General features: G+C 70.7%; 55 protein-coding genes and 1 pseudogene (2 of these 56 only partly in view). 26 read left to right on the forward strand and 30 right to left on the reverse strand.

Annotated elements, in window-relative coordinates:
* The 4 genes from ABGB21_RS00770 to ABGB21_RS00785 all read right to left on the reverse strand — a co-directional run.
* A protein-coding gene (locus ABGB21_RS00770; RefSeq protein WP_347675957.1) for a hypothetical protein crosses the window boundary here: on the reverse strand, nt 1–61 show its 5' end (the start). Its footprint begins 452 nt before the window's first position; the window shows 61 of its 513 coding nt (coding positions 1–61); the start codon lies at nt 59–61; its stop codon lies off the left edge, out of view.
* Nucleotides 62–181: 120 nt separating this feature from the next.
* The gene (locus ABGB21_RS00775; protein ID WP_347655520.1) at nt 182–568 is read right to left on the reverse strand and encodes a VOC family protein; all 387 of its coding nucleotides are present in this window, start codon (nt 566–568) and stop codon (nt 182–184) included.
* A complete protein-coding gene (locus ABGB21_RS00780) occupies nt 568–873 on the reverse strand; it encodes a metalloregulator ArsR/SmtB family transcription factor (RefSeq protein WP_347655506.1) in 306 nt (101 codons plus the stop codon). The genes ABGB21_RS00775 and ABGB21_RS00780 overlap by 1 nt, the downstream gene beginning before the upstream one ends.
* A 46-nt stretch (nt 874–919) precedes the next feature.
* On the reverse strand, nt 920–1426 hold the full coding sequence (locus ABGB21_RS00785; RefSeq protein ID WP_347655507.1) for a helix-turn-helix domain-containing protein: 507 nt from the start codon (nt 1424–1426) through the stop codon (nt 920–922).
* 80 nt (nt 1427–1506) lie between these two features.
* Between ABGB21_RS00785 and ABGB21_RS00790 the strand changes: the two genes are divergently transcribed.
* The 5 genes from ABGB21_RS00790 (at nt 1507) to ABGB21_RS00810 (ending at nt 4572) form a co-directional block, all read left to right on the forward strand.
* On the forward strand, nt 1507–2016 hold the full coding sequence (locus ABGB21_RS00790) for a pyridoxamine 5'-phosphate oxidase family protein (protein ID WP_347655508.1): 510 nt from the start codon (nt 1507–1509) through the stop codon (nt 2014–2016).
* A 36-nt stretch (nt 2017–2052) separates the two neighbouring features.
* Nucleotides 2053–3243, forward strand: a complete 1191-nt coding sequence (locus ABGB21_RS00795) for a serine hydrolase domain-containing protein (protein WP_347655509.1) — start codon at nt 2053–2055, stop codon at nt 3241–3243.
* Nucleotides 3244–3336: 93 nt separating this feature from the next.
* Entirely contained in the window at nt 3337–3474 is a 138-nt protein-coding gene (locus tag ABGB21_RS00800; protein ID WP_347675959.1) for a hypothetical protein, read from the forward strand.
* A gap of 37 nt (nt 3475–3511) precedes the next feature.
* A complete protein-coding gene (locus ABGB21_RS00805; RefSeq protein ID WP_347675961.1) occupies nt 3512–3823 on the forward strand; it encodes a hypothetical protein in 312 nt (103 codons plus the stop codon).
* Nucleotides 3824–3867: 44 nt separating this feature from the next.
* Nucleotides 3868–4572, forward strand: coding sequence for a DUF6193 family natural product biosynthesis protein (locus tag ABGB21_RS00810; protein WP_347675963.1), 705 nt, complete (start codon nt 3868–3870; stop codon nt 4570–4572).
* A gap of 214 nt (nt 4573–4786) precedes the next feature.
* Here the strand turns inward: ABGB21_RS00810 and ABGB21_RS00815 are convergent, their stop codons facing one another.
* The 5 genes and pseudogenes from ABGB21_RS00815 to ABGB21_RS00835 all read right to left on the reverse strand — a co-directional run bounded on the left by ABGB21_RS00815 (nt 4787) and on the right by ABGB21_RS00835 (nt 10704).
* Nucleotides 4787–5779 (reverse strand): DUF6528 family protein, encoded by a 993-nt coding sequence (locus tag ABGB21_RS00815; RefSeq protein ID WP_347655513.1) that lies wholly within the window; start codon nt 5777–5779, stop codon nt 4787–4789.
* An 80-nt stretch (nt 5780–5859) separates the two neighbouring features.
* Nucleotides 5860–7026, reverse strand: a complete 1167-nt coding sequence (locus ABGB21_RS00820) for a hypothetical protein (RefSeq protein WP_347655514.1) — start codon at nt 7024–7026, stop codon at nt 5860–5862.
* Between the two features lie 182 nt (nt 7027–7208).
* Nucleotides 7209–7694 (reverse strand): annotated as a pseudogene (locus ABGB21_RS00825) (SigE family RNA polymerase sigma factor); the annotation flags it as partial.
* 169 nt (nt 7695–7863) lie between these two features.
* Nucleotides 7864–10062: an MMPL family transporter gene (locus tag ABGB21_RS00830; protein ID WP_347655137.1), complete on the reverse strand. Its 2199-nt coding sequence runs from the start codon at nt 10060–10062 to the stop codon at nt 7864–7866.
* A 102-nt stretch (nt 10063–10164) separates the two neighbouring features.
* On the reverse strand, nt 10165–10704 hold the full coding sequence (locus ABGB21_RS00835; protein ID WP_347655138.1) for a helix-turn-helix domain-containing protein: 540 nt from the start codon (nt 10702–10704) through the stop codon (nt 10165–10167).
* A gap of 176 nt (nt 10705–10880) precedes the next feature.
* Between ABGB21_RS00835 and ABGB21_RS00840 the strand changes: the two genes are divergently transcribed.
* From ABGB21_RS00840 to ABGB21_RS00850, 3 genes are all read left to right on the forward strand, one after another.
* Nucleotides 10881–11408: a SigE family RNA polymerase sigma factor gene (locus ABGB21_RS00840; protein ID WP_347655139.1), complete on the forward strand. Its 528-nt coding sequence runs from the start codon at nt 10881–10883 to the stop codon at nt 11406–11408.
* A complete protein-coding gene (locus ABGB21_RS00845) occupies nt 11395–12315 on the forward strand; it encodes a hypothetical protein (protein ID WP_347655140.1) in 921 nt (306 codons plus the stop codon). Before ABGB21_RS00840 ends, ABGB21_RS00845 begins: the two co-directional genes overlap by 14 nt.
* Nucleotides 12316–12382: 67 nt before the next feature.
* The gene (locus tag ABGB21_RS00850; RefSeq protein ID WP_347655141.1) at nt 12383–13390 is read left to right on the forward strand and encodes a phosphotransferase; all 1008 of its coding nucleotides are present in this window, start codon (nt 12383–12385) and stop codon (nt 13388–13390) included.
* Nucleotides 13391–13469: 79 nt separating this feature from the next.
* On the opposite strand, the gene ABGB21_RS00855 is transcribed toward ABGB21_RS00850, so the two are convergent.
* From ABGB21_RS00855 to ABGB21_RS00865, 3 genes are all read right to left on the reverse strand, one after another.
* Nucleotides 13470–15014 (reverse strand): alpha/beta fold hydrolase, encoded by a 1545-nt coding sequence (locus tag ABGB21_RS00855; RefSeq protein WP_347655142.1) that lies wholly within the window; start codon nt 15012–15014, stop codon nt 13470–13472.
* Between the two features lie 143 nt (nt 15015–15157).
* Nucleotides 15158–15451: a hypothetical protein gene (locus tag ABGB21_RS00860; protein WP_347655143.1), complete on the reverse strand. Its 294-nt coding sequence runs from the start codon at nt 15449–15451 to the stop codon at nt 15158–15160.
* Entirely contained in the window at nt 15448–15804 is a 357-nt protein-coding gene (locus tag ABGB21_RS00865) for an ArsR family transcriptional regulator (protein WP_347655144.1), read from the reverse strand. Before ABGB21_RS00865 ends, ABGB21_RS00860 begins: the two co-directional genes overlap by 4 nt.
* 96 nt (nt 15805–15900) lie before the next feature.
* Between ABGB21_RS00865 and ABGB21_RS00870 the strand changes: the two genes are divergently transcribed.
* Nucleotides 15901–16413 (forward strand): methylated-DNA--[protein]-cysteine S-methyltransferase, encoded by a 513-nt coding sequence (locus ABGB21_RS00870; protein WP_347655145.1) that lies wholly within the window; start codon nt 15901–15903, stop codon nt 16411–16413.
* Nucleotides 16414–16502: 89 nt separating this feature from the next.
* On the opposite strand, the gene ABGB21_RS00875 is transcribed toward ABGB21_RS00870, so the two are convergent.
* The 3 genes from ABGB21_RS00875 to ABGB21_RS00885 form a co-directional block, all read right to left on the reverse strand.
* Nucleotides 16503–18566 (reverse strand): heavy metal translocating P-type ATPase, encoded by a 2064-nt coding sequence (locus ABGB21_RS00875; RefSeq protein ID WP_347675965.1) that lies wholly within the window; start codon nt 18564–18566, stop codon nt 16503–16505.
* 154 nt (nt 18567–18720) lie between these two features.
* On the reverse strand, nt 18721–19800 hold the full coding sequence (locus ABGB21_RS00880; RefSeq protein WP_347655147.1) for an inositol-3-phosphate synthase: 1080 nt from the start codon (nt 19798–19800) through the stop codon (nt 18721–18723).
* A 23-nt stretch (nt 19801–19823) separates the two neighbouring features.
* A complete protein-coding gene (locus tag ABGB21_RS00885; RefSeq protein ID WP_347676362.1) occupies nt 19824–20489 on the reverse strand; it encodes a PadR family transcriptional regulator in 666 nt (221 codons plus the stop codon).
* A gap of 194 nt (nt 20490–20683) precedes the next feature.
* Here ABGB21_RS00885 and ABGB21_RS00890 point away from each other — a divergent pair, with 194 nt between their 5' ends.
* The 3 genes from ABGB21_RS00890 to ABGB21_RS00900 all read left to right on the forward strand — a co-directional run bounded on the left by ABGB21_RS00890 (nt 20684) and on the right by ABGB21_RS00900 (nt 25985).
* Nucleotides 20684–21172, forward strand: a complete 489-nt coding sequence (locus ABGB21_RS00890; protein WP_347655148.1) for a DUF5318 domain-containing protein — start codon at nt 20684–20686, stop codon at nt 21170–21172.
* 458 nt (nt 21173–21630) lie between these two features.
* Nucleotides 21631–24312, forward strand: coding sequence for a transglycosylase domain-containing protein (locus tag ABGB21_RS00895; RefSeq protein ID WP_347655149.1), 2682 nt, complete (start codon nt 21631–21633; stop codon nt 24310–24312).
* A 170-nt stretch (nt 24313–24482) separates the two neighbouring features.
* The gene (locus tag ABGB21_RS00900; RefSeq protein ID WP_347655150.1) at nt 24483–25985 is read left to right on the forward strand and encodes a glycosyltransferase 87 family protein; all 1503 of its coding nucleotides are present in this window, start codon (nt 24483–24485) and stop codon (nt 25983–25985) included.
* A gap of 39 nt (nt 25986–26024) precedes the next feature.
* Here ABGB21_RS00900 and ABGB21_RS00905 read toward each other — a convergent pair whose 3' ends face one another.
* Nucleotides 26025–28205, reverse strand: coding sequence for a hypothetical protein (locus tag ABGB21_RS00905; RefSeq protein ID WP_347655151.1), 2181 nt, complete (start codon nt 28203–28205; stop codon nt 26025–26027).
* An 8-nt stretch (nt 28206–28213) separates the two neighbouring features.
* Nucleotides 28214–28993, reverse strand: coding sequence for a deoxyribonuclease IV (locus tag ABGB21_RS00910; RefSeq protein ID WP_347675967.1), 780 nt, complete (start codon nt 28991–28993; stop codon nt 28214–28216).
* Between the two features lie 917 nt (nt 28994–29910).
* On the opposite strand from ABGB21_RS00910, the gene rpsF reads away from it, so the two are divergent.
* The 4 genes from rpsF to rplI all read left to right on the forward strand — a co-directional run bounded on the left by rpsF (nt 29911) and on the right by rplI (nt 31580).
* Nucleotides 29911–30201, forward strand: a complete 291-nt coding sequence (rpsF, locus tag ABGB21_RS00915; RefSeq protein ID WP_347655153.1) for a 30S ribosomal protein S6 — start codon at nt 29911–29913, stop codon at nt 30199–30201.
* Nucleotides 30202–30275: 74 nt separating this feature from the next.
* Nucleotides 30276–30821, forward strand: coding sequence for a single-stranded DNA-binding protein (locus ABGB21_RS00920; protein ID WP_347655154.1), 546 nt, complete (start codon nt 30276–30278; stop codon nt 30819–30821).
* Nucleotides 30822–30877: 56 nt separating this feature from the next.
* A complete protein-coding gene (rpsR, locus tag ABGB21_RS00925; RefSeq protein ID WP_007073789.1) occupies nt 30878–31117 on the forward strand; it encodes a 30S ribosomal protein S18 in 240 nt (79 codons plus the stop codon).
* 13 nt (nt 31118–31130) lie between these two features.
* Nucleotides 31131–31580 carry a 50S ribosomal protein L9 gene (gene rplI / locus ABGB21_RS00930; protein WP_331213536.1) on the forward strand — a complete coding sequence of 150 codons (450 nt, stop codon included), beginning with the start codon at nt 31131–31133 and terminating at the stop codon, nt 31578–31580.
* A 115-nt stretch (nt 31581–31695) separates the two neighbouring features.
* On the opposite strand, the gene ABGB21_RS00935 is transcribed toward rplI, so the two are convergent.
* Nucleotides 31696–34368, reverse strand: coding sequence for a hypothetical protein (locus ABGB21_RS00935; RefSeq protein WP_347675969.1), 2673 nt, complete (start codon nt 34366–34368; stop codon nt 31696–31698).
* A 489-nt stretch (nt 34369–34857) separates the two neighbouring features.
* On the opposite strand from ABGB21_RS00935, the gene dnaB reads away from it, so the two are divergent.
* Nucleotides 34858–37497: a replicative DNA helicase gene (gene dnaB / locus ABGB21_RS00940; RefSeq protein WP_347675971.1), complete on the forward strand. Its 2640-nt coding sequence runs from the start codon at nt 34858–34860 to the stop codon at nt 37495–37497.
* A gap of 25 nt (nt 37498–37522) precedes the next feature.
* Here the strand turns inward: dnaB and ABGB21_RS00945 are convergent, their stop codons facing one another.
* From ABGB21_RS00945 to ABGB21_RS00955, 3 genes are all read right to left on the reverse strand, one after another.
* Complete coding sequence (locus ABGB21_RS00945) at nt 37523–38242, reverse strand: maleylpyruvate isomerase N-terminal domain-containing protein (protein ID WP_347675973.1); 720 nt, start codon at nt 38240–38242, stop codon at nt 37523–37525.
* 96 nt (nt 38243–38338) lie between these two features.
* Complete coding sequence (locus tag ABGB21_RS00950) at nt 38339–38737, reverse strand: zf-TFIIB domain-containing protein (protein WP_347655158.1); 399 nt, start codon at nt 38735–38737, stop codon at nt 38339–38341.
* A gap of 19 nt (nt 38738–38756) precedes the next feature.
* Nucleotides 38757–39392, reverse strand: a complete 636-nt coding sequence (locus ABGB21_RS00955) for a phosphoribosyltransferase family protein (RefSeq protein WP_347675975.1) — start codon at nt 39390–39392, stop codon at nt 38757–38759.
* A 116-nt stretch (nt 39393–39508) separates the two neighbouring features.
* Here ABGB21_RS00955 and ABGB21_RS00960 point away from each other — a divergent pair, with 116 nt between their 5' ends.
* Nucleotides 39509–40126, forward strand: a complete 618-nt coding sequence (locus tag ABGB21_RS00960) for a GNAT family N-acetyltransferase (RefSeq protein ID WP_347655160.1) — start codon at nt 39509–39511, stop codon at nt 40124–40126.
* Nucleotides 40127–40220: 94 nt separating this feature from the next.
* On the opposite strand, the gene ABGB21_RS00965 is transcribed toward ABGB21_RS00960, so the two are convergent.
* The 4 genes from ABGB21_RS00965 to ABGB21_RS00980 all read right to left on the reverse strand — a co-directional run bounded on the left by ABGB21_RS00965 (nt 40221) and on the right by ABGB21_RS00980 (nt 45029).
* Entirely contained in the window at nt 40221–40586 is a 366-nt protein-coding gene (locus ABGB21_RS00965; protein WP_347675977.1) for a CrcB family protein, read from the reverse strand.
* Nucleotides 40583–41041: a fluoride efflux transporter CrcB gene (gene crcB / locus ABGB21_RS00970; protein ID WP_347655162.1), complete on the reverse strand. Its 459-nt coding sequence runs from the start codon at nt 41039–41041 to the stop codon at nt 40583–40585. The genes ABGB21_RS00965 and crcB overlap by 4 nt, the downstream gene beginning before the upstream one ends.
* Complete coding sequence (locus ABGB21_RS00975) at nt 41038–42423, reverse strand: glycosyltransferase 87 family protein (RefSeq protein WP_347676364.1); 1386 nt, start codon at nt 42421–42423, stop codon at nt 41038–41040. Before ABGB21_RS00975 ends, crcB begins: the two co-directional genes overlap by 4 nt.
* A gap of 83 nt (nt 42424–42506) precedes the next feature.
* A complete protein-coding gene (locus tag ABGB21_RS00980; RefSeq protein WP_347675979.1) occupies nt 42507–45029 on the reverse strand; it encodes a bifunctional diguanylate cyclase/phosphodiesterase in 2523 nt (840 codons plus the stop codon).
* Between the two features lie 755 nt (nt 45030–45784).
* Here ABGB21_RS00980 and ABGB21_RS00985 point away from each other — a divergent pair.
* The 7 genes from ABGB21_RS00985 (at nt 45785) to ABGB21_RS01015 (ending at nt 49935) form a co-directional block, all read left to right on the forward strand.
* Nucleotides 45785–46024 (forward strand): winged helix-turn-helix domain-containing protein, encoded by a 240-nt coding sequence (locus ABGB21_RS00985; protein ID WP_347675981.1) that lies wholly within the window; start codon nt 45785–45787, stop codon nt 46022–46024.
* On the forward strand, nt 46021–46530 hold the full coding sequence (locus ABGB21_RS00990) for a hypothetical protein (protein WP_347675983.1): 510 nt from the start codon (nt 46021–46023) through the stop codon (nt 46528–46530). The genes ABGB21_RS00985 and ABGB21_RS00990 overlap by 4 nt, the downstream gene beginning before the upstream one ends.
* 25 nt (nt 46531–46555) lie before the next feature.
* A complete protein-coding gene (gene moaC / locus ABGB21_RS00995) occupies nt 46556–47047 on the forward strand; it encodes a cyclic pyranopterin monophosphate synthase MoaC (protein ID WP_347675985.1) in 492 nt (163 codons plus the stop codon).
* The gene (locus ABGB21_RS01000) at nt 47044–47526 is read left to right on the forward strand and encodes a MogA/MoaB family molybdenum cofactor biosynthesis protein (RefSeq protein ID WP_347675987.1); all 483 of its coding nucleotides are present in this window, start codon (nt 47044–47046) and stop codon (nt 47524–47526) included. Before moaC ends, ABGB21_RS01000 begins: the two co-directional genes overlap by 4 nt.
* A 141-nt stretch (nt 47527–47667) precedes the next feature.
* Complete coding sequence (locus tag ABGB21_RS01005; RefSeq protein WP_347675989.1) at nt 47668–48990, forward strand: molybdopterin molybdotransferase MoeA; 1323 nt, start codon at nt 47668–47670, stop codon at nt 48988–48990.
* Entirely contained in the window at nt 48987–49445 is a 459-nt protein-coding gene (locus ABGB21_RS01010) for a molybdenum cofactor biosynthesis protein MoaE (RefSeq protein ID WP_347655169.1), read from the forward strand. Before ABGB21_RS01005 ends, ABGB21_RS01010 begins: the two co-directional genes overlap by 4 nt.
* Nucleotides 49446–49506: 61 nt before the next feature.
* Nucleotides 49507–49935: a VOC family protein gene (locus ABGB21_RS01015; protein ID WP_347675991.1), complete on the forward strand. Its 429-nt coding sequence runs from the start codon at nt 49507–49509 to the stop codon at nt 49933–49935.
* A 65-nt stretch (nt 49936–50000) separates the two neighbouring features.
* Here the strand turns inward: ABGB21_RS01015 and ABGB21_RS01020 are convergent, their stop codons facing one another.
* Both ABGB21_RS01020 and ABGB21_RS01025 read right to left on the reverse strand, forming a co-directional pair.
* Nucleotides 50001–51452, reverse strand: a complete 1452-nt coding sequence (locus tag ABGB21_RS01020) for a glycosyltransferase 87 family protein (protein WP_347675993.1) — start codon at nt 51450–51452, stop codon at nt 50001–50003.
* A gap of 248 nt (nt 51453–51700) precedes the next feature.
* Complete coding sequence (locus ABGB21_RS01025; protein WP_347655172.1) at nt 51701–52246, reverse strand: DoxX family protein; 546 nt, start codon at nt 52244–52246, stop codon at nt 51701–51703.
* 84 nt (nt 52247–52330) lie between these two features.
* On the opposite strand from ABGB21_RS01025, the gene ABGB21_RS01030 reads away from it, so the two are divergent.
* Nucleotides 52331–52870, forward strand: coding sequence for an N-acetyltransferase (locus ABGB21_RS01030; RefSeq protein ID WP_347655173.1), 540 nt, complete (start codon nt 52331–52333; stop codon nt 52868–52870).
* Between the two features lie 69 nt (nt 52871–52939).
* Here ABGB21_RS01030 and ABGB21_RS01035 read toward each other — a convergent pair whose 3' ends face one another.
* From ABGB21_RS01035 to ABGB21_RS01045, 3 genes are all read right to left on the reverse strand, one after another.
* Nucleotides 52940–54196: an ATP-binding protein gene (locus ABGB21_RS01035; protein ID WP_347655174.1), complete on the reverse strand. Its 1257-nt coding sequence runs from the start codon at nt 54194–54196 to the stop codon at nt 52940–52942.
* 174 nt (nt 54197–54370) lie between these two features.
* Nucleotides 54371–55288: a hypothetical protein gene (locus tag ABGB21_RS01040; protein WP_347655175.1), complete on the reverse strand. Its 918-nt coding sequence runs from the start codon at nt 55286–55288 to the stop codon at nt 54371–54373.
* Nucleotides 55289–55454: 166 nt separating this feature from the next.
* A protein-coding gene (locus ABGB21_RS01045) for a flagellar basal body protein FliL (protein ID WP_347675995.1) crosses the window boundary here: on the reverse strand, nt 55455–55699 show its 3' portion. 679 nt of this gene lie beyond the right edge of the window; 245 of the gene's 924 nt are visible here — the last part of the coding sequence; its start codon lies off the right edge, out of view; the stop codon is at nt 55455–55457.

The raw sequence follows: 55699 nt of genomic DNA on the forward strand, positions 1-55699 counted from the left end.
GCGCGAGCACCGCGACGCCGGCACCGCCGATGATGAGGAAGATCAGGGTCCCCGCTGCCACGACCTGAAAGGTAGCTGACAGTGGCAAACGCGCTCGGTGGTCGGACCGACACGGCTCGGCCCCGGTCGCGATGACCGGGGCCGAACGGAGCGCAGGGGTTTCGAAAGCGCCGGTGCGTGACTACTTCAGCGCGGCGATCTGGATCAGGTTTCCGCAGGTGTCGTCGAGGACGGCGGTGACCACCGGGCCCAGGTCGGTCGCCTCCTGGGTGAACTCGACGCCCAGCGCCTTGAGCCGCTCGACCTCGGCGTACACGTCCTCGACGGCGAACTGGGTGAACGGGATGCCGTCGGCGACCAGGGCCGCCTTGAACGGTCCGGCCGCAGGGTGCCCGTCCGGCTCCAGCACCAGTTCGACACCGTCCGGGTCGGCCGGGGAGACCACGGTGAGCCAGCGGGCCTCGCCGGCGGGTAGGTCGGTCTTCTTGATGAAGCCGAGCTTCTCGGTGTAGAACGCCAGCGCCTTGGCCTGGTCGTCGACCAGCACGCTTGTGACGTTTATCCGGATCACGATTGTGGTTCCTCTCGGTTGACGAGCCACCGGTCGACGATCGAGCGCAGCGGGCTCGGGTTGATGTGGTGGAACTTGAACCGGCCCTGCCGCCGGGTGTGCACCAGACCGGCCTGTTCGAGGACGGCGAGGTGTTGCGAGATGGCCTGACGGGTGGAGGCCAGGCCGTGTTTCATGGTCAGCCGGCTGCAGATCTCGAACAGCGTCTGGCCATCCCGTTCGGTCAGTTCGTCCAGGATGATGCGTCGGGTCGCGTCACCGATCGCCTTGAACAGGTCGGCGTCTGCGTCCATGCCCACCATTTATAGGCAAGTTGTCACTTGCCTGTCAACGGTCAGGAGTATTTCGTCAGCGCGTTTCCGCGACCGCGGCCTCGTACGCCGCCTGCAGTTCGGCGAAGACCGACGGGGTGCCCGGCGGCCGGGGGATGCCGAGGTGCTGTTCGCGCAGCTCGTCCATGAACCGGTCCCACAGGTCGGGGCCGCCCCGTTCGAGGAGTTCGGCGCGGACGGAGAGTTCGTGGCTGGCGGGCATGTGTCGGCGGCCCCAGGAGCCGAGTGCCGCCATCACCGGTACGAGCTGTACGCCCGCCTCGGTGAGGCTGTAGCGGATCTTCTGGCGGTGGGTCTGGTCGTCGGTGCGCGAGAGCAGGCCGTGCGCGACCAGCCGGCGGAGCCGGTCGGCCAGGATGTTGGAGGCGATCCCCTCCTGGGAGCCGGTCAGCAGTTCGCGGAAGTAGTGCCGGTTGCCGAACATCATGTCGCGCAGCACGACCAGCGACCACCGGTCGCCCAGCACCTCGACCGCCAGGTTGATCGGACATCCCGACCGGTGCGGCTCTTCCACGTCAGCCATCCGTTCCGATTGTACTTTGCAATCGCTGGTGTTAGCGTCGCGTCGACCACTTGCGATCTGCAATCAGCCCCGGAGGTGTGATGGAGGCGGCGAGCGCGACCATCGACCGGCGCTACAGCGACGAGAAGGCCGAGGCGGTGCCGTGGGCGGCGGCCGAGGCGAGGCTGGCCGGGGCGGAGGTCGCCTGGATCGTGACCGTACGGCCCGACGGCCGTCCGCACGCGACCCCGATGGTCCCGGTGGTGCTCGACGGGAAGGTCTACTTCCACACCGGCGACACCGAGGTGAAATACGCCAACATCCAGGCCAACCCCCAGGTGATGGTCCTGGCCGGCGACACGGCCTGGGACTGCGGCCTCGACGTGGCGATCGAGGGGACCGCCGCCGCGGTGACCGACGAGGCACTGCTGCGACGGGTCGCCGCCCGCTACCGCAGCCGCTGGGACGGCCGTTGGCAGCTCGACATCCAGAACGGTGCCCTGGTGTCCAAGAATCCCGGCACCCAGGCCGTCGTCTTCGAGGTGACACCGAGGGCGGGGCACGGCAACGCCAAGGGCGACCCGTTCGGGCACACCACCTACCGCTACTGAAACCGGCACGACACAGCGCAGGAAGAGGCGAGACAGATGAGTAAGGGTGGCTTCTCGGCGAGGCGCCTGGCTCGGGTACGACGGCAGCTCCAGCGTCACGTCGACTCGGGCTTCGTGCCGGGTGCGATGGCCGTCCTCGCCCGCCATGGCGAGGTGCACGTCGAGGCAGTGGGCAACCTCGCGTTCGAGGGGGCGGGAGCGAAGACGCCGATGGCGGCCGACACCATCTGGCGTACCGGCTCGATGACCAAACCGATCATCGCCGCGTGTGCCATGACGCTCGTGGAGGACGGCACGCTGCGCCTCGACGATCCGGTCGACGACCTCCTTCCGGAGCTGGCGGACATGACGGTGCTCGCCGACCCGGACGGGCCACTCGACAACACCGTCCCGGCGAACCGTCCGATCACGCTGCGGGACCTGCTGGCCAACACCGCCGGCACCGGAATGGTCCCGGCCATGCCGGGAACGGTCCCGATCGCCGACGCGCTGGACGCGCTGCGCTACCCGTCGCCGGACGAGTGGCTGAAACAGCTCGGCGCGCTTCCGCTCGTCCACCAGCCGGGTGAGCGCTGGATGTACGACGTCGCCTCAAACGTGACCGGCGTACTCGTCGCCCGGGCCACCGGCATGTCGTTCGGGGAGGCCGTGCGTGAGCGGATCTGCGATCCGCTCGGGATGAAGGACACCGCGTTCCACGTGGGCGCCGAGAGCGTCGACCGGTTGGCGACGGCGTACGAGCGGGACAACGGCCCGACCGGTGCGGCGGTGGTCGAGGACGCTCCCGACGGGCGGTTCAGCCGGCCCCGGGCGTTCGAGTCAGGTGGTGGCGGGCTGGTCTCGACCGCCGACGACTACCTCGCCTTCGCCTCGGCCCTGCTGGCCGGCGGTTCCCACCACGGCGAACGGGTGCTGTCGCGGCCGTCGGTGACGCTGATGACGAGCGACCAGCTGAACCCGGAGCAGAAGGCGGTCTCCGGGTTCTGGCCTGGGTACTTCGACAACATGGGCTGGGGCTTCGGGATGTCGGTCCGGACCCGTCGTACGCAGCTCGGCCCCTCGGTCGGCAGTTACGGATGGTCCGGCTTCTACGGCAGCGCATGGTACAACGACCCCGCCGAGGACCTGACGACGATCGCCATCATGCAGCGGGCACACGCGGGCGACCAGACCATGCCGATGTGGACCGACTTCTGGACCGCCGTCTACCAGTCGATCGACGACTGACAGAGCAGGCCGGCGGGCCGCCACGGGGGCGGCCCGCCGGCCGGTACCCGACAGAACCGGCCGCCAGCCCACCCGACAGTCCACACTGGTCTGATGGTCGCTGCTGAGGGGCGCAGTCAGATCGTCGAGGTACGCGACGATCCGGCCGCCGAGTCGGTGCCGCGCTGTCGGGCGTACCGGCTGCCGGACGCCCTGGTCGAGCCACCCTTCGAGGCGTTCCAACCGTTCTGATCCGACGTCCGCAGATGACCTACGGCACCATGACGGCGTGCCCGATCAGCCTGTCTTCAGCGATCCGTGGTGGGACCTGCGCCGGGATGGTCCGGCTGAGCAGGCGCAGCGGCGGGCGCTGCACGCCCAGCTTTTTTCCGAGATCGCTCCTGGTCACCCTCTCCACGGACAGCCCGTGGAGGTGGTCGCCCGATCGAAGGCGTCGGACGACATCGTTGTCCAGACCGCCGAGCGGTGGGCGATCGTGCACCTCACCTGGGAGAACGCGATCCAGACACCGCCCTGGCCCGTGACATGCCTTCACGAAAGCGCCAGTGATTTCGTACGAAAGCTGCCCGAGCCAGGCTGACCGCTTTGGGTCGCCGGCACACTGGTCTGGTGGCGGGAGATGACATGAGGCCAGCTGGGAACGGTGTCGACCCTGTTCTCTACCCGGACATCGTCCGGGCGGGAAGTCTGCAGCGCGCCCTGCAGGCCGAGTGCGACGCGGCCGGCCACCAGCTTCGGGCGTTTCTGCCGTCTGCACCAGGCTGGCGTCAGGTGGGCGCGAGGGTCGAGGACAACCAGTGGTGCACCAACGTGCTGATGGCTCGCCTCGAACGGTCGTTCAGCGTGAACTTCTGGGCTCGGGGGGTCCTGATGGCCCGGGGCTCCACAGGCGACCTGTCCGAGGTCGCCGGCGCGGCCGCCACCTGGCGGTCCGGCGTACGGGTCCGCGACCTGGGCGCCGCCTGGGCGTACGTCAGGTTCGGCCCGCTCGCCGAGGCGCACGAGCGTGGTGAGGCGGCGGAGTTCACCTGGCGCAGGTACGCCGAGAATGCTCACCAGGCGCCGCAGCTGACCCGGTTGGCCTCGTTCGTCAACCTGGCCATCCAGGAGCCGAGGATGCGGGCGCTGATGCCGTTCACCAGCCACTGGCGGCTCGGGTTCAGCCGTACCGTCGGTTATCCGTACAGCGGAGACTGCCCCTGGGTGATTCCGCTGGACGACGGGCGTTACCAGGTGCGGGCCGCAGACGGACGTGAGTGGGGCATCGGCGACGCGACCGCCAGCCTCAACCTTGTCCTGGCCGCGCTGGACGATCCCACACCGAGTTGAGCCACCGGTCGGCGGGCACTTCCGCCGCGTCGTCCGTGATCACGTAAACGACGGCCGGCCATGGCAGGCCACGGTTTACGTGATCACGACGCTCAGGCGCTGAGGGTGTTCTCCTTGAGGGCGGTGAGGAAGCTGGTCCAGCGGTCGTCGGGGGTAGCGGAGTACGGGTCCGGTCCGGTCCTTGCTGTGGCGGACGGCGACCCGGCCCGGCGGCTCACTCGAAGGCGGTGGTCCAGTTCCGGACCTTGTAGAACTCGGCACCGGAGCGGGTCTTCGTCTCGGTGGCGGTGCCGGCGGAGTCGAAGAACTGCACGGTCGGGCTGCCCCAGGTACGGGAACCGGTGTTGTCGCCGCGTACCCAGGCCCGCTCGCCGCCGGGTGTCTGGTTGACGTACGCCTTCACCCGGGTCGTGCTGGAGATCCTGGTCAGGGTACGGCTGCTGGTGTTGACCGAGAAGACCCCGGTGGTGTGGGTGATCAGCAGGGTGTTCGGGTCGGTGTACGAGGGCTGCAGGTCGTGTCCGAGGTTCGGCCTCACCACCCCGTCGGCGTTGGTGTACGTGCCGAGGCTGATCGCGGTGCCGGTCGCCGCGAGCCGGGTGCTCCGGTACGTCCCGTTGATCTTGTATGACACCAGCTTTCCCTCGCCGATCGCCCAGACGTACTTGTGGGTCGGGTCGTAGAGCACGCCGTGCGCGCCCGGGAACGAGATGGTCTGCACCAGCGCCAGGGTGCCGGGGTCGCTGATCGCGGTCGGCGAGTAGAGCTTGAGGGTGCCGCCCGAGCTGGCCACGACGATCGAACCGTTGTCCGGGATCCGTTCGATGGCGTGCGGGTTGCCGCCGGGGGTCGCCTGCCACAGGATGTCGGCGGTGGTGGCCCGGGGTTGGCCGCTTTTCACGTCGACGATCGCCGCCCGTCCGCCGGAGGCGGTGACCAGGGCGACGGTGCCGAACGCTGCGGTGGCGCGGATCCGCACGTCGGAGATGTTCTGCCAGGCGCCGGAGGTGGTGCCCGGGGTGAACTGCCAGTGGAGGTTGGCGTCGGTCCACGCCACGTTCCGGTTCCAGACCAGTACCCGGTTGCTGACCTGTTCGGTGGTGGCCAGGTAGTAGTTGTCCGCGGCTGCGGCGGGACCGGTGGTGCCGACGGCCGTGGTGGCCGCCACCGCCGTCGTGACGAGGGCGGCCAGGATCGCGTTGCGCATGGAGTCCTCCCCGGGGATCGACACGACTGACAATAGTCTTTGTCGATGCCTGTGGGGAAGAAACTTTTCTTCAGGTTGCGTCAGTTCGGCGCGACGAGGACCTCGGCCTTGATGAACTCCCTCGGCAGTGGGAGGCGTTGCAGTTCCGTACCCTTCAGGTCGATCAGCACCGCGGCCGGCCCCTTGGCGCCGGCTGAGTCCAGGTAGAGCAGCCAGTCGTCCCGGATCCAGGTGACGTCGGCGCTGGGCAGTCTGTTGATCGACTTTCCCGTCCCGACGTCCACGAGCTGCGCCGACTCGACACCCTGGAGCGCGACGTACCGTCCGTTCGGCGACCAGGCGGTCGTGCCGGAGACGTTGCCGGGCAGCGGTACGACCCGGACCGGTTCGGCGCCGTCGACGGCGAAGATCTCCATCTGGAAGTGGGGCCGTTTTGTCTTGTCGTCCGGAGTGGCCGCGATGGCCAGCTGCGGCAGGGCGATCTCCCGACCGTTCGGCAGCCAGCTGAACCGACAGATCTCGGGGCAGATCTGCCGGTTGGAGACCGGGAACTGCCGGAACGAGCTGTTCGCGGGGTCCAGGATCCCGAAGCGTGCCCCGGCCGGATTCTTGTCGAAGATCGTGACCAACAACTGACCGCCGTCCGGAGACCACCGTGGACTGAGGATCGTCCCGACCGCACTGGTCCACCGCACCTCGCGGGTGGTGAGGTCGAGCAGGCCGATCTCGTTCGAGCCGACGGTGCGCTGCACCGCCACCAGCGAACCGCGCGGAGCGGGCAGGACCTGCTGGTACTCCTTGCCGAGGTTGACGTACCGCCCGGCGGCACGGTCGTACACCCAGGAAGCGGAGATGACCGGCTGGGCGACCGCGAGGGCGATCCAGCCACCGGGCAGCACCAGCGGCCTGTCCTGCCAGTCCTTGCCCACCGACGACACCGGGGACGGCTCGGCGGGCGGCGGCAGGAGAGCGGCGGTCGGCTCGGCGGTCGGCTCGGCCGACCCGGACTCCTCGGGCGCCCCGGCGACCGTCGAGGGCGGCGGCTCCGTGTCGGGGCGCAGCCAGACGTACGGTGCGGCGATCGTCGCCACCGCGACGACCATCGCCGCCGTGGCGCCGACCCGGCGCCGGCGCCGGATCCGTCGACCCTGCCTGACCACCCCGGCCAGGAAGTCCGGCGACTGGTGCGGGTCACCCGCCAGTTCGTGTACGGCCTCCCGCAGCATCCGTTCCGTGTTGCCGTTCACCCGTACACCTCCGTCCGTTCTGTCGCCGCCGTCCGATCGTTGCGCCGGCCCACCAACTCCGGTTGCCGTAGCAGGGCGGATCCGCCCCCGGTGGCCGGGTCGTCGCGATTGCCCCCGCCGGGCGTGCCGTCCCCGCCGGGCGTGCCGCGCCGGTCCGTCCCGGGCGCCAGCTCGGCGAACTCGGGTACGAGGTCACGGAGCTTGGCGAGGGCCCGGGACGCCTGACTGGCCACGGTGCCCGGCCGGCAGCCGAGCATGGCCGCGGTCTGCTCGACCGTCTGGTCCTCCAGGTAGCGGAGCACCAGGACCGCCCGTTGCCGGGGCGGCAGTTTCCGCAGCGCGTCCCGGAGCAGCATCCGTACCGCGGTGTCGTGGTCGAGTTGTCCGGCGGCGACCGCCTGCCGTTCCGGCACCTCGGCGACGGTCACCTCGGAGCGTCGGCCCCGCCGCCGCCAGAGCGACACCTGGTCGTGGTAGAGGATCTGCCGGACGTACGGCTCGGCGTCGCCCCGGATCCGCGGCCAGCGGGCGTACGCCTTGGCCAGCGCGTTCTGCAGCAGATCCTCGGCGGCGTACCGGTCGCCGGCGAGAGCCTGGGCGACCCGGAGCAGCACGTCACCCCGTTCATGCACGAACCGGGTGAATTCCTCCTCGGACGTCCGTCCCACGCTCACCTCCCCCGTGCAGAGACGCTCCGCACCGGGCAAAAGTTTGCCTCGCCCCGGGAAAAAACCGCGCGCCGGCGTGGCTGCCCGAACCGGTGGTGACCTGCGCCGGGACGCGGGTCGGGGGGGGGCCCGGCGGCCGGGCCGGCCCCCCCCCGACTGGTGGGCCTGGTCAGACCCGGCTGAGTTCGGGCTGCTCCGCCTCGACGGCGCCCAGGTGGTGGCGCAGCCGCTCACCCTCGATGTCCACGCTCGGCAGGATCCGGGCCAGCCAGCCCGGCAGCCACCAGGCGGCCCGACCGAGCAGCGACATCACCGCCGGGACGAGGGTCATCCGGACCACGAACGCGTCGATCGCCACCCCGATCGCGAGGGCGAAGCCCATCGACTTGATCACCGGGTCCTCCATCAGGACAAAACCGGCGAAGACCGAGGTCATGATCAGCGCGGCGGCGGTGACCACCCGGCCGCCGTGCCCCATCCCGTTGACCGTGGCCTGGACCGCCGTGTCACCGTGCACGAAGTCCTCCCGCATCCGGGAGACCAGGAAGACCTCGTAGTCCATCGCCAGCCCGAACAGGATGCCGATCAGCAGGATCGGCAGGAAGCTGATCAGCGGACCGGGGGTGTCCAGGCCGACCAGGTCGGCGAGATGCCCCTGCTGGAAGATCAGCACGGTGAGGCCGAAGGTGGCGCCGACGGTCAGCAGGAAGCCGAGCGCCGCCTTCACCGGTACCAGCACCGACCGGAAGACCAGCATCAGCAGCAGCACCGACAGGCCGACGACCAGCAGCAGATACCACGGCATCGCGTCGGAGAGCTTCTCCGAGACGTCGATCCCGACCGCGGTCTGACCGGTGAGCGCCACCTCGACGCCGTCCGTCCCGTCGATCGGGGCGACCCTGGCCCGCAGGTCGTGCACCAGCGTCTCGGTCGCCTCGTCGGTCGGGCCGGTGGTCGGGATGACCGCGAGCAGGGCGGTGCGCTGGTCCCGGCTCGGGTTCGGCGGGGCGACCACGAGCAGGTTCGGCGTACCCTGCACCGCCGCGGTGACCTGCTGGGCGGCGGCACCGGTCCGCTCCGCCGAGTCGCTGGAGACCACCAGCACCAGCCGGTTGTTGAAGCCCGGCCCGAAGCCCTCGGTGATCAGGTCGGCGGCGGCCCGCTCCGGCGTACCCTCCGGGGCGCTGCCGTGGTCCGGGAGCGCGACCCGCATGTCGGCGGCCGGGAGGGCGAGCGCGCCCAGCCCGAGCACCGCGACCAGGATCACCGGTACGCGCAGCCGGATGACCAGCCGTGCCCAGCGGAAACCGAAGCTCCCGGAGTGGCCGGCGTCGTCGCCGCCGGTCGCCGTCGCCGCCCGCAGCCGGCGCGGCAGCACCCGGTGGCCGGCGAACCCAAGCAGCGCCGGGAGCAACGTCAACGCCACGAGCACCGCGACCGCGACGGTACCGGCGGCGGCCAGGCCCATGATGGTCAGGAACGGGATGTTCACCACGGAGAGTCCGGCCAGCGCGATCACCACGGTCACCCCGGCGAAGAGCACCGCCGAACCGGCGGTGCCGATCGCCCGGCCGACCGCCTCCTCCGGCTCCAGCCCCTCCAGCAGGTTCTGTCGGTAGCGCGAGGTGATGAACAGGGAGTAGTCGATCCCGACCGCCAGGCCGAGCATCAGGGCCAGGATCGGCGCGGTGCTGGTCAGGTCGGTGACGCTGCTCAGCGCGTACAGGCCGGCCATGCCGGCACCGACCCCGAGCAGTGCGTTGAGCATGGTCATCCCGGCCGCGACCAGCGAGCCGAGGGTCACCACCAGGACGACCAGGGCGATCACCACCCCGATCGCCTCGGTGCCGCCGACCTCGGGCGGGCCGGACATCACCTCACCGCCGTGCTCCACCCGCAGCCCGGCCGCCGTCGCGCTGCCGCCACTGGCCTCGTACGCCTCGCGCTGCGCCTCGGTGATCTCGTCGGCCTGCGCGGCGAACTGCACCTGGACCAGCGCGTACCGCCCGTCCCGGGAGACGGCGCCGGTGGCGAACGGGTCGAGCGCACCCAGCACGCCCGCCAGGGTCGCGGCCTCCCGGACCAGGCCGGCGACGGCCGGTTGGTGCTGCGGGGCGGCGAGCTGCTGCCCCTCGGGCGCGGCCACCACGATGGTGCCGGTCGCGCCGCTCGCCTCCGGGAACTCCCGTTGCAGCGCGTCGATGGCCCGCTGCGACTCGGTGCCGGGGATGGAAAAGTTGTTCGAGGTCGGTCCCATGAACGCCACCGCCGCGCCGCCGAGCGCGGCCAGCAGGACGAGCCAGAGGACCACAACGAGCCGGCGGCGCCGGAACGATGCCCGGCCGAGCCGGTAGAGGAGTGTCGCCATGTCGCTTCCTTGTCGGGGGATGGAGCGGCTGCGGGAAATCGGGGTGGTGCGGCGTTGTGCTGGTTTGGTGGTGCGGTGCTGTCCGGGGTGGCGGTGGGCGGGTCAGGCGTGGTCGACCAGGGCCCGGCGGGCCACCTGGACCAGGGCCTGCCGGAGTTCGTCGGCGTTCTCGTCGGCGCAGTCGATGACGATCGCGGTGATCCCGGCGAGCAGCACCTGGGCGGCGATCCGCGCCGACAGCTCGGTCGACTGCCCGGCAAAGGCGGCGACCAGCCGGGTGGTGACCGGCTGCAGGTCCCCGAAGGCCGGATGTTCGAGCAGGTGTGGCATGTCGTCGTAGATGAGCGCGACCTCCTGGCGGAACGTCACCACCAGGTCGACGAAGCCCTCGATGGCCGCCTCCCGCGCCTCGGCGGCGGACAGCCCGCCGAGCCGGGCGTCGAGTGCGACCAGGTCCCGGGCTGCCGGGGCGACCAGGGCGAGGAGGATCGCCTCCTTGCTGTCGAAGTGGTAGAGCAGGGTCGCCTTCGAGCAGCCGACCTCGACCGCGATGTCGTGCAGCGACGTGCCCTTGAACCCGGCGTGCGTGAACTGCCGGGCCGCCACGGCCAGGATCTCGTCACGGGTTCTGCCGCGTGCCATCCCACCACCTCCTCCGCCCAGGGTGCCTGACCGATCGGTCAGAAACTAACCGATCGGTCAGAGTGTGGGTCGGGTCACCCGATGGCGGCCGAACCGCCGTACCGCTGTTCGTCCGCTCCGGCAACTGATCCCTCCGGTAGGGCAACCCGCCCCGACAGGACGGAGTTCTGAGGGGTATGCGGGTTGATCCCACCTTCGAAACCTTCGTCGAGGGCAGGTCCACGGCACTGCTCCGCACCGCGTACCTGCTCACCGGGGATCGCGGGCACGCCGAGGACCTGTTGCAGACGGCCCTGTTGCGTACCGCGCGGCACTGGTCGCGGGCGCGTGAGGCACCCGAGGCGTACACCCGCCAGGTGCTGGTCAACCTCTCGCGGGACCGGATCAGGTGGCTGTTCCGGCGCCCGAGGGAGGCACCGATGCCAGCCGAGCCGGACAACCTGCGCGCGGTCGACGGCGGGTACGAGCGGGTGACCGACCGTCGGGTGGTGGTACGGGCGTTGGCCAAGCTGCCCATCCGTCAGCGGCAGGTTGTCGTACTGCGCTTCTTCGAGGACCTGTCCGTCGAGCAGACCGCGGAACTGCTCGGCTTCTCCACCGGGACGGTCAAGTCGTACACGTCCCGGGCCCTGGCCAGGCTGCGCGAGCTCCTGGCAGACGATCACGATTCCTATCCCCTGGAGGTTCCCCATGCTCACCGATGAGCGGTACGGCCACCAACTCGGTGTCCGACTGCGGCAGGAACTGGAGGACGTGCACGCGTCACCGGGGCTGGTCTCCGCGCTGCGTCGTCAGCAGGCCCGGCGTACCTGGTCGATCCGTACCGCGATCGCCACGCCGGTGGTCGCGGTGGCCGCCGCCGCCCTACTGGTCACGACCGTCGGCCAGGGGGTGCCCGGCGAAGGGCGTCCGGCCGACGGCACCGTGCGGTTCGAGAACGTGGCCCAGGTGCAGGAGCAGACCCTGAAGGCGCTGGGCCGGGCCACCGAGTACGTCATCTACGCGAGGAACACCTACGACGGCGGCTACTACGACGAGTGGACCGACAAGGCCACCCAGCGGTACCGGAACGACGTCTACGACAGTTCCGTGCGTGCTTCGGTCCCGCCGGGCGGGAAGGGACAGGCACCCCCGGCTCCCACCGACCGGACGCGGGGGCCGATCCGGCTGTCCCAGTCGCACCTGGTTACCGGTCCGGAGGGTGACCAGGACGGCGTCACCGTCGACTACCTGCTCAAACAGTGGTGGACGGGGCCGCTGCCCGACGAGGACCCCACGGGGATGCCGGACATCACCGATCCGGAGAGCATCCGTGAGGCGATCACCGACGGCACGGTGGAGTTGGTGGGCAAGGAGAAGGTGGACGGCGTCGACACCCTGCACCTGCAACTTTTCGGGCCGCACCGGTCGTACCGGATCGACATGTGGGTGGACGAGACGACCTACCTGCCGGTTCAGGGAACCGCGGTGAAACGCATCGGCGGGCAGGGCCCGGGTGAGTTTCCCGCCGCGGCAACGGTGACGACCAGGTACTCCTGGCTGCCGCGTACGGCGGAGAACCTGAGGCATCTGGAGCTGACGCCCCCGCCGGGCTTCACCGAGCAGAAGTGAACCGGATGCGGGGCTGCGCCTTCAGGCGCGGCCCCGCATCGTTCCGGTGCCCACTATGGTGCGGTGGGTGGACGCCGCCCGGACACCTCGCCAGTTCGCCGACCGGACCCAGTTGACCGATGTGGTCCGGGCCGCGTACGGCACCTCCCGCAGCATCAGTACGGTCACCCGGCTGCGCGGCGGGACCAGGAAGGGTGTGTACCGGCTGACCCTCGACGACAACTCCACGGTGGTGGGCTACATCTGGAGCGCCGAGGAGAACTACTGGCCGGTCGCGGCGGGTGCCGACGGAGTGCCGGGCACCACGGTGCTCGCCAACGCCGCCGACAGTGTGCTGTTCGAGGCCGCAACCGCCGAGTACGCCCGGATCGGCGTCCGGGTGCCCGAGATCCACCTGCTCGACCGGAGCCGGCGCTGGTATCCGGCCGACATCGCCCTGGTCGAGGAGGTCCCCGGGCCGAACCTGGAGCAGCGGCTGGCCGACGATCCGCGGGCGGCGGCGGGTACCGTCGCCCGGCTGGCCGAGATGCTGACGGTGATGCGCGACCACCGGTCCACCCGGTTCGGCAAGGTCGCGGTGGCCGCCGAGGCGACGCCGACGCTCCCGTCGGCCCTGGACGTGGTCCGGAGATGGGCGCTCAAGGACCTGACCGAGGCGGCCGGGCGTGACGAGCGGATCAACCGGGAGCGGGCACGGCTGACCGACCTCGTACACGAGCTGGCGTCGGCGGTCGATCCGGTGACGTCGTACGGGCTGGTCCACGGTGAACTCGGTCCGGACCATGTGCTGGTGGACGCCGCCGGTGAACCGGTGCTGATCGACATCGAGGGCACCATGTTCTTCGACGTCGAGTGGGAGCACGTCTTCCTGCGGATCCGCTTCGGCGAGCACTATCCGCTGCTCCGGCCGGACGGGCTGGACGAGCGGCGACTGCGGTTCTACCAGCTCGCCCAGCACCTGTCGCTGGTCGCCGGCCCGCTGCGGCTGCTCGACGGCGACTTCCCGAACCGGGAGTTCATGCTCGGCATCGTGGCCCACCACACCGAACGCCTGCTGTCCTTTCCCCCGTCGTAGCCCCGTGGCCGCGCGGGAGAAGCCGACCAGGCCCGGACGCGCCGGATCGGAGCGTCCGAGCCAGGTTGCTACCGGACGACTATCCAGCGGAAGCGGTCGGTGCCGGTTCGGCGGCAGGGCAGCGGGTGCCGTGGGCCGGCACCGCCAACCGGATCAGATAGGCGTCCACGGTGTCCCTTGTACACGAGGTGGCGGTGTAGACGCCGTGGCCGGAGCCCTCGTAGCTGAGCAGCACACCGTGCCGGCCGAGTTGCCGGGCCACGTTTGTCGCCCAGTTGTATCCGGTGGCGGGGTCGTGCACCGCGTTGAGCAGCAGCAGTGGCTGTTCGCTGTGAATCTTCAACCGGTGCTGCGGATTGTCGACCAGGGGCGACCCGAGGCACGACTCCACGACCGCCAGCGCCTGCGGGTACGGCAGGTCAGGCGCGATCCGGGCCATCTCCCGCAGCCGGGCGGCGTACTCCCGGTAGTCGCGGATCGGCAGGTGCCAGTCCTGACAGAAGATCGCCAGGTAGTTCGAGCTGGTCTGTGCCCCCGGCGCCGTCGGGATCGGGTCGGCGACCCTCGCCGCGACGGTTCCGCCCCGGGCCTGGGCGCTCAGCGTGCTGATCATCCCTGCCAGCCCGGCGTAGTCGGGGTTGTAGAGCGCCCGGGGTGCGAGAAAACCACTGAGCGCGTACGGGGTCAGCGTCGCCGACGGGTCCTTCGGGTCCGGCACCTCCCCGCGTCCGGCCCGGTCCATCAGGTCGGCCCAGACCGCGCGAACATCCTGCCCATACAGCGGGCAGCTCTCGGTACGGCCGCACCACGCGACGAACGCGTCGAACGAGTCCTGGGCGGCGGTGGTCTGGGTGTTCAGGAAATCCCGGGTGTCGAGGCTGTGGTCGACGACGCTCTCCAGCACCATCGCCCGGACCCGGTGTGGGAAGAGTTCGGCGTACTGCTCACCGAGCAGGGTGCCGTACGAACTGCCGTGGTAGGTCAGCCGCGTCTCGCCGAGCGCGGCGCGTACGGCGTCCAGATCACGGGCCATGCTGACGGTGTCGACGTGGTCGAAGACCGGCCCGGTCCGCTCCCGGCAGTCCTGCCACAGTCTGCGGTTGTACAACACCGTACGGTCGAAGTCGGCCTGGCTGGTCAGCACCGGTGTGGGCCGCTGGTTGAGCAGCTCGGTCGAGCAGCGCACCGGACTGCTGGCGCCCACGCCTCGCGGGTCGAAGCTCACGATGTCGAACCGACGGTGGAGTTCGGGACTGAACCGCCGGAAGTTGTTCGGGTTCGCCACCCGACTCACCCCGGAGTCTCCGGGACCGCCGGGGCCGAAGAACAGGGCCCCCACCCGGGCGGCCGGGTCGGTGGCCGTACGCCGGGCCAGCGCCAGATCGAAGGTCGGCCCGTTCGGGTGGCTCCAGTCGATCGGCACCGCGAGAGTGCCGCACTGCGCGGTGGCATCGGCGGCACACGGCTGCCAGTTGATGCCCGGCGTCGGACGCGGGGCGGTGGCCGCGCCCGCCGTACCGGGAGAGCCGGTGAGGGTGGCGAGGACGACCGACGCGAGCAGGGTCGCGGACCATCCGGTGACGGTCCGACGGGTACGCCGGACCGGTTTGTTTCCGGGCAGCATGAAGTGCTGTCCTTTCTGCCGGGGAAGTGTTGCGTGGAGAACTCGCCGCTGGGCGAGGTGACGCTTTTCCTCCTGGGCCGCCGAGTTGGCGCTCGGCGGCCCAGGGCCGGGCGGCTGTTCACGCCCGGTCGGTGGGGGAGGGCTTACTCGACGTCCTTGAGGACCCGTTCGAGTGAGGTCATCCGGGATTCCATCGCGGCGAGACGTCCGCCGAGTTCGGCCAACTGGCGTTCGGTGCCCTCCTGGGTACGGACCGCCGCTTCGGCGAGTGCCTTGTACTCACCGTCGCGTCCGGCCGCGATCCTGGCCCGCAGGGTGCGGGACACCTGGATGATGACCGTCAGGATCACCGCGATGACCAGGACGAATAGGCCGACAGCGCCGACGATCTCGATCCAGTCGTCCGTGTTCATGGCCGTCCAGTCGTACTCGTTCACGATCCCGCTCCCTCTTCGGCCTCCCGGCCGCCTTGCTCCGAGAGGCTGAGCGTGCGTGCCGCCGCCTCCACCGCGTCCGGTGTCAACCGGATGTCGAATCGATTGACCTCGTAGAACTTCATTGCCTTCCCGTCCTCCGAGAGCTCCAGGCGCGCCGACACCAGGCCCGCGGACTCCAACTTGCGGAGATGGACCTGGAGTAGCGGCCGACTGATGCCCAGTTCGCGGGCCAGCTGGCTCACGTAGTTCCGTCCACCGCGGACGAGCGCCGCGACGACCCGTAACCGGTGTGGATTGGCCAGCGTCGCCAGGGCCCGGACCAGGTCGTCGCCGCTGGGACCGTCCCTGCTCATAATGAAACCCTGCACATGCCAAGGAAAGTTAGCAGGTGCCTGGTGGGATTGCCAGCCGGATGTCCCGTGCTGTCGGACCGGGTGGACAATGGGACGATGCGCTGGACCGTGCTCGACACCCCGATCGGGGAACTCTCCGTCGGCGTCGACGACGTCGGGATCTGCGGCGTCCGCTTCGGGCGGGTCGACACGGCGGGTGAGGCCAACGGACTGGCGACCGGCGAGGCGGGGCTGCCGGCCGGTGAGCCCGTGCTCGCGGCGGCGGTCGCCGAACTGCGGGCGTACTTCGCCGGCGAGCTGACCGGGTTCACCGTGCCGTTGCACGTCCGGCAGGGCTCCGGATTCGAGCGCGCCGTCTGGACCGAGATGACGACCATCCCGTACGGCGAGACCCGGACCTACGGCGAGGTGGCGGCGGCGGTCGGCGATCCGGGCGCGGCCCGGGCGGTCGGGGTGGCCTGCAACCGCAACCCGATCCCGGTGATCGTGCCCTGTCACCGGATCGTCGGCGCCGGCGGCAAGCTGGTCGGCTTCGGCGGCGGCCTGCCCCGCAAGCGCCACCTGCTGGAGTTGGAGGCCGGGGTGGCCTTCCAGCGCGCCTGGGCCTGAGCCGCCGCCTGTCGGGTCGACTGCCCGCCGGGCCGGGGGCGTCGCTCACCCGTCCGGTTGTGCGGCCCGCCGGGACGGGCGCCTGCCCGCTACCGGTCGGTGGTCAGGCGTACCCGACGGAGCAGTTGGGCGTTGAGCGCCACCACGATCGTCGAACCGGACATCAGGACCGCGCCGATCGCCGGGCTCAGCGCCACCCCGGCCCAGGCGAACACCCCGGCGGCGAGCGGCAGCGCGACCACGTTGTAGCCGGCCGCCCAGGCCAGGTTCTGCAGCATCTTCCGGTACGCCGCCCGGGACAACCGGATCACCCCGGTCACCCCGCGCGGGTCGGAGGAGGCGAGCACCACCCCGGCCGACTCGATCGCCACATCGGTACCGGCGCCGATCGCGATCCCGACGTTGGCCCGGGCCAGGGCCGGCGCGTCGTTGACCCCGTCACCGACCATCGCCACGGTCAGCCCGCGCTCGCGCAGCTCGGTCACCTTGTTGTCCTTCTCCGCCGGCAGGACCTCGGCGAAGACCTCGTCCACGCCGGCCCGGAAGCCGAGCTTCTCCGCGACCGACTCGGCGACCGGACGGGCGTCACCCGTGATCATGGCGATCGAACGCATCCCCTGCCGCCGTAGTTCGTCGACCGCCTCGCGGGCCTCCGGGCGTACCTCGTCCTCCAAGGCGAGCGCACCGAGCACCCGGGGGCCGGTGTCGTCGAGGCGTACCAGGTAGAGCACCGCTGCTCCGCGCCCCGCCCAGTCGGCGGTGGCCCGGTCGAGCTCGTCGTCGGGCCGGGCGGAGAGTTCCCGGAGCAGGGCGGGGCCGCCGACCGCGTACTCCCGCCCCTCGACACTGGCCCGGACGCCCCGGCCGGGCAGCGCGCGGAAGTCGGTCGCGGACGCCGTACCGGTCCGGTCGGTCGCGGCGGTGACGATGGCCCGGGCCAGCGGGTGCTCGCTGTCGGACTCGACCGCGCCGGCCAACCGGAGCAGCTCGTCCTCGGCCCGACCATCGGGTACGTCGAGCGCCGGTGCCGCCGCGACCCCGGTGACGGTGTGCGCGCCCCGGGTCAGGGTGCCGGTCTTGTCGAAGAGCACCGTGTCGACGGTACGCATCCGTTCCAACGCCAACCGGTCCTTGACCAGGATGCCGGCCTTCGCGGCGACGGCCGTCGAGAGCGCGATGACCAGCGGGATCGCCAGCCCGAGCGCGTGCGGGCAGGCGATCACCAACACCGTGACGGTACGTACCACCGCCTCGTCGACGTCGCCGAGCGCCGTCCACACCACGAAGGTGACCACGGCGGTGGCGGTCGCGACGTAGAACAGCCAGGCGGCGAAGCGGTCGGCGAGCACCTGGGCCCGCCCGCTCGACTGCTGTGCCTCGGCCACCAGCCGCTGGATGCCGGCGAGCGCGGTCTGTTCGCCGAGTGCGTCGACCCGTACCCGGATCGCCGAGTCGGTTGCCACGGTGCCGGCCACCACCCGGTCCCCGGTCCGCTTCGGTACCGGTCGCGACTCGCCGGTGATCATGGACTCGTCGAGTTCGGCGCCGCCGTCGACGATCGGGCCGTCGGCCGGCACCCGGGCGCCCGGTCGGACCAGCACCAGGTCACCGACCCGGAGGTCGGCCAGCGGCACCCGCTGCACGGCACCGTCGTCGTCGACCCGTTCGGCGTCGTCGGGCAGCAGCGCGGCGAGCGCGGCCAGCGCGCCCCGGGCCTGGCCGATCGCCTTCATCTCCTGCCAGTGCCCGAGCAGCATGATGGTGACCAGGGCGGCCAGTTCCCACCAGAAGTCCAGGTCGAACGCGCCGAGACTGGTGGCGAGCGAGGCGACGTAGGCGACGGTGATCGCCATCGCGATGAGCAGCATCATGCCGGGGGCCCGGTCCCGGGCCTCCCGGACGGCGCCGACCAGGAACGGCCAGCCGCCGTAGCCGAAGACGACCGAGCCGAGCACCGGCCCGACCAGCGAGATGCCGGGGAAGTCGAGGGAGTAGCCGAACCAGTCCATCACCATGTGGCTGGTGACCACGATCGGCAGGGTCAGCGCCAGGCTCAGCCAGAACTTTCGGCGGAACACCAGCGGATCGTGCCCGGCGTGCTTGTCGTGGCCGCCGTGCCCGGTGTGCTGCTGATGGTTGTGCCCGTCGTGCATGCGGACCGCCTCCTTCTCCCGTCAGCATACCCCCCGGGGGTACATCTCGCGGGACGGAACGGTCGGCGGCGTGTGGTCAGGAAACGGCGGCGGGGCCGGACCGTCTCCGGTCCGACCCCGCAGGCCGTACGTCAGTTCTCTCCGGCGTTCCGGATCAGCGCTCGATCTTGCCGGCGATGAAGTCCTCGACGCTCTGGTGGGCGTCGTGGTCGGAGTACTGCACCGGCGGCGACTTCATGAAGTAGCTCGACGCGGAGAGGATCGGGCCACCGATCTTCCGGTCCAGCGCGATCTTCGCGGCCCGGACCGCGTCGATGATGACACCGGCCGAGTTCGGCGAGTCCCAGACCTCGAGCTTCAACTCGGCGTTCAGCGGTACGTCACCGAAGGCGCGACCCTCCAGCCGGATGTACGCCCACTTGCGGTCGTCCAGCCACGGCACGTGGTCCGACGGCCCGATGTGCACGTCACCCTTGTTGATCTCGTGCGGGATCTGGGAGGTGACCGACTGGGTCTTCGAGATCTTCTTCGAGACCAGCCGGTTGCGCTCCAGCATGTTCATGAAGTCCATGTTGCCGCCGAAGTTGAGCTGGTACGTGCGCAGCAGCTCGACCCCGCGGTCCTCGAAGAGCTTGGCCAGCGCCCGGTGCACGATCGTCGCACCGACCTGGCTCTTGATGTCGTCACCGACGATCGGCAGCCCGGCGTCGACGAACTTCTGCGCCCAGGCCGGGTCGGAGGCGATGAAGACCGGCAGCGCGTTCACGAAGGCGCAGCCGGCCTCGATCGCCGCCGTGGCGTAGAACTTGGCGGCCTCTTCCGAACCGACCGGCAGGTAGCAGACGACCACGTCGACCTGGGCGTCGCGCAGCGCCTGCGCCACGTCGACCGGCTCGCGGTCGGACTCCTCGACGATCTCCCGGTAGTACTGGCCCAGACCGTCGAAGGTCGGACCGCGCTGCACGGTGACGCCGGTCGGCGGCACGTCGCAGAGCTTGATGGTGTTGTTCTCGCTGGCGACGATCGCCTCCGCGAGGTCCATGCCGACCTTCTTGGCGTCGACGTCGAACGCCGCGACGAACTCCACGTCCGAGACGTGGTAGTCGCCGAAGGTCACGTGCATGAGACCCGGGACGCGGTCGTTGGGGTCGGCATTGCGGTAGTACTCGACGCCCTGGACCAGGGACGAGGCGCAGTTACCCACACCGACGATGGCGACGCGGACGGAGCCCATCGCGTTTGCCTCCTTTGTGTTCATCACGGCCGCTCCGGCTCATTCCTGGACTGCCCAGGCGGAGGCGGGTTGTGTTCTTTTGCTGGCCCCGGGCCGGTGCCCGGGGTGTCCGGGACGGTGCCCGGGGTGGACCCTGCCGGGGCCCGGCCGGAGCGCTCGTTGGCGATGAGCTCCTCCAGCCAGCGCACCTCACGCTCGCAGGCGTCGAGGCCATGGCGTTGCAGTTCGAGGGTGTACGCGTCGAGCCGTTCGGCCGCCCGGCTCAACACGTCACGGAGCCCCTCGCGACGCTCCTCGACCTTGCGGCGGCGGCCCTCCAGGATCCGGAGCCGGGTCGCGCGGTCGGTACGGGCGAAGAACGCGAAGTGGACGCCGAAACCGGTGTCCTCGTAGCTCTCCGGGCCGGTCTGGGCGATCAGCTCGGCGAAACGTTCCTTGCCCTCTGCGGTGATCTTGTAGACGACGCGGCCGCGTCGGCTGGTCAGGGCCGGGATCTCCTCGGCGGTGGCCGGCGCCTGGCCAGCCTCGGTGATCCAACCGGCCGCCTGCAGCCGGCGCAGGGTCGGATACAGGGAGCCGTAACTGATGGCCGCGCGGATCGCCCCGAGTTTGGCGGCGAGTTCCTTGCGGAGCTCGTAGCCGTGCATCGGGGACTCCTGCAGTAGGCCGAGAATGGCGAGCTCGAGCATGAGCACCCCTCTCTCGTCCTGACGCGGATCCGGTGGCCTGGTCAGGCCCGTCGTCACCGGCTCGATGTATCGGGCCGATACATCGCACCGTAAACCCTCTGCGTCGGCTAGGCAAACCCCTCGTACGGCACGGATTTGACTACTCTGAGTGACGGTGGTCGCCTCGCCCGGCCGGACCGGTTACCCTTCACCGCATGCGTACGCAGCGCCAGGTCGTCGACTACTCGCTCCAGAAGCGAGCGGTGCTGCGTGAGGTGCACTCGGGTCGGGTCGGCACCTACGAGGTCTGTGACGCGTCGCCGTACCTGAAGAACGCCGCACGATTCCATGGCGAACCGACCGAAACGCTCTGTCCGGTCTGCCGCCGCGAGAATCTCACCCACGTGCACTACATTTACGGGGATGAGCTCAGGCAGTCGGCCGGTCAGGCCCGCACCCGTGCGGAGCTGTCGGTGTTGGCGATGACCCTGCGTGAGTTCCAGGTGTACGTGGTGGAGGTGTGTCGCGGCTGCGACTGGAACCATCTCGTCGAGCAGTACCTGCTCGGCCGGGACGGCGTACCCACTGACGACCAGGGCGACGCGCCGGGTGCGGCGGCGGCCTCGGTGTCGCATGCCGCAGGCACTGTCGCCGGAGGCGCCGGCGGCTCGTCGATACGTCGAAGGCGCGAGGCGGGACGGTGACGGTGACTCGTCTCCCCGGTTCCGGGATTTTCCGACCAGGGCGGGGCGAGTATCACGTAGCGAACCGGATAAGTCCGGTTATTTCCGATGTTGCGCCACCCGGATATCGGCGTGTCCGAGTCTGGATGTGGCGTGTTCTAGCTCACGGCAACCCGGTGGGGGCGCGCACGCCCATCACCGCGACCGGCAGGGTGTGACGAATGAACTCGTACGGCGATCCTAGTTCCGCGCGCGGACGGGACCAGTTCCCGGGCGCGCGTGGCGACCACGGAGCAGCGGACGATCCATACCAGCGCCCGTCCTGGGACGACCAGGCCGCGAGCCGCCGCTCCGCACGCGACGGCGACCGGGGCGGCTGGCCCGCGAACAGCGGGCAGTCCGATGCCCCGTCGGCTCGGGCCGGCGGCCGCGCGACGCCACCCGGACGGGCGGCCGGAGTGGGACGGGCCGCATCGCCGGTGTCCCCTGCCGCCGGTTCGGCCTCGGTCGGCTCCGCGTCCGTCGGCTCCGCGTCCGTCGGTTCCGCCTCGGTCGGTTCGGCCTCGCCCGGTCGGGCCAGGGTCGGCGGCCGGGCCGGGGTCGGCGGCGCGGCGGTCCCGGACGCGCCCGGCTCGGGCGGCGGATACGGCGCGGGCCGCGCGGGCGGCCGGGCCTCCGCCGGCCGGGCGAGTGTCGGCGCCGCCTCGGTGAGTGGCGCGGGCGCCGGTGGTGCCGCGGGTCGGGCGACGGTCGGCCGGGCCGTGGTCCCGGTCTCCCCGGCCGGACCGGGTGGACCCGGTGGCCCGGACGGTCCCGACGGGCCGACCGGCCCCGGTCGGCGTGGGCGGCGCGGTGCCGGTGACGCCGACCCGGCGGCGGTACGCCGGGCCAAGAAGCGCAAACGGATCAACATGATCATCGCGGCGTTCGCGGTGTTCATCATCCTGACCGGCGGCGGCGTGGTCGGCGCGACCTGGTACTCGACCAAGATGGTGATGCCGGACGAGTTGCCGCTGCCGGTGGCGACGACCGTCTACGCCTACAACAACAAGAGCGTCATCGCCAAGCTGGGTGACCAGAACCGGCAGATCGTCACCATCAACCAGATCCCGAAGTACGTGCAGCAGGCGGTGGTCTCGGCCGAGGACCGGAAGTTCTACGACCACGACGGTGTCGACTACGTCGGTATCGCCCGGGCCGCGTGGAACAACTTCACCGGCGGCAGCAAGCAGGGTGCCTCGACCATCACCCAGCAGTACGCCCGGAACGCGTACGCGGAGCTGAAGGACGACAGCTACCAGCGCAAGGTCAAGGAGGCGGTGCTCGCCTCGAAGCTGAACGACCAGCTCGGCAAGGACGAGATCCTCCAGCACTACCTGAACATCGTCTACTTCGGCCGGGGCGCGTACGGCATCGAGATCGCCGCCCAGACCTACTTCGGCAAGTCGGCCAAGGATCTGAAGGTCGAGGAGGGCGCGGTGCTGGCCGCGCTGATCAAGCAGCCGGAGCCGGACAAGTCCACCGGGCACAAGGGCTACGACCCGGCGGACAACCTGGAGGAGGCCAAGGGCCGCTGGGACTACGTCCTCGGCGGCATGGTCGACAAGGGCTGGCTGTCGGCCGCGGAGCGCGCCCAGCTGAAGTACCCGACGGTGCAGAAGCGGAAGAACGCGAACGAGGCGTTCGGTGTCGCCACCCCCCGGGGCAACGTGATCAACTACGTCAAGGCCGAGATGGCGGAGAAGGGCATCTGCACCATGGGCCCGACCGAGCCGAACGGGAAGCTGAACTGCTCCGAGGCGCTCCGCGACGGCGGCTACAAGATCAGGACCAGCATCGACTGGGACATGCAAAAGGCCGCGGAGGACGCCGCCCAGCGCAAGACCGGCTCGGAGATCAAGGGACAGCCGTCGAACCTGATGGCCGCGCTGACCGCGATCGACCCGAAGACCGGACGGGTGATGGCGTACTACGGCGGTGACAGTGGCGCCGGCTACGACTACGCCGGACTCAACACCGACAGTTCCGGATATCTCAGCGGTGGGCATCCGCCGGGCTCGAGTTTCAAGGTCTACACGCTGGCGGCCGCGATCGACGAGGGCATCTCGATCGACTCGCACTGGGATTCCAGCGACTACAAGGTGCCGGGCACCCAGATCGAGGTCGAGAACGCGGGCCGCCAGGCCGCCTGTGCGAAGTGGTGCTCGCTCGAACTGTCGACGCTCCAGTCGTACAACGTGCCCTTCTACCACGTGACCGAGCAGATCGGCCGGGAAAAGCTCATCGAGCTCGCCCGGGACGCCGGCATCAACAGGATGTGGGAGACCAAGGACAACCCGCCGAAGTCGCACGACCTGACCAAGGAAGACCCGAAGGATCTCCGGGGGCCGTTCTTCAACGTGCTGGCGTACGGTCAGTATCCGATCACCGTGCTCGACCACACGAACGGCCTGGCGACACTGGCCAACGGCGGTGTCTACAACAAGGCCCACTTCGTGGTCTCGATCGAGCAGCAGGACAAGGACACCGGCAAGTGGAAGAAGATCAACGGCGAGAAGCGCGATCCGAAGCAGCGGATCAAGAAAGAGGTGGCCGACGAGGTCACTGCGGTGCTGAAGAAGCTCAGCTCGGTCCAGCTCGGCGGCCGTCAGGCGGCCGGTAAGACCGGTACCTGGGAGTACAGCAAGACCGAGTTCAACGCGCACGCCTGGATGGTCGGCTACACGCCACAGTTGGCGACCGCGGTCTGGGTCGGCAGCAAGGACCCCAAGCGGCCCGAGATCAAGGACAAGAACGGTCGCAACATCAACGGTAGTGACCTGCCGGCCAGCATCTGGAACCGGTTCATGAAGGAAGCCCTCCAGGGTGAGCCGCTGGTGGCCCTGCCGGACGCCAAGCACATCGGTAACAAGGACGCCGGCAACGGCACCCAACCGGCGCCGCCGCCGAGCAACCCCCCGCCGGGTGGTCCCGGCGGTCCGGGCGGACCGGGTGACTGCCAGGGCCCGAACCCGAGCCCGCTCTGCCCCGGTGGTCCGGGTGGACCGGGTGGACCGGGTGGTGGCACCACCAATCCGGACGACCCAGGGGGCGGCATCACCCTCCCACCGGGCGACGGTGGCGGTGGTGGCGGTAACAACCGCAACACGACCGGCGGTTAGCCGCCGGGTGGGGACGACCGCCAGCGGTCGGTAACCATTCGGAGATATAAATATCCGCGGTCGGCGGTCGGGTCCGGTACCCGGCCGCCGACCGCGTTTTCCGTCCCGATCGGCGACACGGCCGATCCGGGTCTGACGGATTCCGGACCGGTACGGCAGGATGCCTGTTCATGAGCGCGCAGTCGACGGCTGGCATTGACGAACCTGAAAAGGTCGACCACCCGTCCCGGTCGGACGGCTTCGTCCGCGGGCTTGCCGAGGCGATCGGCGGCCCGATCGGCGAGCACGCGGTGGGCGTGGATCGGCGGGGAAACCAGTGGCGTGGCCGGTTCTGGACCGCGGCCCGGATCGTGCTCGCCCTGACCTGCCTGACCCTCGCCCTGCACTGGGTGCAGAAGTCGCCCTGCCAGACCGGCGCCTGGTCGAACAACATCCAGTACACCCGGTTCTGCTACACCGACGTCCTGGCCCTCTACTACGCGGAGGGGCTGAACGAGGGCAAGGTGCCGTACCGGGACCATCCGGTCGAGTACCCGGTCGTCACCGGGTTCTTCATGGGCGCGCTCGGCCTGCCGGTGCACGACATCGGCGTGGACCGTCCCGAGATCAACCAGGCGCGCTGGTTCTACAACCTGAACGCCCTGGTGCTCGGTGCGCTCGCGGTGGCGACGGTGGCGATGATCCTCGCCCTGCGCCGACGCCGACCATGGGACGCGGCACTGTTCGCACTCTCCCCGGCCCTCCTGCTGACCGCCACGGTCAACTGGGACCTGCTGGCCATCGGACTCGCCGCCATGGGCCTGTACGCCTGGGCGAAACGACGACCCGTGATCGCCGGCCTCCTGCTCGGCCTGGCGACCTCCGCGAAACTCTGGCCGCTCTTCGTGCTCTGGCCGCTGGCGGTGCTCGCCCTGCGTACCAGTCGGTTCCGGGCACCGGTGGTGACGATGGCCACCGCCGTCGGCACGATCATCGCGGTCAACCTGCCGATCGCGATCCTCTATCCGGAGAACTGGCGACGGTTCTTCGACCTGAACAGCGAGCGGGCGATCGACTGGGGCACGCTCTGGTACATCGGCCGCTACCTCGACGGCAAGTGGAACAGCGGCGCCCCCGGCGACCAGGGACCGTTCCAGTGGCTCAGTGACCACATCCCGACGCTGAACACACTGTCGTACGCCCTGATCGTGCTCGCCTTCCTCGGCATCGGCGCGCTGGCGCTGTTCGCACCGCGCCGGCCCCGGCTGGCCGCGTTGGTCTTCCTGATGGTGGCGGCTTTCCTGATCTTCAGCAAGGTCTGGTCACAGCAGTTCACCCTCTGGCTGCTGCCGCTGGTGGTGCTCGCCCGCCCCCGCTGGGGTGCCTTCCTGGCCTGGCAGTTCGCCGAGGTCGGCTACTTCGTCGCGTTCTACGGCGAACTGCTCGGCGCCGCCACCAGCAAGCCGGTCTTCCCGGAGGGCGTGTTCGTGCTCGCCGCCAGCCTCCGGCTGATCACCGTCGCGGTCCTCTGCGGCCTGGTCATCCGAGACATCCTGCGTCCGGAGCAGGACCCGGTCCGGGCCACCCACCCGGACGACCCGGACGGTGGTGTCTTCGACGGTGTCCGGGACGCCGGCTGGCTGCGCGGGCTCCGCAGCCCACTCGAACCATCGGTTTCCACTCCGGCGAACTGACCCACCGGCCGGGAGATGTCCCGGCCGGTGGGATCTCTCCTAGAGCCGGTAGACGACCGTTTCGCCGACGTCCTCACGCTGGATGCCGAGCAGGTCGACCGGCTGGTCGATGCTGGCCTCCAGCGGGGTCCCGGCGATCCGGTCCCGCAGCACCACCACGGTCCGTACCCCCATCAGCCGCAGGTAGTCGATGCTGGCCACGTCGGGGAAGTTCGCCGTGGCGTCTCGCACCTCGGCGAGCCGGGTCGGGGTGAACCCGCTACCGCCGTTGACGATGTCCGGGAACCTGCTGGTCGACCAGAGCATGACGTGCTGGTCGTTGTTCTGGTTCGACGGCAGCACCAGGATCGGCCCGGCCACCGTCCGCATCGCGGCCGGCTGCGGCGGTACGACCTCGTGCGGCGTGTTGTTGAGCCCCTCGACCACGACGAGCAGCAGCGGCAGCAGGGTCACCAACCGCAGGAACGGGCCGGGGCGCGGCGGCACCCGTTCGGCCGCCGAGATCAGCCGGGCCCGTTCGGCGAAGGCGCCGACCGAACCGGCGGCGAGGACGCCCAGCAGCAGGGTCGTCCAGAGCATCAGCCGGCCCGGGGTACGCAGTCCGTCCCAGCCGGGCAGGTGCTCGAAGAGCGGAAGGTAGGTCCAGGTGCCGCCGAAGAACGCCGTACCCATCGACAGGATGCCGCTGACCAGGACCCCGGCGAGCAGCAGCAACCGCTGCCGTACGGTCCAGATCGACAGGAACAGGCCGGCGACGGCGAGCGCGTAGAGCACGAAGCCGGGCAGCAGGGTCATCTCCGGCGCCCAGGGCAGCCCGTCGCGCACGGTCTCGTGCAACTGCCCCCAGATCAGCGACTCCTTCGGCGCCGTCACGAAGCCGGTCGGCGGCGGTGAGTACGCGTGCAGGTTCGCCGCGGTCCGCCGCGCCTCCGGGTACAGGTCGGCGACCTTGAAGTAGGGGATCGCCAGCAGGATGCCGGCCGCCGCGAAGACCCCGCCGCCGAGCAGGTCGGCGAGCACCATCCGGACGCCGAACTGCCGCCGCGGCCGGCGCAGGATCCGACGGAGCAGCCAGCCGAGCAGCACCACGACCGAGATCAGACCCAGCACGTACGCGAAGACCAGACCGATGCCGAAGCCGAGGCTCAGCTGCCAGGCCGCCACCAGCCAGCCCGCGAAGACCCAGCCGGCCCGGCGTCGTTCCGGCCGGTAGCCGTGGCGCAGCGACCAGCCGTGTCCCCGGGCCAGCATGGCCAGCGCCAGCGGGATGCCGCCGTTGGAGAGGATGTGCAGGTGGCCGGCCTGGGCGAGCAGCCACGGCGCGTACGTGTAACCGACCCCGGCCACGGCGGCGCCGATCCGCCCGGCGCCGAGCTGTCGGACCAGCGCGTACGCCCCGAAGGTGGCCAGGGCGTGCGCCAGCAGGAAAAGAATGTTGTAACGCAGGATCGCGGCTTCCGGGCCGTGTCCGAGCATGCCGGCGGGGGCGTAGCCGAGGAGCGTGTCGGAAAACGCGAAGGTCCAGGTTTCCGGGAAGAACGCGTTGCTCTGCCAGAGCTGGGCCGGATCGGTCAGCAGGATGTGCCCCGACCAGGCGACCTGCCAGGCCTGCAGGGTGGGGTCCCAGGTGTCCTGCGGCAGCTCGTAGAGCGGGTACTTCAGCGTGGGCCAGTTCATCAGCACGGCCAGGACGAGACTGGCCAGCGCCGCCAGGGTCCACTCGTGCGTCAGCCGCCGGCCCACCGCACGCCCGACCCGGCGCAGCCGGCCCGGCACCGGCTCGGGAGCCGGGGCGAACGCGGTGAACGGGTCGGTCGGCTTGTCGCTTGTGTCGCCTGGTTTGTCGCTTGTGTCGCCTGGTTTTGTGGCGTCGCCTGGCTTCGCCACGTCGTCCGGGCTGTCGGCCTTCTCGGCCGGCTTGTCACCGCTCCCGGTCGGGCTGTCCGCGTCCTTCGGTTTGTCGCTGGCGTCGGTCGGGCTGGCCGTGTCGGCCGGCGCGGTGCTGGCGTCTGTCGGCTTGTTGGCGTCCGCCGGTTCGGTGCTGGCGTCTGTCGGCTTGTTGACGTCCGCCGGTTCGGCGTTCGTCTCGACCGGCCTGCTGCTGGTGTCGGCCGGGCTGTCCGGAACCGTGTCCCGCACCGTGGTGCTCTCCGTGGAGGTGCTGCCCGAGCTGCTCTCGTCCCGCGCCGGATCGGTGACCTTGGACTGGTCTGTCGACATCGTCGCCCCTACCGGCCGAGTCGGTCGCGCAGGTACGCGATGTCCGCCGCCTGCCCGTCGACCCCGCCCGGCGTCTCGACGATCACCGGCGCGCCGGCCGCTCGGATCACCTCGACCACCAGTTCGGGATCGATGGTGCCGCTGCCCAGGTTGTCGTGACGGTCCTGGCCGGAGTTGAAGTCGCCCTTGGAACCGTTCGCGTGGATCAGGTCGATCCGGCCGGTGATCGCCTTGACCCGGTCGACGACGTCGAGCAGGTCCTCGCCGCCGGCGTGGGCGTGACAGGTGTCCAGGCAGAAACCGACGCCGTAGTCACCCACCGCGTCCCAGAGCCGGGCCAGGTTGTCGAAGCGGCGGGCACAGGCGTTGTCGCCGCCGGCGGTGTTCTCGATGAACACCGGGGTGCGGTGCCCGCCCGTCTCGGCGGCCTGGACGAACGCCTTGCGCCAGTTGTCGAACCCGACCGCGAGGTCGTCGCCCGCGTTGACGTGCCCGCCGTGCACCACCAGACCCTTGGCGCCCACCGCGGCGGCGGCTTCGGCGTGGCTGGTCAGCAGCTTCCGACTCGGGATGCGGATCCGGTTGTTCGTCGTCGCGAGGTTGATGACGTACGGCGCGTGGATGTAGATGTCCACCTCTGAGGCGCGCAGCAGTGCCGCGTCCTCCCGTGGTTGTGGTGCCTTCCAGTCCTTCTGCGGATCGGTGAGGAAGAACTGGACCGCGTCCGCCTTCCGGAGGGCCGCCTCGTGCAGCGGGTCGGTGGCATCGACATGGGCTCCGATACGCATGATGGCGAGCCTACGTCGTGCCGGTGTCAGGACGGGGAGCGGCGGGTCGGCGTACCCCGGTTCCGGCCGATCGGCGGGGGTCCGCGCCGGCCGCGTCACCTTGCCGTGGTTGTTTCGTTTCTCCTGGTGAGATCGACGGTGTCCGAGGTGTGGGGCGCCGGTGGATCCACCTGCCGCCGAGAGAGGAAGACGTCCGTGACCCTGCCGTCGCGATGCTGCCGGGCCGGCGCGGTGTTCGCCGCGTGCGCCGCCCGTGCCCCGTTGCCGGCGTCGGGGGACGGTCCTGGTTTTCCCCGCCGGGTCGGTCGGGGGCGTCGAGGAGGAACCGGTACCGCGAGGTCCCGAAGCGGTCGGTTCCGGGCGTGCCGGGAGCTGCGGAACGCGGCGCCCGGAGAGCTCTCCGCCGTCCGACCGACCCGGCGGGGCCGCTGGCCGCTGACTCGTCCACCGGTGGACGAGTCAGCGGTGAATCGGGCTATCTGCCATTAACGGCACAAGACATGCTGTTGTCGCGTAAGATGACAATACAATAGGCTCCGCGGGGCGCCTCCCATCCAACTCGTCGGTGTGGTCGTTCCTCCCCAGGTCCCACCCAAAGAATGTGGACGGGATGCGCCCCGCGGCTTCGTAGCGGACCCCGCTCCGGCACGCCGCCGGACGGGGTTCCGTCGTTTCCGTCGACCCGTCGCCGGTTGGTCTTTCACCGGACCGATCCGACTTGATCTCCTTCGGGAACGATTCGACCGACACGATTCCGGGCGGCCGGAGACCGGACGTGCCCGGTCCCGGCACACCGGGTATTCTGCTCAGGTTGCCCGTGACGCTGTGGGATCCCTCCCGGATTCGTCCCGGCAACGACGCACGACCTCCTGCCACGGAAGGACCGTGGCCGCTAGCCCAGAGGAGGTGAGCACGTCTTGCGTCATTACGAGATCATGGTCATCCTCGATCCAAGCCTCGAGGAGCGCACCGTCGCCCCATCGCTCGACACGTACCTCAACGTGATCCGGACCGCGGGTGGCTCGGTGGAGAAGCTCGACGTGTGGGGCCGCCGGCGCCTCTCGTACGAGATCGACAAGAAGGCCGAGGGGATCTACGCCGTCATCGACCTGCAGGCGACGCCTGCGGCGGTGGCCGAGCTGGACCGGCAGTTGCGGCTCAACGAGTCCGTGCTGCGCACCAAGGTCATCCGGCCGGAGACGCGCTGACGCGTTTCCGGCACGCCCGGATCAGCCTCACCGGTCCTGTCGTACGGCTCTGGCAGCCTTGACCGGACTGATGAGTGCGCGAGGAGATGGTCATGGCAGGAGATACCACCATCACGGTCATCGGCAACCTGACCGATGACCCCGAGTTGCGTTTCACGCCCTCCGGCGCCGCGGTAGCCAAGTTCCGGGTCGCGTCGACGCCCCGGTTCATGGACCGGGCCTCCGGTGAGTGGAAGGACGGCGAGCCGCTGTTCCTTGCGTGCACCGTCTGGCGGCAGGCCGCCGAGCATGTCGCCGAGTCGCTGCAGCGGGGTGCGCGCGTGATCGTGTCGGGCCGGCTTCGGCAGCGGTCCTACGAGACGCGTGAGGGTGAGAAGCGCACCGTCATCGAGCTGGAGGTCGACGAGATCGGCCCCTCGCTGCGGTACGCCACGGCGAAGGTGCAGAAGATGGCGCGCTCCGGTGGCGGCGGCTTCGGCGCCTCGGGTGGCGGTGGCGGTGGCGGTGGCAGCCAGGGCGGCGGAGGCAACTTCGACGACCCGTGGGCCACGGCCGCTCCGGCCGCCTCGCGTTCGTCCGGTTCGGGCGGCGGAAACTTCGACGACGAGCCCCCGTTCTGACCCCGGGCCGTGCCCGTGGGCCGAGCGCCCGAGATCGCAAACCAGGAGCAAGAGCAATGGCAAAGGCTGCGGCACTGCGCAAGCCGAAGAAGAAGGTGAACCCGCTCGACAAGGACGGGATCACCTACATCGACTACAAGGACACCGCGCTGCTGCGCAAGTTCATCTCCGACCGCGGCAAGATCCGCGCTCGGCGGGTGACCGGGGTCACCTCCCAGCAGCAGCGCCAGATCGCCCGTGCGGTCAAGAACGCCCGCGAGATGGCGCTCCTGCCGTACACGGCCACGGCCCGCTGAGAGGAGGCACCAAATGAAGATCATCCTGACTCAGGAGGTGTCCGGCCTCGGTAGCCCGGGTGACATCGTCGAGGTGAAGGACGGCTACGGCCGTAACTACCTGCTGCCGCAGGGCTTCGCGATCACCTGGACGAAGGGCGCGGAGAAGCAGGTCACGGTGATCCGTCGGGCCCGCGAGGCCCGCGAGATCCGGGACCTGGGCCACGCCAACGAGGTCAAGGCCCAGCTCGAAGGGCTCAAGGTCAACCTGACCGCGCGTGCCGGCAACGGCGGGCGGCTCTTCGGCTCGGTCACCCCCGGCGACGTGGTCAACGCGGTCCGGGCGGCCGGTGGGCCGTCGCTGGACCGGCGTCGGCTGGAACTGCCGGGCGCGATCAAGGCGGTCGGCAGCCACAAGGTGCGGGTCAAGCTGCACCCCGAGGTGACTGCCAGCTTCGACCTGAAGGTCGTCCCCGGCAAGTAGGCGGTACGGAACAAACGATCAGGGGTGCCACCCGACCGGGGTGGCACCCCTGATCCGTTTCCGGCCCACACCGCTGCTGCTTCCGCTTCCGGAGACCGTCGCGCGGTGCCGGGACTCAGGTCAGTGGTTGGTCGCTGATCACGCTGAACAGCAGCGTGGAGAGTCCTCCGCCGACCACCGCAGCGGAGAGCCCGATCGTCACGACCCGCCAGGTCTTGTTTACCCAGCGCAGGAGCGCGGCGATGACCAGGCTGGTCGCCAGCGCCGCGCCGAACCGGGGCAGGCCGTCGACCAGGGCTGCCATCGCCCGTCCCCGCTCCGACTCGCACCCACCGGCCAACTCCGGCACACAGTCCACCGGCAGGCTGGCGTCGAGGGTCAACACCCAGACCAACATCGCCAGCACCGGTACGGCGTACCAGGCGGCGGCGTAGAGCACCGCGCTCAGCGGCCCGCTGGGCCGGGGATCGAGCAGGTCGTCCTCGAGCCGCCGGCTCAACGGCGAGGGCCGGCGCCGGGCGGCCTCCGACGTCAGCCGCCGACTCGGAGTCGATGACCGTCCGCCGGGCGCCCCGACCGTGGCAACGCTCCGTCGGGCGCCAGCCGGCGACGCGGTACGACCGTCGGCCCGACCCTCCCCGGCGGTACGTTGCCGGGGTACCCGTACCTGCTCGGTGGGCTGACGTCCGGGAGGTGCCGAACGGGAAGGGCGCGGCGGCGGATAGACCACGGCCGGAGACTTCGGTGCCGAGTCGGGAATGCCCATCCACCGTGGATCGTCCTCGGCCAGCCGGGTGCCGGACCAGAAGGTCTCGTCCCGATCCGTGCCGGTCACCGCCCGGGGGTCGTCGTCCCGTCCCGTCCCGACGAGTTCGCCCCGACGCCACTCCGTGGTGTCGGTGAACCGGTCCCACTGGCCGGTGTCGGCGAACCCGTCCCAGCGGGCGGCCTCACCGCGCCGGCCCCAGCCGCCGCCGCTGGTCGGGATGGGACCGCCACTGGTCGGGTAGGCGCCACCGCTGGTCGGAATGGGACCACCGCTGGTCGGAATGGGACCGCCGCTGGTGGGATAGGCGCCACCGCTGGTTGGACTGAGGCCGGTACGGCCGCCGCCGTCGGAGCCGGCCCGGCTCCGACGGCCATAGCCCGACGACTCGCGGTCATCCCCGTCCGGCGCCCGACGGCGGCCCTCGGGTACGTCGTCGGTGACCCGGTCCAGCATGCCGGTGTGGGTGTCACCGAACCGCTCCCAGGGAGTAGCCTCCGCCTCCCGGTCCCGCCCGGGCGGCTCGGCGTACGGGCGGGCCGAACCGCTGTCGGTGTGCCGGCCCCGGTCGGCGGCGGAACGTCGTACCGGATCGGGCCCGGTGGTCTGGTCGCCACCCCGACGGCGCCGTCGGCGGCCCTCGCCGCCCGCCCCGTCCGCGCGGCCACCGGCGAGACTGTCGCCCTGGCCGACCTCGTCCGGAGACCGGATCCACCGGGCCGCCGGACTGATCGGACTGATCGACTCAGCTTGCCGCGCGGACTCTCCCGGCGCGGCGCCCGGAGGCTCGGGCCGGTCCCGGTCTTCGGCGGCCCGGCGCCCGCCACCTGCACGCTCGCCCCGCCAACGGGCCGGGTCCGTCCAAGTGGTCGAAGCGTCGCCGGTCACGGCGGAGGAACCGGAGAGTGACTCCTCGGGATCCGGTCGACGTCTCCGACCGGTCCTTCTCGGCCGGTCGTCGAGGTAGCTCCCGGTCGCGCCGGTGCCGGCCAGGTCCGCCCGGCGCCACGTGTCGGTGTTGTTGCCGTCCGAGTGGCGACCGCCCTGCGGTGGGCCGTCGCCGGCGGGGGTGTCGCGCCGGATCCCGGCGTCGCGCCGCCAACCGTCCGCGCCGTCTGTGCTGTCGGCGCTGTCCGTGCCGCTCCGCTCGGCGCGCCGGCGCCCGACGCCTCGGCTGTTGCCGTCCGGTGCTCCGGCGTAGGCGTCCGTGCCGTCGCCCCCGACCACGGTGCCGGCGTCCCGCCAGCTCTCCGTGGTGGCCGCGGCGCCGGTGTCCCGCCAACCGCCGGGTGTGCTGTCGTCGCCGCGCCAGCCACCGGTCAGCGAGCTGTCGCGACCGTCCCGCCAGCTGTCGCGCGAGGCGGCGTCGTCCCGCCAGGTGTCGGGCGGTGTCGTGCTGTCCCGCCAGGTGTCGGGCGGTGTCGTGCTGTCCCGCCAGGTGTCGGGCGGTGTCGTGCTGTCCCGCCAGGTGTCGGGCGGTGCCGTGCTGTCCCGCCAGGTGTCGGGCGGTGCCGTGCTGTCCCGCCAACCGTCGGCCGTACGTTCACGTCGACGGCGGGTGCCGCTGTCGCCGACGGAGTCCCGCCAGCCGACGGCCGGGTCTCCGGTCGACTCCGCCGGGTCGGCCGCCCGCCGACGTCGACCCGATCCGGTCGCCGACGTCGACTCGGTCCGCTGGTGCCGTCCACCGGCCCGTCCTGACGTGCTCGTGTCGGTGTGCCACGGGTCGTCACCGCGCCGGGACGTCCCGGTGTGCCACGGGTCGTCGTCGCGCCCGGTGCCGGGCGACCCGGTGGACGGGGCCGCCTCGGTGGCGGCGCCCAACGCCCAGGGCGGGGTGTAGGTGTCGACCGGGTCCGGCGCGCCCCGGTGCCGGGCCCGTCGGCGGCTCGGCGTGCGGTAGCTGCCTTCGGGGCGGGAGTAGGGGTCGCCCGGCGGTCCGGTGAGCGGGTCGCCCCAGCCGATGCTGTCCTGCCGTTCCTGTCGGGCGAGTTCACCCCGCCCCCGGTCCCGATGGTCCACGGCCGCAGCGTGACCTTTCTGCTGAGTCGATCGCGGGGAGCCGTACCGAAGAATGTCGCTGCCTGATGATACGCCGTCCGACTGGCCCAGATTCAGTTGGTTTCTTTCCTCCACAAGGTGGGGACCGAGTTTGCCCAGCTCAAGGATGGTCCAAGCTATCTTCCCCAGTTGTTTTCCACAGCCTGTGCACAGGGCTGCGCACACCCCACCGACAACCGTCCACAGGTTGTCCCGAACTCCGTCCACCGTCGGTGTTGAGGGGCTGACCTCGACTTACGTATGGTTGCCCCCTGGCCTCGTCAGGTCGCACCGACTTCCCCCGGTCGCGCGGACCGCCGGGGCCGACCCGAGCGGCACCGACCGACCAGGAACGACGGCATCGACCACCGGCGGCTGTCAGGGTCGGGGACCGGCTGGGCCGGTGGTGAAACTGTCGTACGGCGGCGCTTCGCTGGAAGCGGGTCGGATGGGCGAAGGGGGGATGGTCGGATGTCGATCACTGACGACGTTCGTGGTGACTCGCGGTCGGCGTCGCCGCCCGACGGCCCCGGCCCCCGCGACGGACAGTACGACAAGACGCCGCCCCAGGACGTCGCCGCCGAGCAGTGCGTGCTCGGTGGCATGTTGCTCTCCAAGGACGCCATCGCCGACGTCGTCGAGATCCTCAAGTCGAACGACTTCTACCGGCCGGTGCACGCCACCATCTTCGACGCGATCCTGGACCTGTACGGGCGTGGTGAACCCGCCGACGCGATCACCGTCGCCGCCGCCCTCGCCGACTCCGGCGACCTGGGACGGATCGGCGGAGCGCCATATCTGCACACCCTGATCGCCAGTGTGCCGACCGCCGCGAACGCCTCCTACTACGCCCGGATCGTCGGCGAGCGTGCGGTGCTGCGGCGCCTGGTCGAGGCCGGCACCCGGATCGTCCAGCTCGGGTACGGCTCGGCCGGCGGTGGCGGGCGGGATGTCGACGACGTGGTCGACCTGGCCCAGCAGGCGATCTACGACGTCACCGAGAAGCGGGTCAGCGAGGACTTCGCCGTCCTCGCCGACATGCTGCAGCCGACGCTCGACGAGATCGAGGCGGTCGGTGCCCAGGGTGGGGTGATGACCGGGGTGCCGACCGGCTTCACGGACCTGGACCGGCTGCTGAACGGGCTGCACCCGGGGCAGTTGATCATCGTGGCGGGTAGGCCTGGTTTGGGCAAGGCGCTCGCCCTGGACACGCCGCTGGCGACGCCGAACGGCTGGACGACGATGGGCGAGGTGCGGGCGGGAGACCAACTGCTCGGCGCAGACGGTTGGCCGACCCGGGTAACCCACGCCTTCGAGGTCATGCACGGCCGTCCGTGTTACGAGGTGGAGTTCTCGGACGGATCGATCCTGGTCGCCGATGCCGAACACCTGTGGAAGACGACCACCAGGGCAAGCCACCGGCAGACGCCCGGCGCCACGACCGCGCCCCACGACAACGTCTTCACCACCGAGCAGATCAGGGCGACCCTCCGGACCACCACCCAGGATCAGCGGCTCAATCATGCTGTCGAGAACTGCGCCCCCCTGCAGTTGCCCGAACGCGACCTGACCATCCCGCCATACACCCTCGGGGTGTGGCTCGGCGACGGTCACAGCGCCGCCGCGCGCTTCACCAGCATCGACGAGGAGATCGTCGCCGGGGTCGAGCAGGACGGACTCCTGGTACGGCCGTCGGGTCCCGCCGTCTACACCATCCTCCCGCCAGCGCTGCCGCCGCTGCCGGCTCGGAACTGCATCGTCTGTGGTGTCGAGTTCGCCCCGAAGTCGCCATCCGTCTTCACCTGCGGCCGGGTCTGCGGGTGCCGCTCAAGGGGGCTGTCGAGGCCCGCTGTTGGTTGTGCTTCCTGTGGCCAGCCGATGCCGAGTCAGACGAAGGCGTCCCAGGGTCGCCGATGCGAGGAATGCCACCGGCGGTACGGCTCCTTTGTCGGAGCCCTCCGAGCGTTGGACGTTCTGCACAACAAGCACGTGCCCGTCGCGTACCTGCGGGCGTCCGAGGCTCAGCGACGTGCCCTGCTCGCCGGTCTGATGGACACCGACGGCACGGTCGGGCCGTCAGGCAATCTCCAGTACACGTCGACATCGCATCGGTTGGCATACGACGTACGGGAGCTGGTGACCAGCCTGGGTTACCGCTGCACGATCGCGACCAGGCGGGTAAGGGGTCGCAGCGAGGAGACGTCGACCGCGTACACCGTGAACTTCAGCACGCCCGACGAGATCTTCCGCCTCGGACGGAAGCGGGAGGCACATCGCGACCGTCGCCGAGCGACCAATGCCGCCAGGTCGAGCGCGAGGTACATCGTGGCGGTGCGCCCGGTGCCGAGCGTGCCGGTTCGCTGTGTGACCGTCGACAACGCTGACCACCTCTATCTGGCGGGCCGGGCGATGATCCCCACGCACAATTCAACCGCTTCGATGGACTTTGCCCGAAATGCCGCCATCCGGTCCAACTGTGCGAGCGCGATCTTCTCCCTGGAAATGAGCAAGGTCGAGATCGTCATGCGACTGCTCTCGGCCGAGGCCCGGGTGCCGTTGCACGTGCTGCGCAGTGGGCAGCTCTCCGACGACGACTGGACCAAGCTGGCCCGCCGGATGGGCGAGATCAGCGAGGCGCCGCTGTTCGTCGACGACACCCCGAACATGAACCTGATGGAGATCCGCGCGAAGGCCCGGCGGCTCAAGCAGCGGCACGACCTCAAGATGATCGTTGTCGACTATCTCCAGCTGATGAGTTCACCGAAGCGCACCGAGAGTCGACAGCAGGAGGTCGCGGAACTGTCCCGGGGCCTGAAGCTGCTGGCCAAGGAGGTCGAGTGTCCGGTGATCGCGGTCAGCCAGCTGAACCGTGGCCCCGAGCAGCGGACCGACAAGCGGCCCCAGTTGTCCGATTTGCGTGAATCTGGGTCAATTGAGCAGGATGCCGACGTTGTCATCCTTCTTCACCGGGACGACTACTACGACAAGGAGTCCCCGCGCGCCGGCGAGGCGGACTTCATCGTCGCCAAGCACCGGAACGGCCCCACCGACACGGTGACCGTCGCCGCCCAGCTGCACCTGTCCCGCTTCGTCGACATGGCGATCGTCTGAGCCTTGCCAGGCCCAGGAACCCGGGTCAGCCGAGCAGCGGAAACCAGCCGGCGGCCTCGCCGAGCGCCAACCGGTCGGGAGCGGTCAACGGCAGCCGTCCGGTCGCCTTCAACAGGTAGTCCCGGTCCGACCAGTCGGCGGGGCGTACCGCGTCGTCGCTGAGCAGTCCGTCGAGAGTCGCCACGGCGATCTCCACCGCGGTCGGCTCCGGCTCCGGCGGATCCGGAAGATCGACGGTCAGGTCGAGGTGATGCACCACCGCCTCGGTGACCAGGGTGGCGAGGAACTCCGGCACCGCGAGCACCTGGCCCTGGGAGGCGACAAAACCGTCCGGGTCGGCCATCCCGGCGGCCCGTACCGCTGCCGGGGCGGTGTCGGTCCAGAGCCGGACCACCCCCGTCGGGTGGTCGAAGGCGGCGGCGCAGCGGCGTACCCAGGCCGCGTGCCGGCCCTCACCCGGGTCGGCAGGCGTACGCCAGTAGCTGACCGCGTCCACGTCTGCCGGCCCGGCCGCCGGCGTGGCCAGCGCGACCAGCGCCCGCTGGGCGTCCAGGGTCAGATGGAAGAGCAGGTCGACGACCAGCCAACCCCGGCAGCGGGTCGGCCGGAGCAGGTCGGTGTCGGCGAGGTCCGCGACGGTCGCCGTGATCCGGGCGTACGTCTGCGCGAGCGCGCCGTGGTTGTCCGCCGCCTCCGGTGCCCCGGAGCTGCCCCACCCCGCAGCGGGGCCGCGCTGGCTGCCCACCTCGCCCGTTCCTCCGTGCCACGCCGGTCAGGTCAGGTGTCCCCGCGACCGGGGAAGCCTTCCCTGGTCGCGGGGATCCGAGCGTCGGTCCGACCGTCAGTCGAAGAGCTCGTTCAGGAAGCTCTTCTTACGCTTGTGCCGGTAGTGCCCGTGGTAGCCGTGGTGCTGCTGCCCGTAGGCCGGCGCCGGCGGGTAGCCGTGGGCCGGCGGTGGCGGTGGCGGGACGTGGCTCGGCGCGCCGTAGCCCGGCTGGTGTGGGGCGGGCGGCGGGGGCGGCGGGGCGTATCCCCCACCCGGGGCGGGCGGCACGTGCGAGGGCTGCGGGGCACGCGGCGCCTGCTGCTGACTCCAGTTGGCCTCGGCCTCGAAGAGCTTCTCCAGCTCGCCTCGGTCGAGGAAAATGCCACGGCACTCGGTGCACTGGTCGACCGTGACGCCGCTGCGCTCGTACTGACGCATCTCGCCACGACACTTCGGACAGGTCATCTGCATCACTCGACGGTACCCGGTGAAGTCACCCGGAGCCCGTCAGCACCGCCACCACTTCCGCATCCGACACCTCGTGGAAGTCGTCGTAGAAGCGGCTCACCGCGCCGAATCCGGCCGGTCGCTGCGGACAGACGACCTCGTCTGCGGTTTCGCTGAGCAGCGCGTACGCCTCGGGCGCCCCGACCGGGACGGCGAGCACCACCCGGCGGGCGCCGAGTTGCCGGGCGACCCCGACGGCGGCCCGGGCGGTCGCCCCGGTGGCCAGCCCGTCGTCGACGATCACCGCGACCCGGTTGTCGAGCCGCAGCGGCGGCCGGCCCTCCCGGTACCGCCGTTCGCGACGTTCCAGCTCGGCGGTCTCCACCCGGACGACCTCCTCCACCTCGGCCGGGTCGAGGCGGTCGGCGATCTCGTCGTTGAGTACCCGCAGCCCGCCCGGCCCGACCGCGCCGAAGGCCAGCTCCGGGGCTGCCGGCAGGCCGAGTTTGCGGACGACCAGGACGTCGAGCGGGGCGTCGAGCCGGTCGGCCACCGCCGCGGCCACCGGTACGCCGCCCCGGACCAGCCCGAGCACCGTCACGTCGGAGCGGCCGGCGAGCGAGTTCAGGCGGTCCGCGAGTACGTTCCCGGCCTCGGTCCGGTCCCGGTAGGTGGTCTCCACGTCTCAGGTTTACGCCCTGCCGCCCGGGACTGCTGGCGGACCGGGCAGAAACCCTCCGGGAATGCCGGTCCGCGCGCCGGATCGCGCCGATGGCACGGTGGTGCGATCGTTGCCGGATGCCTCAACCGATCTTGCGCACTGACCGCCTGTTGCTGGTCCCACTTGCCGACCGGCACCTCGAGCGGGAGATCCAGCTCGACTCCGATCCGGAGGTGCTTCGCTACATCACCGGCCGGGCGCGATCCAGGGACGAGGTGGTCGCGTCCCACGCGCAGCGGATGGCCCTGGCCGCCAAGGTCGACGGCCTGGGCTTCTGGATGGCGTTCGGGTCTGCCGACGGCGCGCGGGGGTCGACACCGCCGGTACGGGAGGACGAGGGCGAGTTCGTCGGGCTCATGATGCTTCCGCCGGCACACGGCCCCGACCAACCTGACGACCCGACCGTGACCGACCTGGGTTACCGTCTCGTCCGCCGCCACTGGCGGAAGGGACTGGCCAGCGAGGCGTCCCGCGCCCTGCTGCGGCATGCCTTCGACACCGTCGGGCAGAGCCGGGTGATCGCGCAGACCATGGCCGTGAACGCCGGGTCCCGGGGCGTGATGAAGGCCGTCGGCATGCGGTACGTGCGCACGTACTTTCCGCACTGGGATGACCCGTTGCCGGGAGCGGACCTGGGTGAGGTCGAGTACGAGATGACTCGCGGGATGTGGGAGGCGTGTCGTGGCGCCTGCTGAGACGGGGTGGAGTTGCCGCCGCTGAACGCGTCCCACGTGACCAGCCTGGTCGAGGCGGCCAGGGTCTGGGCCGACGGTTGCCGGCGGGCCGTCCTCAGAACTGATGGCCGGCGAGCCAGCCGAGGGTGGCGGCGCCGAGCCCACAGGTGAGGGTGAGGGTGAGGTTGAGCAGTGCCCAGCCCCGTCCGGCCGGTCCGGACCCGGCCAGCCGTACGGTCTCGTGGGCGAAGGTGGACCAGGTGGTCAGGGCGCCGCAGAACCCGGTGCCGAGCAGGACTCCGACCCAGCCGGGCAGGCTGGCGCCGAGCCCGGCGAGCAGGCCGAGCAGGAACGAGCCGACCAGGTTGACGGTGAAGGTAGCCCACGGGGAGGGGCGGGAGCGGAGTTCGACCAGCCAGTTGACCCCGAACCGGCAGACCGCGCCGACCGCGCCGCCGAGCAGCACCAGCAGCCAGGTCATGACGGCCGGAACCGTTCCGCGGTCCACGCGCCGAGCGCAACCGCGAGCAGTGCCCCGGCGACGGTGCCGAACAGGTAGCCGAGGGCGACGCCGGTCCGGCCGGCCCCGAGCAGGTCCCGGATCTCCACCGTGTACGTCGAGAAGGTGGTGAAGCCGCCGAGCACACCCGTGCCGAAGAACGGCCGGACCAGTCGGTGCGGTGCGATCCGGGTGCTGATCAGCTGCATCAGTACGCCGATCAGGGCACAGCCGGCGAGGTTGATGACCAGGGTCGACCAGGGAAAGCCGTGTCGCGGGTGCGGCCAGCCGACGGATATCCCGTACCGGGCGAGGGCGCCGAGCGCCCCGCCGAGGGCGACGACCGCGACGACGTCCCAGCGGGGTCGGCCGCCGGTGCCACCGGTCGCCGGTGGCGGGACCGGCCCGGCGGGTTGTGCGGGGCGGGGTGTGGTCATGGGGCCGACGCCGCCAGGGAGGGATGTGGGTGGTCCGTGGCCCGGCCGGTGCGGTCGGCCAGCCGGAGGGCGGGTGCCCAGGCAAGGAGGGCGACCGGGTAGAGCAGGTAGCCGAAGCGGGTGGAGGGCATCAGCAGGATCGCGGCCAGCAGGCCGTACCCGCAGAAGAGCGCGGCGGTGGCGGCGGTGCGCGGCGGACGGCGCAGCAGGTGGACGGCGATCGCCAGGCCGGTCGCGACGAGCAGGGCGGCGGCGAGGAGGCGGCCACCGGGCAACCCTTCGGCGATCAGGTGGCCGGGGAACGGGGACTGGGCCGGACTGGTCACCAGTCCGTGTCCGAGCGGGAACCGCAGCACGTTCTCGACCAGGGCGGCCGAGTCGACCAGTTGGGCCGGGACGAGGGTGACCACCGGCAGTCCGACCGCGCCGACCGTGAACCGGGGGCCGGGGCGGGTGAGCCAGGAGCCGGCGGGTCGGTCGGCCTGCCGGCGGCCCCGGACCATGGTGTGGATCAGCAGGACCAGCAGCACCGGCCAGGCGAAGAGCTTGAGCGCGGCGGCGAGCCCGACCGCCAGGCCGGCGGCGAGGTAACGGTCCCGGGCGGCGCAGGCGAGGGCGAGCAGGCAGAGCGCGAGTACGGGCAGGTCGTCTCCGCCGGTGGCCAGGGTCAGCGCGCAGACCGGCAGTACGGTCGCGAGCTGCACCGCCCGGACCAGGGCGGAATCCCGACGCCCGGCGGCACGATTGTCGGTTCCGCTGGTGGCGGCCCGCCCGGCGGTTCCGCTGTCGGCGTCCCGGCGGAGCAGGCGGATCGCGGCGAGCAGGGCGACCGCGGTGGCGACCGCGAACCAGATCCGCGCGTCGGTCCACCAGACGGTGCCGGCGGCCGCCCGGGGCAGCCCGAAGACCGCCATCCCCGGCTGGTACGGCGTGTAGCCGAGCAGTTGCTCACCGGCCGGGAGGGCGGCGATCGTGTCCCGGGTGAGGTACGGCGTGCCGTGGTCGAGCAGTCGGGCACCGGAGTGTTCGATCACCAGCACCTCCTCCTGCGCCCGGTCCAGCCGTCCACCGGCCCGGTCCACCGCCTGCCAGACCAGCGGCAGCAGGGCGGTCCCGGCCCAGGTGAGCGCGACCAGTACGCCCCGACCGGCGGCACCGGCCAGTCGGCTGGCCGGCCGGCGACGCCGGGCGAGCAGTTGACCGAGGACGGCGACGGTGGCGACCAGGTAGCCGACCGCCGCGACCGCGCCCCAGGCCCGGTGCGGCAGCAGCGTGGAGGTGACCGCGGTGACCGCCGCGAATCCGGTGGAGAGCGCGTAGAGCGTCAGGTCGGCGGCGAGCCCGCCGGCCGCCCGGTCGGCCCGGTGCCAGATGCGGGTCACCGGGTCACGGCCGGCGGCCGTACGGTCGGGGGCCTGGGCCGACGCGGTCCGGCCGTCGTCCGCAGCCTTGTCGTCCGCAGCGCTCACGCGGGCAAGTGTGGCAGACGCTCCGGACGTCGCGGACCCGATCGCCGGCCGGGTGACAGCCGCACCACAGCGCCGCTGTCGTGCAGGGCGGGGGCGAGGGTGCCGGGGCGGCCCTCCGCGCCCTGCTGCAACGCGGAGAGCAGTCGGGCGGCTGCCATCGGCCGGGCGAAGAGATGGCCCTGACCGGCGGTGCAGCCGAGTTCCCAGAGCGCCCGGCGCTGCGGCTCGCTCTCCACCCCCTCGGCCACCACCACCAGGTCGAGGCTGCGGCCGAGGTCGACGGTGGAGCGGATCACCGCGGTCGCCTCGGCCGAGGTCTCCATCGCGGTGACAAAACCCCGATCGATCTTCAGTTCGTGTACGGGGATCCGGGACAGCACCGACAGCGACGAGTAGCCGGTGCCGAAGTCGTCGAGGGCGAGCCGGATGCCGGCGTCCCGGAGTTGGCCGAGGACCTGGTCGACGACCTCTAATTGGCTGAGGGTCAGGGTCTCGGTGAGTTCGAGGACGAGCCGGTCCGGCGGCAGGTCGTGGGCGCGCAGCCGGGCGAGGACCGAACCCGGGAACCGGGCGTCGAGCAGGCTGCGTGGTGAGACGTTGACCGCGACCGGCAGGTCGAAGCCGGCCTCCCGCCAGGTACGGACGGCGAGCAGCGACTGGTCGAGCACCGCTTCGGCGAACGCCGGCAGCAGGCCGGAGCGTTCCACCGTCTCGAGGAAGCGCAGCGGGTCGATGGTGCCCCGGGCCGGATGCCGCCAGCGGGCCAACGCCTCGGCGGCGACCACCTCGCCGCTGCCGAGGTCGACGATCGGCTGGAAGTTGACCGTGAACTCCTGCTCGGCGACGGCCCGGGGCAGGTCGCCGCCGAGCGCCAGCCGGCCGAGGTCGGCGGTGTCCCGGGTCGGGGCGTAGGTGGCGATCCGTCGGCCGGCCCGCTTGGCCTGGTACATCGCCACGTCGGCGCGGCGCAGCAGTTCGGTCATGCCGCCGCTGTTCGGTGCGATGGCGATGCCGCCGCTGGCTTCGACACTGATCCGCATCCCGTCCAGGTCGATCGGTTCGTGCAGGGCGCCGAGCAGGGTCTCCGCCCGGTGCGCGGCGACCGCCGGGGCGGGCAGCGCGTGGAAGAGTACGGCGAACTCGTCGCCGCCGAGCCGGGCGACCAGGTCGTCGGCGTGCACGGCGGCACGGAGCCGTTCGGCGACCCGGGTCAGCACCCGGTCACCGGCGGCGTGGCCGAGGGTGTCGTTGACCTCCTTGAAATGGTTGAGGTCGATCAGCAGCAGGGCTGTCACACCCTCGGTACGGCGCCGGCCGAGCCGTTCCGCGCCCCGGTCGAGCAGGTGCCGGCGGTTGGCCAGCCCGGTGAGCGCGTCGTGCCGGGCGGCGTGCGCGTGTTCCTCCGCGACCCGGTTCAGTTCGGCGTACGCGGTGGCGTTGCGGACCGCCGTACAGAGCGCGGAGCCGAAGGTACGCAGGGTGTACTGCTCCCGCTCGGAGAGTTTCACCGGCCCGTGGAAGCGCAGCCGCAGCAGACCGATCGCGGTGTTGTCGTACCCCTTGAGTTCGATCGGGATGACGGTGCCGCTGACCGTGGAGGCCTCGTCGGGAGAGCCGTCGTACGTGACGGTCTCGCTGTTGCCCCGTACCGTGCGTCCGACGTCCTCGAGTTCCACCTCGACCTCGTCGGCGGAGAAGAGGTTGGCGGCCTGCGCCACGGCGGTGTGCAGTACGGCGTCCAGGTCGACCACGTTGAGTGCGTCGGTGGTGTGCGCCAGTCGCTGCCAGGCCTGCCGTTCGGCTCGTGCCCTGACCCGCGTCGAGTACGCCAGGTGCAGGCTCAACGCCAGCGGCGGCACCGCCACGAGTAGCCATGTCTCGGCTCGGAGAAGCACCAGGGTGAGGACAGTGACAGCGAAGCGCACAGCGTAGCCGACAAGTCGGAGATCCCAGTTCGTGGTGAACTGCCGCAGTATCCGCGTCCGGCTCGCGATCGCGATCACCGGAATGGCGATGGCCTCATCGAGCAGCACCAGAACGACATAGGCGGCGGGGAGCGAGACGACCATGTGATGGAGCTCGGTGGGCGGCCAAGCCCAGCCGAGGAGTGTCAGTGTGGTTCCTGCCGCTGCGGCCAGAAGCATGTTCTTGCTGATGGTGAAGACAGCCTTGATCAATGGCAGACGCAGTAGGCGGACCACGATGATCAAGCCGAGACCAGTGCATAACACCATCCATGAGGTGGGCGCGACGGCAACCCCGATGACGATGGCGGTCTCGTTCCATGTGATTGCCTGTGTTGTGGAGCCGATTCGGATTGGGGCTTTGACTGTGGCGCTGATTGTGATCATGGAGACGAGCGCTGTCACGGTGGCCAACTGGGCCACCGACGTCGGCGCATCGGCGGAAAAGTCCAGTATGGACAAGATCGCCACTATGCCGGCACAAACAGCGACGAGACCGATGAGCGGCACTAGCCGCTGATCAGTCCCGTTGTCGCTTCGCTGTGTTCGACTCACGCTGGTTCCTCTGTGTTACCGAAACCTCATGGCTCAGTAACGGTAGCAACCAAACCGCCTTGACGTGATGGTTGCATCGCCCTCAGTACCACTCGTTGGTGCGCATGCCTTTACTCCCTCCGGCCATCCATGCTCGAGGCCCGAAAATGTGGAATGGTCCCCGAATGCCTGATGCGTTCGATTGATGACTCGAGCCTAGGCACTAAAGGCCGGGTTAGCCACAATAAATGTCGGTATGCTCACTATTAGCTAAGTAGTGGCCGATTCGCTACGCTCTGTCCATATATGAGAACTCAGAGCGGTGATCGAAAGCGTTGGCGGTGGGGGGCGTTGTCCGGCTTCATCTGGATACCCCGTCGCAGGCCGCAGCGGAAGATCTCTTCCGTGTCCTGGTGGCATTGCACCGGAAAACCCGGGTGGACTCGCTTGGGGTCTGTGCTGATGTGATGTACTGCACTCGACTGACGAGAGTGTCGCTGTAACGAATGTCGGTCCGCATCGGATGACCTGCCAGAACTCGTCTCGTGTTGATGAGCTCACCCTGCGTGTGGTCGGGTTGGGCTGAAAGGTGATCTTTTTGGGGGGCAGGTCAACGGCCACGAATCCGGTCTGCGGCAACCTTGACAAGGAATGACGCCTGTCGATTTGAGTCGACCGTGACCGACAGACTGCTGGGTCGCATGACGCGTGTCCTTTTCGTATGACGAGGGCGATCCATGATCGAGATTCGGCTCTTTGGAGCGATGGAGCTCCTCGTGGATGGTGTGTCCCTGCCGCTCGGCACGCCCAAGCAGCAGGTCGTGCTGGCCATGCTGGCGGTACGGCCCGGCCGGCTCGTCAGCGTCGAAGAGTTGGTGGACGAGTTGTGGCCGGAGAGGCCGCCGCCTTCGGCGGTCGCGAACACCCGTACCTACGCGGCGAACCTGCGGCGCACCCTCGACGGAACAGCGGCGACCAAGCAGCTGCTGGTCCGTCAGGGAGCTGGATACGGGTGATCGGAGTTGTGCTCGTCATCGCCCTCCTCGGCGTAACAGGGTGCACCGGCGATGGAGAGGGCCCCGATGCGGAGCCTTCAGGTACTACTACGATCGCCAACGACTCCACGACCATCTCCGACCAGATGCCGCACTATCTGAGGGAAGCTGACCGGGCCAACGCCAGAACTGAGCACACGGTGGTTTCTACCGCTGCGCGGCCCACGGTTACCCTCCAAGACTCGGAGCTGATGACCATGGTTATCCGCGACGAGGGGCAGGACCGCTGGGAAGCCGGCAACTATCGCCTTGTCGTGTACTGCGTGGGCGCTGGCACCATCTACGCGCACTTTTCGCTCGGCGAGCGATCGGAGGTGACCGAGTTACCGACCTGCTCGCCGACGGTCACCACCGGCATTGTCGAGTTGACGCTGCCGGACCCGACGACGAACTCCTCGGTGCTGATCATCCCGGCGGGCAACGCTCAGGCGGCGATCGCGTACCAGATCCAGAAGTTCCAGGGCTGAGCGCCCGGTCGGTAGGCTCGCGGACGTGACCGAACCCGCGCACCTCACCCACGTCGACGCCGCCGGGGCGGCCCGGATGGTGGACGTCTCCGGCAAGACGGTATCGGTCCGGCGGGCGGTCGCCGCCGGTCGGCTGCGTACCACCGTCGAGGTCATCGAGCTGCTGCGCCGCGACGGCCTGCCGAAGGGCGACGCGCTCGCCGTCGGTCGGCTTGCCGGCATCATGGGCGCCAAACGCACCCCGGACCTGATCCCGCTCTGCCACCCGATCGCGCTGCACGGCGTGACCGTCGATCTCGAACCCGGCACCGACACCGTCGAGATCACCGCGACGGTCCGGACCGCAGACCGGACCGGAGTCGAGATGGAGGCGTTGACCGCGGTCGCCACCGCCGGGCTCGCGCTGATCGACATGGTGAAGGCCGTCGACCCGGCGGCCTCGATCGAGGAGGTACGCGTGCTGCGCAAGGAAGGCGGCAAGACCGGAGACTGGACCCGACCGGCGGACCGGCCGTGATCCGGGCCCGGGTCGTGGTGGCCTCCAACCGGGCCGCTGCTGGGATCTACGCCGACACCAGCGGCCCGCTGCTGGTCGGCGGGCTGACCGAACTCGGCTGCCAGGTCGACGAGCCGATCGTGGTGCCGGACGGCGACCCGGTCGGCGAACAGCTGCGCCAAGCTGCCGCCGAGAGCGTCGACGTGGTGGTGACCAGCGGCGGCACCGGCGTCAACCCGACCGACCGGACCCCGGACGTCACCCGGGCCCTGCTCGACTACGAGATCCCCGGCATCGCCGAGGCGATCCGGGCACACAGCCGGGACAAGGTGCCGACCGCCGTACTCTCCCGGGGGGTGGCCGGGGTGATCGGCCGGACCCTGGTGGTGAACCTGCCCGGCTCGACCGGCGGGGCGCGCGACGGGCTCGCGGTACTGGGCCCGATCCTCGGGCACGCCGTCGACCAGCTCCGTGGCGGCGACCACCCCCGGACGGACTGAACCCGGCCATGTCCGGGCCAGCGACGAACAAGCGCCGGACCGCCAGCGGATCGAATCGCCCGACCGCCAGCGGATTGATCTGACTCATCCGCCGACCGTCGGATCCCGGCGATAGGCTCGGACGGTGAACGTGAGGAAGCGATGAGCGCCCGCTCTGCCGTCGACAGCGAAGCCGCCGGCAGCGAAGGCGCCGGCAGTGCCGGGGCTGTCGGGACCGCGTCGGCCACCGCCGATCCGGGCACCCTCGACTGGGCCGAGGCCCGCTCCCGGGCGTACGCGGCCGGTCGGGCCGCCGCACCGGAGCCGGTCGAGTTGCCGCTGGCCGAGGCGGACGGTCAGACCCTGGCCGACCCGTTGACCACCCTCACCGACCTGCCCGCCTTCCCGACCTCCAGTGTGGACGGCTGGGCGGTGCGCGGCGCCAGACCGTGGCGGGTCGTCGGCCGGGTCCTCGCCGGCGGCACCCCGCCCCCGCTCACCGAAGACGGTACGACCGCCGAGATCGCCACCGGCGCGATGCTGCCGGACGGCACCACCGGTGTGCTCCGGGTGGAGGAGTCGAGCCGGACCGTCGACGGGCTGGTCACCGGCACCCTGCGGGACACCCCGGAGTGGCGGGACCCGGGCGAGGAGGCGTACGCCGGTGAGGAACTGCTCCCGGCCGGCACCGCCGTCGACCCGGGAGTGATCGGGCTCGCCGCCTCCTGCGGCTACGACACCGTGCGGGTCCGCCGCGCCCCCCGAGCCGCCGTGATCGTCTTCGGTGACGAGCTGCTCACCGCCGGATCTCCCGGCGCCGGTCGGGTCCGTGACTCGCTCGGCCCGTCCGTCCCGGCCTGGCTGCGCCGGTACGGCTGCGTCAGCACCCCCGCCGACGTGGTCGGTCCGGTGGCGGACACCCTCGACGCACACGTCGCCGCGCTGCGTCAGGCGCTGGAGACCGCCGACCTGGTCTGCACCACCGGCGGCACGATGAACGGTCCGGTCGACCACCTGCACCCGACACTCGCCGCGCTCGGCGCCCAGTACGTGGTCAACACCGTCGCCGTCCGGCCCGGTTTCCCGATGCTGCTGGCCCGGGTGGTCGGCGCCGACGGGCGTACCCGGTTCGTCGCCGGACTGCCCGGCAACCCGCAGTCGGCGATCGTCGCGACCGTGTCACTGGTCGCGCCGCTGCTCGCCGGGCTGCGTGGCCGGCCGATGCCGGAGCTGCCGCGGGTGACGCTCGCCGAGCCGGTCGCCGGGCGGGGCGACCACACCCACCTGGCGCTGGTCCGGGTCGACCCGGTCCGCAACACCGCGCACCCGGTACGGCACGTCGGCTCGGCGATGCTGCGCGGGCTCGCCCAGGCGGACGGTTTTGCGGTCATCGTTCCCGGCACCGAGGGACGACCGGGTGACCAGGTCCCGCTCGTACCACTACCGCTGCTGCCGGGCGAGCGGTTCCAGGGGGGAGACAGATGAGCGTCGAGATTGGGCCGACCGTCGAGCCGGAGGCGCCGACCCGGGTGCACACCACGGTCGGCGTCGAGCCACTTGACCTCGCCTTCCACGAGGCGCTGGTCACCGACGCCGGGGCCGGGGCGGTGGTCTCGTTCCAGGGGGTCGTCCGCGACCACGACCACGGCCGGTCGGTGACCCGGCTGGAGTACGAGGGCCACCCGAGTGCCGCGGCCGTGCTGCGGGAGGTCGCCGAGGAGATCGCCGCCGACCCGGACGTCTACGCGGTCGCGGTGTCGCACCGGCTCGGCGCGCTGGAGATCGGCGACGTGGCCCTGGTGGCGGCGGTGAGTACGGCACACCGGGCGGCCGCGTTCGCCGCCTGCGCCAAGCTCGTCGACGAGGTGAAGGACCGGCTGCCGGTCTGGAAGCGGCAGCTCTTCGCCGACGGCACCGAGGAGTGGGTCAACTGCGCCTGAGCCGCGCGTACCCGGCGGGATTGATCATCCTCGGGCAGAATGGCGGCGCGGAGGTGGTCACATGACCGAGCGCGAGAGTGTGCCCAAACTGTGCCAGGTGGTGCTCGACGGCACCGACATCAGGACACTGGCGGAGTTCTACCGGTCCCTGCTCGGCTTGGTCTACCGGCCCGGCGACGAACCGCCGGAGGCCGGGCGTGACGACGAGCGTGGCCGTGACTGGCTGGTGCTCAGGAGCCCCGACGGCGCCCGTCAGCTCGCGTTTCAGCAGGTCACGCACCTGCCGGAAACGACCTGGCCGGAGGACGGGGTGCCGAAGCAGATGCACCTGGACCTCACCGTCGACTCTGTCGAGGAACTGCAGCGGCAGCACGAGCGGGTGCTACGCCTCGGTGGTCGGCTGCGGCTCGAACGCCTCGACGATCCGGACGAGCCGCTGCGGGTGTACGCCGACCCCGCCGGTCACCCGTTCTGCATCTTCGTCGCCTAGCCGGCTGTCCGGTCTGGCCCTGCCGGAGTCCCGCCGCCCCGAACGTCCCGGTCGGGCGGGACCCCTCAGTGTGCCGAACGGTTGGCGAGTCGACGCTCGAACCGGCTCGGCTCGGTGTAGAACGCCGGCTCCGCACCCGGGCGCCATGGCAGCGCGGCGAGCAGCACGATGATCGCCAACGCGAGCGAGTTCTCCATCAGGACGCCGAAGAAGCCGTCCTGGTAGTGCGAGACCTCGGGCAGCTGGTGCTCGTACGGCCAGATCGGCGAGATCAGGAAGAGCAGGTAGAGGCCGACCGCGGCGATGCCGTGTCTGAGCCCGACCAGGGTCGGGAACCAGATCGGTGCCCGGAGCCCGCCGAGGCCGACCGGTCCCGAGCCGACCGGACCGAGCGCGGTCCGGTGTGCCGGCGGGCGACTCGCGGAGCGGCGCCGGCTGGCGGCGTCGGCGAGTACCAGGATCGCCGGGATCACCCAGACGAGGTGGTGTGACCAGGAGATCGGGCTGATCGCGTTGGTGGTGAGCCCGACCAGGGTGAACGCGGTCAGTTCGTCGCCGTCGGCGTGTGAGTGCGAGGCCCGGGAGAGCCCGAGCGCGAGCAGCAGCATCGCGAACGAGAACCAGAGCAGGGTCGGGGTGTCGATCGAGTCGTAGAGCCGGGCGAGGAGACCGGCCAGCGACTGGTTCGGTGTCATGTCCGCCGCCCCGACCCGTTCGGTCTGCCACAGCACCGAGGTGAAGTAGGCGGTCGACTCGCGGCTGGTGACCGCGAAGGTGCCGATGGTGACGGTGACGGCGGCGCCGATCGCGGTCATCGCGGCCCGCCACTGGCGGGTCAGCATCAGGTAGACGATGAACAGCGCCGGGGTGAGTTTGATCGACGTGGCCAGGCCGATGCCGACCCCGGCCCAGGCGCCGCTGAAGAAGAGCCGCCGCAGCGGCCCGTCGGTCGGCCTGACCCGGGAGCCGCGGCGGGCACGCCAGCGCAACGCCACCAGGTCGGCCATGATGAGACCGAAGAGCAGCAGGTTGACCTGGCCGTACCCGAGGGTTTCCCGGGCCGGTTCGATGGCGACCGCGGCCGGTACCGCGATGCCCAGGGTGAACCAGAGCGACCAGCCCAGCCGGTCGGTGATCGGCTTGAGCAGCGCGGCGAGGACGACGGTGAGCGCGGCGACGCTGGCGATGCCGTTGAGCCAGCCGGCGAGACCGAGTGGAATGGCCGCCATCGGCAGCATGACCAGGCCCGCGAAGGGCGGGTAGGTGAAGCCGAGGGTGGTTCTGGGCGCGATGAACTCATAGAGGTCGTGCCCGCCCGCCCACCAGACCACCGCGCCGTGGTAGATCTTCATGTCGAAGAAGTTGTACGGCCGCCCGAATGTGGCTATGGCAAGCCACGACGCGTAGCAGACGGCGGCGACGATGCCGACCCGTACGACTGTTCGACGGTCGATCCCACGAACAAAGCGACGGACTGGGGCGAGGCGGCTCAGCCGTCTCGCGACGGTCGCCGGCATGGCGTGGCCACCCCCGTACCGATGTCGGTGTTCCGCCCAGGTCCTCCAGGGAGCCTAGAACGGTGGGTCACTCAGATGCCTCCTGCGTTATGCGACCGTGTCCGATCCCACACTGGTTCGCGACATTTCCACCGCGTTAACGCAGGGCGTGCGGTTCAGGTTATTCACAGCCGCTCAGTGAGGCGAAACTAGCATATGTCCGGCGTGGACCGGGGTCGGACCAGGCAATCGTGCCGATCGCCGGGGCGTTATCCGGGCAGCCGGCGGGCCGCCGCTGCGGACCGTACCGCGATCCGGGCGTCCCGGCGCGCGGTCCGCACCGCCCGACGGACGGTACGCCGACCGGTCCCGACCGCGTGACCGGCCCGCCAGCGCAGCCCGGGCTGCCCCTGGTTGTCGGCGATCGCGAGCAGCAGCCCGCCGAGCAGGCCGAGGTTCTTCAGGAAGTGGACCTGGTGCCCGCGACGTTCCACCGGATCCTGGACGGTCCAGAAGGAGTGCCCGGCGAGGGTCGTCGGCACCAGCGTGCCGGCCAACACGGCGGCGGCCGGCCGGGTCAGGTGACCGGTGGCCAGCATGACGCCACCGACGACCTGGGCAGCCCCGTTGAGCCGGATCAGCGTCGCGGCGTCGGTCGGGAGCCCGGGATGCACCCGGTTCAGCGCGGGACCGACCACGTCGGTCACCCGCTTCGCCCGCTCCACGTGCGCTTCGGGATCGGTGAGGGCACGGGCGCCGCCGACGACAAAAATCGCGCTCAGCAGCGTACGGGCGGCGGTGCGTACGGGTCTCATGAGTCATAGTCTTACCCGTCCGGCGCACATTTCACCCGTGGATGGGACGGACTGGATGGTGCGGTACCGGTACCGTCGCCACCTGTGACGACTGTACGGCTGCGACCGGAGCAGCAGTCCGACAGTGCGGTGATCCGGCGCCTGGTCGCCCTGGCCTTCGCCCGCCCGGACGGCGGCGTACCGGCCGAGGTCCGGCTCGTCGAGGCACTGCGCGGCAGTGACGCATGGCTTCCCGAACTGTCCATGGTGGCCGAGGTCGACGGTGAACTGGTCGGCTACGCCCTGCTCACCCGGGTCCGGGTGCAGCCGGGCCAGGTGCCGGCACTCGCCCTCGGCCCGGTGGCGGTACGCCCCGACCGGCAGCGCCGTGGTTACGGTCGGGACGTCGTGCAGGCCGCGCTGGACGCGGCGACCGAGTTCGGCGAGCGGTTGGTGGTGGTGCTCGGCAACCCCGCCTACTACCGCCGGTTCGGCTTCACGCCGGCGGCCCGGTTCGGCCTGACCAGCCCGTGGTCCGGGCTCGGTGACCCGTGGCAGGCGCTGCCGCTGCCCTCGGTCGACGGCTCGGAACCGGTGGTCCCGCGCGGTGAGGTGACGTTCCCGCCGCCCTGGTCACAGGTCTGACGCCAGCATGCCGGACCGGCCGCCGGACCTGGCCCGGCCCGCGTGGCGCGGCGCCGGCGTGGGCACTCGTCAACCCGGCTGGGTACGCAGGTAGCGACCGAAGTGTGGCACGGTGAAGGCCACCGTGCCCCGTTCCCCGGAGTAGATCAGGCCCTTCTTGATCAGCGCGTCCCGGGCCGGAGAGAGGCTCGCCGGTTTGCGGCCCAGCGACCGGGCGATCTCGGCGGTGGAGACCGCGGCGTCCATGTCGTCCCGGACGCTGTCGTCCCCGCCGCCACCGTCGCCCGCCTCGACCAGGGAGAGCGCGGCCATCGCCCGCATGTACTCGCGTTCCGCCGGGGTGGCTCGTTCGAACCGGGAGCCGAAGAAGCCGACCGCCAGTTCGGCCTCGGCCTCCGGCGCGGCGACCCGTACGTCGGCGGCGGTGACCGGGGACCGGGGCGCGTGGTCCCAGGTCGCCTTCCCGTACGCCTGGACGAAGTACGGGTAGCCGCCGGACTTCTCGTAGAGCAGGTCGAGGGCCTTCTGCTCGTACTCCACGTCCTCGCGGGCGGCCGGTGCGCAGAGCGCCTGGTCGGCGGCGATCCGGTCGAGCCGGTCGATGCGCTGGTAGCGGAAGAGGCGTTCCGAGTAGGACTTGGCCGCGGAGAGTACCGCCGGCAGGTGTGGCAGTCCGGCGCCGACCACGATCAGCGGTGCGCCGAGCTGGGACAGTTCGTGGCAGGCGGCGCAGAGCCCGGAGACGTCCTCCGGCCCGAGGTCCTGCATCTCGTCGATGAAGACCGCGACGCCGGTGCCGACGTCGGCGGCGACCTCGGCCGCGTCGGTGAAGAGTTCCACCAGGTCGATCTCGATGTCGCCGGAGTCGGCCCGGCCGCTCGCCGCCGGGACGTCGATGCCCGGCTGCCAGCGGTCCCGCAGTTTCGCCGGGCCGGCCGTACCCCGACCGCTCGGTGCGGCGCGCAGCGCGAACGCCTTGAGTACGCCGAGGAAGTCGTCGATCCGGTCCGGGGCGCGGTGTCGGGGGGCCAGTTCGCGGATCGCCATGTGCAGGGCGGCGGCGACCGGGCGGCGCAGCGACTGGTCCGGCCGCGCCTCGATCTTGCCGGTGCCCCAGAGTCGGCTGATGGCCTGGGAGCGCAGCGTGTTGAGCAGCACGGTCTTGCCGACGCCGCGCAGTCCGGTGAGCATCAGGCTGCGTTCCGGGCGGCCCCGGGCGATCCGTTCCAGCACGATGTCGAAGACCTCGAGCTCGCGGCCCCGACCGGCGAGTTCGGGTGGGCGCTGGCCGGCGCCGGGCGCGTACGGGTTGCGGACCGGATCCACGTATCGCACGGTATCGGTCCGTCTAGCCGACCGGCTAGAGATGGATAGATCGGGGTAGGCGTGTCGCGGTCCGGGGTGGAGGGTCAGCGCGTCGAGCAGAAACTAGGGCTGTCTAGCGGATCCGCTAGACAGCCCTAGTTTTTCCTGTCATACCTGCCCGGTAGCCCTGAGCGCTCAGCGCTCCTTCAGGCAGAGCACGAAGTCGCCGATGTCCAGTGAGTCGTCGTAGACGTAGTTGACGTCGGTGTCCGGCGAACCGAAGATCGGGTCGTCCTTACAGCGGTCGCCGTCCGTGGTGAACGGGATCCGGGAGAGCACCTCGTAGGTGTCCGGACCGCACGGCACCTTACGCAGTTCGGGATCGTCGTTGCTGCCCTCGTTGACCAGGCAGTCGCCCTTGCGGAAGTCGTCCTCGTCCGAGCCGCCACCCGGGTTGCTGGGCTTGCTCGGCGTACTGCTGGGGCGGGCGGAGGCGGAGGCCGACGGGGTCGGCGCGCCGATCGGGTCGGTCGGCTTGTCGTCATCCTGGTTCAGCGCCCAGACGACGCCACCGATACCGCAGACGCAGAGCAGCACCAGCACGATCCCGCCGATGATCAGGGCGATCTTCAGGCCGCCGCCCTTCTTCTCCGCGACCGGCGGGCCGAGCGGGGCACCGGGCTGGCCGTAACCGGCACCCGGCTGACCGTACGGCGCCGCCGGCTGCTGCCCGTACTCCGCACCCGGCTGACCGTACGGCGCCGCCGGGCTGCCGTACGGAGCGGCCGGCGGACCCGACTGCGGCTGGTCCGACCCGTACGGCGGCTGCTGCGGCCCACCGCTGGTCGGCGGCTGTCCCCACTCCTGGGTCGGCGGTGTGTACCCCGGGTTGGCCGGCTGCCCCCACTCCGGCGTCGGCGGCGGGTAGCCGGTGCCCGGTGCCGGCGGGTAACCGGACGCCGGGTCGGGCGGCGGCGGGTAACCGCCGGGCGGCGGTGCGGGGTAGCTGCCCTGGGGTGGTGGCGGGTAGCCGCCACCCGGCGGGCTCGACGACGGCTGCTGCTGGTAGGGGTCTTCGGGCTGGCCTGGGCTCGGGGAGCCGTAGATCGACATGTTGCTCCAGGGTCGGGGCCACGCGTTCCGGCTGGTACACGGGACCTGGGGATGGTAGGAGTTGCGGGGTGGCGGGCGCCGAAGGGTGCCCCGCTGGCAGGTGTGGCAGCCACACCGGACGTCCGCACCACATTCTGGGTGACGGCGTCGAGCCGGTCGGAAACCCTTATCGTTCCCTGAGACAGAGCACGAAGTCCAGGTCGTCCAGTTCGCTGTTGAAGAAGTAGTAGTTGGTGTAGTCCTTCACCTTCGCGCACTTGGCCTTGGCGTCGGCGTCACCGGTGGTGCGCTCGTCGATCCGGGCCAGCACCTCGTACGTCTTCGGCCGGCACTCGGCGATCACCAGCTTCGGCCGCTGGGCCGAGCCCTCGTTCGCCACACACTGCCCCGCCTTGACGAACCGGGCGTCGG

The organism is Plantactinospora sp. B24E8 (assembly GCF_039871735.1).
Taxonomy (GTDB): Bacteria; Actinomycetota; Actinomycetes; order Mycobacteriales; family Micromonosporaceae; genus Plantactinospora.

Excerpts from the sequence above, each read along its gene's own strand:
- ABGB21_RS00780 (WP_347655506.1), bottom strand. The coding sequence starts at position 873 with ATGGTGGGCATGGACGCAGACGCCGACCTGTTCAAGGCGATCGGTGAC.
- ABGB21_RS00785 (WP_347655507.1), bottom strand. The coding sequence starts at position 1,426 with ATGGCTGACGTGGAAGAGCCGCACCGGTCGGGATGTCCGATCAACCTG.
- ABGB21_RS00790 (WP_347655508.1), top strand. The coding sequence starts at position 1,507 with ATGGAGGCGGCGAGCGCGACCATCGACCGGCGCTACAGCGACGAGAAG.
- ABGB21_RS00795 (WP_347655509.1), top strand. The coding sequence starts at position 2,053 with ATGAGTAAGGGTGGCTTCTCGGCGAGGCGCCTGGCTCGGGTACGACGG.
- ABGB21_RS00800 (WP_347675959.1), top strand. The coding sequence starts at position 3,337 with ATGGTCGCTGCTGAGGGGCGCAGTCAGATCGTCGAGGTACGCGACGAT.
- ABGB21_RS00810 (WP_347675963.1), top strand. The coding sequence starts at position 3,868 with ATGAGGCCAGCTGGGAACGGTGTCGACCCTGTTCTCTACCCGGACATC.
- ABGB21_RS00815 (WP_347655513.1), bottom strand. The coding sequence starts at position 5,779 with ATGCGCAACGCGATCCTGGCCGCCCTCGTCACGACGGCGGTGGCGGCC.
- ABGB21_RS00830 (WP_347655137.1), bottom strand. The coding sequence starts at position 10,062 with ATGGCGACACTCCTCTACCGGCTCGGCCGGGCATCGTTCCGGCGCCGC.
- ABGB21_RS00835 (WP_347655138.1), bottom strand. The coding sequence starts at position 10,704 with ATGGCACGCGGCAGAACCCGTGACGAGATCCTGGCCGTGGCGGCCCGG.
- ABGB21_RS00840 (WP_347655139.1), top strand. The coding sequence starts at position 10,881 with ATGCGGGTTGATCCCACCTTCGAAACCTTCGTCGAGGGCAGGTCCACG.
- ABGB21_RS00845 (WP_347655140.1), top strand. The coding sequence starts at position 11,395 with ATGCTCACCGATGAGCGGTACGGCCACCAACTCGGTGTCCGACTGCGG.
- ABGB21_RS00855 (WP_347655142.1), bottom strand. The coding sequence starts at position 15,014 with ATGCTGCCCGGAAACAAACCGGTCCGGCGTACCCGTCGGACCGTCACC.
- ABGB21_RS00865 (WP_347655144.1), bottom strand. The coding sequence starts at position 15,804 with ATGAGCAGGGACGGTCCCAGCGGCGACGACCTGGTCCGGGCCCTGGCG.
- ABGB21_RS00870 (WP_347655145.1), top strand. The coding sequence starts at position 15,901 with ATGCGCTGGACCGTGCTCGACACCCCGATCGGGGAACTCTCCGTCGGC.
- ABGB21_RS00875 (WP_347675965.1), bottom strand. The coding sequence starts at position 18,566 with ATGCACGACGGGCACAACCATCAGCAGCACACCGGGCACGGCGGCCAC.
- ABGB21_RS00880 (WP_347655147.1), bottom strand. The coding sequence starts at position 19,800 with ATGGGCTCCGTCCGCGTCGCCATCGTCGGTGTGGGTAACTGCGCCTCG.
- ABGB21_RS00885 (WP_347676362.1), bottom strand. The coding sequence starts at position 20,489 with ATGCTCGAGCTCGCCATTCTCGGCCTACTGCAGGAGTCCCCGATGCAC.
- ABGB21_RS00890 (WP_347655148.1), top strand. The coding sequence starts at position 20,684 with ATGCGTACGCAGCGCCAGGTCGTCGACTACTCGCTCCAGAAGCGAGCG.
- ABGB21_RS00900 (WP_347655150.1), top strand. The coding sequence starts at position 24,483 with ATGAGCGCGCAGTCGACGGCTGGCATTGACGAACCTGAAAAGGTCGAC.
- ABGB21_RS00905 (WP_347655151.1), bottom strand. The coding sequence starts at position 28,205 with ATGTCGACAGACCAGTCCAAGGTCACCGATCCGGCGCGGGACGAGAGC.
- ABGB21_RS00910 (WP_347675967.1), bottom strand. The coding sequence starts at position 28,993 with ATGCGTATCGGAGCCCATGTCGATGCCACCGACCCGCTGCACGAGGCG.
- rpsR (WP_007073789.1), top strand. The coding sequence starts at position 30,878 with ATGGCAAAGGCTGCGGCACTGCGCAAGCCGAAGAAGAAGGTGAACCCG.
- rplI (WP_331213536.1), top strand. The coding sequence starts at position 31,131 with ATGAAGATCATCCTGACTCAGGAGGTGTCCGGCCTCGGTAGCCCGGGT.
- dnaB (WP_347675971.1), top strand. The coding sequence starts at position 34,858 with ATGTCGATCACTGACGACGTTCGTGGTGACTCGCGGTCGGCGTCGCCG.
- ABGB21_RS00960 (WP_347655160.1), top strand. The coding sequence starts at position 39,509 with ATGCCTCAACCGATCTTGCGCACTGACCGCCTGTTGCTGGTCCCACTT.
- ABGB21_RS00965 (WP_347675977.1), bottom strand. The coding sequence starts at position 40,586 with ATGACCTGGCTGCTGGTGCTGCTCGGCGGCGCGGTCGGCGCGGTCTGC.
- crcB (WP_347655162.1), bottom strand. The coding sequence starts at position 41,041 with ATGACCACACCCCGCCCCGCACAACCCGCCGGGCCGGTCCCGCCACCG.
- ABGB21_RS01005 (WP_347675989.1), top strand. The coding sequence starts at position 47,668 with ATGAGCGCCCGCTCTGCCGTCGACAGCGAAGCCGCCGGCAGCGAAGGC.
- ABGB21_RS01010 (WP_347655169.1), top strand. The coding sequence starts at position 48,987 with ATGAGCGTCGAGATTGGGCCGACCGTCGAGCCGGAGGCGCCGACCCGG.
- ABGB21_RS01015 (WP_347675991.1), top strand. The coding sequence starts at position 49,507 with ATGACCGAGCGCGAGAGTGTGCCCAAACTGTGCCAGGTGGTGCTCGAC.
- ABGB21_RS01020 (WP_347675993.1), bottom strand. The coding sequence starts at position 51,452 with ATGCCGGCGACCGTCGCGAGACGGCTGAGCCGCCTCGCCCCAGTCCGT.
- ABGB21_RS01025 (WP_347655172.1), bottom strand. The coding sequence starts at position 52,246 with ATGAGACCCGTACGCACCGCCGCCCGTACGCTGCTGAGCGCGATTTTT.
- ABGB21_RS01040 (WP_347655175.1), bottom strand. The coding sequence starts at position 55,288 with ATGTCGATCTACGGCTCCCCGAGCCCAGGCCAGCCCGAAGACCCCTAC.